Source organism: Mesorhizobium sp. L-2-11, from assembly GCF_016756595.1.
Taxonomy (GTDB): domain Bacteria; phylum Pseudomonadota; class Alphaproteobacteria; order Rhizobiales; family Rhizobiaceae; genus Mesorhizobium.
Genome location: NZ_AP023259.1, coordinates 173,015 through 230,685, shown reverse-complemented (window position 1 = coordinate 230,685; position 57,671 = coordinate 173,015). Strand labels below are relative to the sequence as shown.

Here is a 57,671-nt window from a genome sequence, read left to right as displayed (position 1 = left end):
CGAACGGATGCGCGCCGAGCAGATCATTATTCCCGGCATCAGCGTGGTCGAGCGCATGGCCGCCGCGGCGATGCACGCGGCCGATGCCGCTGTGGTAGCTGAGATCAATTCTCTTCTATCGGATGCGCAGCGTCTGCAGCTTGATGCACTTCTGTCGGATAAGATACATGTCCGCCAAAGCCGGCTGTCTTGGCTGCGTGAGCCGCCCTCCAGGGTCGGTGGGAGGCCGCTTCTCGAACTTCTCGACAAGCTCACCCTCGTCCGCACGATTGGCGGCGATGTTGTTGTTTCGCGTCCCGGCCTCGGGCCCCGCATGGCGCAGATGGCGAAGGAGGGCAGCCTCTATACGGCGCAGGCTTTTCAGCAGATGGGACCTGCCCGCCGGCACACCATCATGATGGCGACGCTGAGCGAACTCGGGATCGCGCTGACCGATGGCGCGCTTACCATGTTCCAGTCGCTCGTCGGCCGCGCGAACCTGCGTGCCCGAAAGCGGCTCGAGGAGACGATCGCCGCCTCCGCCGAACAGGGCCGAACACGGCTGACTCGCATCGCCGATGTGCTGGACGCTTTGGTGAGGACCGCGAGGAAAGACGGCGACATCAAAGCGGCCGTCACCGCGATCGCGGCGCTCGACGTCGTCGAAGCCGACGCCGCCATCATTCGGCGTACAATTCGTCCCGGAAGGCCGGACGTACTCGGCGAGCTTTCCCACGAGCACCGCGTGTTCAAGCAGATCGGCGCCCGACTCCTGGCGAGCTTCACGTTCGAGGGGCGTCGGGCGTCTCAGCCATTGCTTTCAGCGGCTACCGTTCTGCGCGACCTTGGCGGTGACTGGCGCAAGTCATTACCGGCGAGTCTGCCTCTCGGCCATATCGAAAGACGCTGGTATCGACACGTCTTCAAGGAGGGTTCGGTTGACCGGACCTACTACGAACTCGTCACTTTCTTCGCACTGTCCAACGCTCTCGCCAGCGGTGACGTGTGGGTGCCGACATCGCGAATCCATCGCTCGCTCGATACGCTCCTTACGCCGGCTTCGCCTGCAACGAACCTCCCCCCTTCGCGGCTGCCGACCGTTCCGGTGGTTGGTGCCGAGACCTACATAGAGGCTCGCGCGGCCGAACTCGATGCCGCCCTCCTTGCCACGGCGCGCGGGCTGTCGGGCAAGGATGTGGCCATGTTCACCGGCGGCAAGCTCCGTTTCCCGAAGGAGCAGAAGGACAACGAGGCCGAGGGCGCCGGCGCCGTTTCCGCCGCCATCTACCGGCTGATGCCGCGCGTGCGGATTACCGACATGCTCGATCAGGTCGACCGCTGGACAGGATTCACAAGTCAATTCGGTCACGTCTCGACCAGTCTGCCACCCGACAACATTCGCGCCTTCATGGCGACGCTCATCGCCGAGGCGACGAACCTTGGCTTGTCGCGCATGGCCGAGATAAGCGGAGCAGGCTCCCGTCGGGCGCTATTGCGGATGCAGACATGGCACATGCGTGAGGACACATTCCGGGCGGCACTCGCCGGCCTCACCGATGCGATCCACGCCGAGCCGCTGTCGGCCTGGTTCGGCGAAGGGTGGCGGGCATCGGCGGACGGGCAGGCCTTTTATCTCGGCGGCCCCGGCGAAGCTGGCGGCGCCGTCAACGCGCATTACGGCCGCGATCCGATCGTCAAAATCTACACCACGATCACCGACCGTTACGCGCCGCTCCACCAGAAGGTCATAGCTGGCACCGCCGGAGAAGCCATCCATTCATTGGACGGCATCCTCGGTCACGAGAGCAGCGTGAACGTCGCAGCACTTCATGTCGATGGTGGTGGCGCGTCGGACATCGTCTTCGCCGTCATGCACCTGCTCGGACTTTCCTTCGAACCCCGTATCCCGCGCCTGTCGGATCGCAAACTCTACGCGTTCGAGCCGAAAGCGCGGTACGGTCCACTGGCGCCGTTGTTCGGCCATCGCCTCGACGCCGGGTTGATCCGGACACACTGGGAGGATGTTCAAAGGATAATCCAGGCGCTCAGGAACCGGGTGGTGACACCGTCGCTCATCCTGAAGAAACTTAGCGCTTACCGGCAGCAAAACAGTCTGGCCGCCGCGTTGCGCGAAATCGGCCGCATCGAGCGCACGCTGTTCACCTTGCGCTGGTTCGAGGATCCCGAGCTCCGCCGGCTCGTCACCGCCGAACTCAACAAGGGCGAAGCGAAGAACTCGCTCTCCCGAGCAGTGGCTTTCCACCGCCTTGGGCGTTTCCGGGACCGTGGGCACGAAAACCAGGCCAGCCGCGCCGCCGCCCTCAACCTCGTCACCGCAGCCATCATCCTGTTCAACTGCCGCTATCTCGGTCGCGTCGTCGAATCGATGCGCCGGCGCGGAACGGCATTCGATGAGCGGATAATCCCGCAGCTCTCGCCGTTGGGCTGGGACCATATCAACATCACGGGCGATTACGTCTGGTCAGACCATCTCATGGTCGATGGCGAAGGGTTCCTGCCGCTTAGGATTGACGCCTCATGACGGCGCCGACATGCCTACCGTATATCTGTGTCCCAATAATGCACTGGGGCCAGTTTCTAGCAGTCTGGTGCATGCATTTTCCATCCGGAAACGGTACGAAGTACGCTGCGCTCGTCGAAAGAGCGAAGAAAGTCGGCGCAATACCTGCCTGACGGGGACAGGAAGCCTCTCATTCGATGTCGGAAGCGCGCTTCGTTCCATCGCGAAACTCATCTCGCACATGTGGGACGGGCCGCGCGCCTGCGAAAGTCTACATCCAGCAATCTAAACTGCCGCTCATCATGACGATGGTGCGCGACGGGCGCCTATGCAAAGGCGATGGCCTCCGTCGAGGAGATGACGCATTTCGCGTACCATCTTGCCGGGAAATGGACATCGCTGAACATGGATTGGTAAAGCTAAGGAGATCGATTGCCTCACGAATACACAGCACAGAACCACGATTGGAATTTGACCCTGCACGCAGCCGGCGAGCTGGTCAGGGCGGGTCTAGCTATGGACAAAAAGCCGCGGACCGGCAGCCTATCGATGGGCTTCTCCTTCTTTACCGGCGGCATGGTTCTGGCGTTCGCCGCTATCGAAAGTTTTTCTGCATCCGTTGCGTTCGCAATGCAGTCGGAAGAGCGTTTCGTGGGCTTCGAATTCCAGGCCTACCGGAGCAAAAGGGCGTTCTGGGACAAAATGGAAATGCTAATGTCTGCGGCCGGGATCGAGCTCGACAAGAGCCGGGGACTCTTTCGTGACATTGGGCAGATGCAGCAATGGCGCAATCTCGTGACCCACTCCTCTCCCTACGAGATAGGGCCCACGAAAATTGCCGATACGATCAAAGCTCCCGGCAAGCTGCATCGGAAAACCATGCATCGTGATTTCGCCAGAATGGCTGACCCGGAGAACGCCGCGAAATTCTACAACACCGCCGTTGCGTACATCGATCTACTGAAAGAGCGAACCGGCATTGAGCCTCATGCATCCGTCACCTACACAAGGGCCTCGAATAACGGCATAGGGGGTAAGGAGCTGCCTCGGCTAAACAACCACGACCTCTAGGTCGGTCCGGGCAATGTCCGCGTCAAGCTAGAAGCCGAACTAGCTTCGATGTCCGATAGGAGGCGCATTGCCGACCGTCAGCCACGGGGCCGGAAGCCGTCGATCCGCTTCTCAGCAAATATCCGAAAGCGGATGCTCGTTCGGGAAGCTATCGGTGCGAAGCCGCATCGGATAACGGAATTCAAGCCAATGAGCTAGGAGACACGGCATGGGTGGGATCAACATCTCACGAAACGAGCAGGATGCTACAGGGGTCCCAATGGCGTATGAAATCGTGCCCGCGACTGAAGCGACGATGGCTGAAGTCGAGGCGTGGCTCGACGCGGAGGAATCTATCTACAAGACTGCTATCGAGGCTTGGGAAGCCGGAGGATACGTCGGTGACGAGCCGCCCCGCGGCTTCCGCTGCAATTGGGACTCGGTCAAGCGGACCTGGAGCGAGGGCAACGCCCGTGTCGATATCCTCATGGTAGACGGTCACGCCGTCGGGTTCCTCGACGGTACGGACATCTTGGAGATCAGGCCCGACCTCCGGAGGGAAGGCTACGGGCGCCTCCTGGCGGACTTCATGGTCGACGTCGCCCACAACGAAGGGCGCTCGGTCCTCGAAATCGAGATCGCGCCATGGACCGCGGAGCCCTTCTGGAAGCGCATGGGTTTCACCGTCGTGCCCGACCGTCGAGGCAGTGGCGGCGGAATTTACGCCTACCGAATCCTCCACAAGGTCTACAGTCTTTCCGACGGCGAGCGGGTCTCCTTCTCCATCCAGTTCTATTCGGAGCACGAGCGGTACAGGGAAAATCCTAAGCCTTTCTCTCGGTTTTCAGGTATGGGCGAACGCCTGTCAGACGGGAGCGTCCAGCTGCCGGAGCGGGCATTCTGCTTCGAGCCTATCCACAGTCAGCACAGAGACTACTTCGTCAGCATCGAGCTAGGCGGCGAGACGATTCACTTCGACAAGGTCAAGTACGAGACGAGCAAGGCCAACGGTATCCGGCTAGATGCCGGCTATACGTACTTCATGGACCGCATCACACCGCTGTCCTCGCCCGATTAGGACTCGATATATCTGTGGAGGTAGCCAACGCTGCGCTCCGATGGCGTGCACCGCCCCATCGAAGACGAAGGCGACGCTGAAGCGCGGTACACGCAGGTGCGAAACAAGTGTTCCAGTTGGGCCGGAAGCCGACGAGCGGTGGAGCGTACCGGCCCAATAGTGCTCCGTGGCGCAAGTGCATCCGCTGCGGTACGAATTGCATTGTAGGCGGCCCGCCTGCAGTTTTGATTACCGGAAGCAATTCGGGCAGGAGATGAGCGTGACCATCGCGCAAGACATATTGGAAACCGCCAAGCGCACGCATCGCGTGGCGGTCGGGCCCTGGTCCGATCTCGCACTTCACACCATCGGCTGGCGCGCGTTTCAAGACCTTTGCTCGCAGTTATGTGAGGTCATACTCAAGCGACCAGTCGAGATTTTTCGCGAGGCGCAGGACGGCGGGCAGGATGCGGTGCTGCTGATACCGGGCAACGGGGCTGGCGCGGCACCGATCGGCACTGTCCAAGTGAAGCACAGTTCCGACGCGGCGAGGGCGCTGCGTCCGGGTGACATCGCCGCTGAGATCGAGAATGTGACGCGGTTGGTCGCCGAAGGCCAAGCCGACACCTACATCTTCATGACCAACATGAGTGTCGATGCGCCGGTTGCGCTCGAAATCCGTAAACGTCTTCGCGCCATTGGCGTGCGGAAGCCGCATATACTCGGCAGACAATACGTCATCCGCTCTATCCGCAGCAGCGCACGCTTACGCGCGATGGTTCCCCAGGTCTACGGTCTAGGCGACCTCACCGTGATCCTCGACGAGCGCATGACCCAGCAGAGCCGGGCGTTGCTCGAGCACTGGGTCCCGAAGCTCAAAAAATACGTGCCTACGCGCGCACATCGCGAAGCGGTGAAGGCGATCACCGAGCATGGCTTCGTGTTGCTGCTCGGCAATCCCTCGAGTGGCAAATCTGCGATTGGCGCGATCCTATCGACGATCGCGTCCGAGAACCCCGACAGCACGGTGCTCATATTGACCAGCCCTCGCGATTTCGAGCAGGGCTGGAACCCCAATGATCCCGGTCGTTTCTTCTGGATCGACGATGCTTTTGGTCCCAATGTCGTTCGCGAGGATTACGTCCAGGACTGGGCGTCGGCCTTCCCGAAACTGAGGGCTGCCGTCGCGCATGGCAACCGCTTCCTGCTAACCTCGCGCAAGCATATCTACGAAGCCGCGCGGCTTCGGCTCGGCCAGAGAAATCTTGCCGAGTTCACCAATGGCAGCGCCGTCGTCGACGTCGGCGCGCTCAGCATGGCCGAAAAGGCGCAAATTCTTTACAATCACATAAATTATGGCAGCCAAAGCCAGAGCTGGAAGTCGAGCGTCAAACCGCATCTGAGCGCGGTCGCCACGGTCGAGGCGTTCCTCCCCGGCATTGCAGAACGGCTGGGCGACCCTAATTTCACCAAAAGCCTGGCACCCCGCGAGGCATCGCTTGTACAGTTCATGAAAGAGCCGCGCGAGCATCTCGTTGATACCATCAACGCGCTGGACGAGACGCTGCGCGCCGCGCTGATGCTGGTCTACGTACACCGCGGCGCCTTCAACCTTGAGACCGCTGATGGGCCGGCGATCGAGGCAGTCGCCGAACTCACGGGGATCGGGCGATCGCGCATTCTGGACAGCTTCACCGAGCTCATGGGATCGTTCCTCAAAGCTTCGGGCACCGGTCAGGCGACAGTCTGGTCCTTTGCCCATCCAACCATCGCCGACGCGCTCACCGAAATCCTGCGAGAGAAGCCGCACATGATGGCGGCGTTGCTGCGTGGCGCTACTGTCGACACGATCCTGACCGGTTTTATGTCCGAAGGTGCCGGCGCGATCCAGGACGCGCTGTCTATTCCGACGAACCTCAATGAGACGCTGGTAGCGCGGCTCGCAGAAACGCCCGACGAGACGCACCTCAACTGGTCGTTGTTCTCATTTCTGAGCTGGCGCGCGAGCGACCGGGTAGTAGAGCGGATCGCTGAGCTCAAGCCTGACCTCTTCGAACGCAAAGCATGGGTGACAGATTACATCGTGGACAGTCCCAAGCTAACGGCGCACGCCCGTGTCCACCGCCTCGGCTTGCTCACGGACGATCTGCGCGAGAGCGATGCGGTAGCGCTCGAGGATGCCGCGCTCAACGAGCTAGACCTCTCCTTCCTAGATTCCGAGGAGATGCTAGCCCTAATCCCTCCCCAGCGGCTCGTACGCCTTGGGATGGGACTTCGGACCCGCAAACTGCCCGACATCGAGGAGCGCATCATAGAGATCGCTGACCGGGCCGACCTTGATGGTGATCCTGAAAGCCATTTCGAGAAGGTCATCGACGCGATTAACCGACTCGAGGACATGGAGATCGATTCCAATGGCAAGATGCTAATCGAAGACGCGCGGACTAAGATCAAAACGTCGGTGAAGAACCTCATCGAACGCAAGGAACAGCGTGATAATGAGAGCGAGGGCGACGAGTCCGACTGGAGCCATCTGGTGACGAATTCGGCGACCCCTAAGTCCGCGCCGGCGAAGATAAACGATCCGAGGGCGCGCTCGATTTCGAAGACGTCGACCAAACTTGATTCCAACGGTCTGCCCCCGCCTGCCTAGTGACAGCCTTGGCTGAACATAGCGGACGCAACGTCCGGCCAAACCCTAAACGACGGCACGCACGCCATACGCAGGACAAGCCACGTGGCGTAAATCACGACCGGGCTCCAGAAGTCGCCATCGCCCATTTTCCCATGTGCAAGCTCATTCCGTACCGAAGCGCCACCCCGGAAATTGAAGAGAAGATCGACCTCTTGAAGCATCGCAGCCGGGATCATTGTTAGCAGCGGTTCGCGGTGTTCCTCTAACAGACGGCTCAGCATTGCCTCTTCTTGAGTGCCGTCAGGGTTGATCCGATTTGTCTCGATGCCATTCAAGGCGAGCATATGCCTCAGCGAGTTCTCCAGTTGCGGGAGGATCAAGTGTGCCGCTTCCACGTCGTCGCCTGCGAGGAACCGGAACGCACCTTTGGCGAAGATCAGTTCGTGGTCGTGAGGCACGAATGCGCTCGCCTGCATGATCGGGATGAACATAGCGAGGGAGACGTAGTTCTCGTTCATGATCATGCGGCGGATGGTATTGATCTTCCCTGCGACAGCCATTTGCCGCCGAAAACGTTCCTGCTGATTCATGAGGAAGCGCACCTGATCTTCATCGGGCGGGCCGTTGAATTGTAAGCGCGTAGGCGTCCCCACGTAGCGTGCAGGCGGTTGATCGCTCATTTTCAGCATGAATCATGCGGAGAATCCTATGAGCGACAGTATGAGCCATCATCGAACATTCGAGATTTTGACGGCGGAGCCTGTGCCGTCCCGACGCAAGCCGCGCCATCGGTCGGACGAAGAGAAGGCACGGCTTGTCGCCGAAGCGTTCTCGCCAGGGGGCAATGTCTCGGCGGTTGCGCGTTCCGAGGGGCTGGACCCCTCGCAGCTCTATGCGTGGCGCCGCAAGGCGCTTTCGTCGGGCATGGTTGCGCCACTGACGGAGGGAGCGAGCAAGCCGGCGAAGTTCACGCGCTTTGAAGCGGTGGGCAGCGACACGGTGGAAATCGTCATTGGCGACGCAGTGGTGCGCGCCGGCGGCGATGTCGATCCCGATCGCCTGGCGAGGATCATCCGCGCGGTTCGTAAGGCATGATCGCTTCCGGTGTGGTGGTTTACGTGTCGTGCCAGCCGGTCGACTTCCGCAAGGGCGCGGCATCTTTGATGGCGCTGGTCAGGGATGGCGGCCTGGACCCATTCTCGGGGGCACTTCACGTATTCCGTTCGAAGCGTGCGGACCGGGTTCGCATCGTGTGGTGGGACGGCAGCGGGGTTTGTCTTTATTCGAAGACTCTGGAAGATCACAGCTTCTGCTGGCCGGGGATATCGGCCGCGCGCATGCGTCTCGACCACGCCCAGTTGATGGCGCTTCTGGCCGGACTGGACTGGAAAAAGATTCGTCCGGCCAGGGTCAGGCGGCCGTTATCGACGGGCTGAAACCGGCCTGCGGCAAGATGAATCATGCGGCTGGAACGGTTGGGAAAGCGGCTGTTTTTGTGCTCTGTTGCTTGCCATGGTTCTACCGGGTCTTGCCCTTCCCGACGACGTTGATGCGCTGAAGGCGATGATCCTTTCCATGGCTCGCGAGCAGGCTGCAAGCGAGGCCCGGATCGCAGTCGCCGACGCTCGGATCGCAGCATCTGAGGCGGAGGTCGCCCGGCTGAAAGCTGTCGAGAAAAGCGCCAGCGAGCGGATCGCCAATCTCACGTCAATCCTGAAAGTTTTACAGCGCACGCAACATGGCACGCGTTCCGAGCGGCTACGCCTGGCCATCGACGACGAGCAGGCCTCCTTTGCCTTCGAAGAGGTCGAGACCGGCCTTTCGGAAATCCGGAGCGAACTCGACCGCGCGGTCGGGAACAAGCCGAAGCGCGCCCCGCGTCCGCGCAAGGGCTTTGCTGCCCACCTCGAACGCATCGAGGAGGTCGTCGAGCCGGAAATCCCGGCCGACTGCGAGGGGCTTGAAAAGGTTCTGATCGGCGAGGATCGATCCGAGCGGCTGGACGTCGTGCCGCCGAAGTTCCAGGTCATCGTCACGCGCCGTCCCAAATACGCCTTCCGGGGCCGTGACGGCGTGGTCCAGGCTCTGGCGCCGGCGCACATCATCGAAAGCGGGCTGCCGACGGAGCGGCTGCTCGCCTATATCGCCGTCTCCAAATACGCCGACGGCCTCCCGCTTTATCGGCAGGAGGCGATCTATCTGCGCGACGGCGTCGAGATCAGCCGGTCGTTGATGGCGCAGTGGATGGGGCATCTGGGCTTCGAGCTGCAGATGCTTGCTGATTACATACTGGAGCGCATCAAGGAGGGCGAAAGGGTCTTCGCCGACGAGACGACCTTGCCCACCCTTGCCCCTGGTTCCGGGAAAACCACGAAAGCCTGGTTGTGGGCCTACGCACGGGATGACCGACCCTATGGCGGAACCAGTCCGCCAATGGTTGCCTATCGTTTTGAAGACAGCAGAGGTGCGGATTGCGTGGCGCGCCACCTCGCCGGATTCAGCGGTATCCTGCAAGTGGATGGCTACTCGGCCTATACCAACCTGGTCAAGGCACGGGCCAAAGCCGGCAGCAATGAAACAATCCGGCTCGCCGGGTGCTGGGCTCACCTGCGGCGCAAATTCTACGACCTGCACATCAGCGGGGTCTCGCAGGCCGCGACGGATTCGATCATCGCCATGACCGAATTGTGGAAGGTCGAGGACGAGGTCCGCGGCAAGGATGCCGGAAGCCGCGCCGCGCTACGTCAGGAAAAGTCCGTGGCCATTGTCGCGAGCCTCTTCGATCTATGGGAAGCGGAACTGGGCAAGGTCTCCGGAAAATCCAAGACCGCCGAGGCGATCCGCTACGCGCTCACCCGGCGGGAGGCGCTGGAACGCTTTCTGATGGACGGTCGCATCGAAATCGACTCCAATATCGTCGAGCGTGCAATCAGGCCCCAGACGATCACGCGAAAGAATAGTCTATTCGCCGGCAGCCACGGCGGTGGACGAACCTGGGCGACGGTAGCCACCTTGCTGCAAACCTGCAAAATGAACAGCGTCGATCCGCTCGACTGGCTCTCGCAGACCTTGACCCGCATCGCTCAAGGCTGGCCGGCATCCGAAATCGAAATGCTCATGCCTTGGAACTTTAGGCCTGACGTTATCGGCTGACCGCTTACGTTGAATTTGAGGCCGGGAGCTTTGAACCGAGTCCGGCCCTGATGGTCGCTCACCGTCATCGGCATTATAGCCGATATGCTACCATAGCCGTTTTCGAGAACCTGCTTTCGGAGCGCATCGGGATCAGGTGAACGCTCGCAGGTAAAGAGCGCCTTTATCACATCCGGGAACGGCTTGCCGCTAACAGCCGCTTCGACTGCTTCGACAAGTTCGGTGATATTGTCCTCGTGCGAGAAGCTGGACATCTCATCACGGATGTTAGGTTGAATGGCGTTGAGGCGATCCTGTAGCTCTCGTCGGCGCTGGACCGTGCCTGGGATCGGGCGCAATGCTTGAATCGCGCTGTCAAGGAAACTGACCTGCACCATGGCAGATTCGGGGCGTGCATCGGAGTTGCTGACAAACGTTTCAGCCGCTGCCATAAAGCAACGGTTCTCGTTGTCTGTATCTTTCGCCCGATGGTAGGCGCGCGCAGCTAGTTCCCATAGCTCGCGCTGACCGAAGTGATGGCCCGCAATTTCGTTTTGCATCGCCAGACGTTCAGCGGCGTCTGCAACAGCCTTCGGGTCCCAGATGCCATTGTCGAGATTGATGGGAGCGATGTGGACAAAACCCCACGCGTCATTCGAGTCTGCCGCTATCTGACACACTTCAGATATGACGTTTCGCAATTGATCGAATTCGGAACGGCCCCAACCCAGCCGGCGTGCTACGATCGTTGCGCGTCTCAGAAGCTCGCATCCCGTCACGCAAGCCGCACTCTTTTCGAATGCGAACTTGGCTTCACCGCGAATGACGATCGCCACACAATCGACGTAGGCGCTAACGGCGCGCATTCCAGCCTCGGCGTTCCTAGGCACGCGCAACCGGCAAACGTCGCTCACGCGTGCTCGCAGAGCCGGACAAGGGATGTCAGGCGAGAACGCTGCCAGCACTTCTATCTGTTCTGAGAGGAGGTCTCCGGGGATGAGTGTTCGCCGACCGTCGAACATTGCCATTGGCTGGAATGGCTCGACACGGCTTTCTGGCACGAAGTGATAGGATGCGATGCCGGAAAGAACCTGCAAGGCGTCTGCGGCGGGGTCGCCCGCCTCACGTGCTGCTGTTGCTGCCTCTGCCAACCGAGTGTGCGTCCCCTGAATATCGACCTCATTGGGATCGCCGATCGCAGTCGTCACCGACTCCAGTCGGAAAATCTTGATAGGGACGACAAATGTTACGCCGGGAGCAGGGTTGCCGTCGGCAGCCTCTTGTTCTTCGGGTTGGATCGGTTGGTCGGTCGACATGGGTGCCTTTCGGCCAAGTATGGCCTGTCCAGTCCTCTGAGGTGGGCTGAGGGAACACGCCACAGCTACTCCCTCGCCAGACTATCCCTGAGCGCCTCTAGTCGACGGCGCTGTTCATCGTCGGAGAGTCGTAGCCGCTCGGGGGCTCGATCGGCTCTGGCTTCTGGGCAATTATTGGCGGCGTGGGTCGATCTGATCGACGTGCCTCACTTGGCCATCGCAGGTCCCTACGTTTCCGTTGTCTATTGGACATGCCATCGATCCAATTATTCGCAGCGTGATAAGCGCTGAGAGAGTGGGGTTCGAACCACATAGTTAGCGCATATCGTTGCCTTCTAGTGCGTTGATCGCCAGTGCTGCCTTACAAGGTATCCGATGTCCGTTCCTGTGAACGGGTTACGGATGCCGGCAATGTCTGCTTACGGGAAGTGGCAAAGCTGGCCTCAACGGCCGACATTGGGCGCGTTGCCGTTCGGCTGCTACTCGACGAGAGGGCCGATTCCGGACTTGCAGCTTTTGGGCCTTCGCATACGGGATTGCTGCCCCTCTTTTTAAGCTTCAGGCATGACTACTAGGGCACCCTATTTTGCCGGCGGCTCACCGATGAGACGCGGAGTATGACGCCTAGCGCGACGGGGGCTTTATCATATCGGTCGCGCCGAAATTAGTTCAGGTTGTCTTCCCAGAACTCCAGGTCGTCCGTGTCCATCGTGTTGCCGGAGCTCTCGCGCTCCTTTACAAAGTCTGCCGCCTCCTCGCTTTCGAGGAATTCGTCGAGCGCCCTAACGGCCGCCTGCACCTTTTTCAGCTTCTTGCCTCGCCATAAATACGCATGCGGCGGATCGGGGTCCATGATGTTGTATTGGATCGCCATTTCGGCATTCCATTTCTGGTCGCTATCGTACCAGACAATGGGGACGGCCTTCCCATAGAGGTCCATGATGAGATTGCGGTAAAAGTAAATGCTGACTCGTGGTCGAAGGTCGACGATCGTTTTCAGGATTTCCTTGAACCGGGCCTCGGCATCGACGCTGGTTTTCTTGGACATGATGGCCTTGACTGCAACAGGGTCCTTCGCGGCCTTGAGCTCTTCGATGGTTTCGCTCGCCTCGTCATACACATCTTGGAGGCCTGCCAGCTCCTGTTTCAGCTCCGCAAGCTCGTCTTGTAGGGCCTTATGCTCGGAGGCGGACACGTTGGTTGCGGGAGCTAGGTTCTTCAATAATTTCTTCAGGTCGACCTTCCACGCCGCCCGCTTCTTGTCCCAGTCATGCTCAGTCCGCGGTTCAAGTGCGGTTCCAGTCCCCTGAATCATTTGGCGTAGATCGACGAGCTTTGCATCGTTGTCGATGCTCCACCCCTGCTTCAGCCCTAGCGTACCAGAGACAGCGCTGAACTTGATCGGCGGCACTACGATGGGGAGCGCTTTCAACGATTTCGCCCAGGTGGCGCCAAGTTCCATCAGGCAGAACCAACTCTCCATGTAACAGGGTGTCATCATTAGGATGACGAGCTTCGGGCTCTGTATCTGCTTCTTCATGTAAACGTTGAAGTCATCTCCAAATGGGATGTTTTGGCCGTCGACGCTGGAGCAGAAGATCGATTTGGCGGGCACGCCGATAGCCTCTTTCAGGAAGGCAACGAACTTATTGGCAAGCGCAGCGTCGGCCACTGCGTGGCTGATGAAGATGTCGGTCATTGGGGCGCCCGATAGCGGTCGGCAAGTTATCTGCGCCGGGCTCCCAAATGCAAGTGCCGCCAGCGTTCCGCTGCCCCCTTGTCAGAGCGTTTCAGTTTTCGAGGTTGGGTGCGACGCGATTGGCATCCGCCCATTCGGCGAGTGCATTGCTCAGGAAGAGACGCGCATACTCGCGTTCTTCATCTTTTCCGGTGACGCGCGAGAAAGCGAGCGAGATTCCGTCGTTCCGGACGTGGCGGTCCACAGTGAACGGATGGGGCTGGAGCCGATCCCGCGCCCATTCCTTCATGTCTTCGATATGGGTGTCAGCAAAGAAAAAGCAGGCGGCCGACATAGCCCATCTCAGCTTTTCCATCCGCCTCCCGGCTTCGCCGATGTACCTGACCGCCTTGGCGGCCTCCTTGCGCTGCAACAAGCCAATAGTCGCCTCCATGGCCTTTTCTTCGTCGTCGCAGCCGTCGAAGGAAAGAAGCCACTGTTCGTAGCGCCTGGCTTCGGTCAGGAACTTGCAGCTTGCGCCAACCAGCGTGTCACCGCGCATGCTTCCGAAGTAGCTGTTCCGCGCGAGCTTCTTCGGGAGCCGGGGATCGAACTCGGCAGCCTCGTTGTCGACCATTTCCGTCAGGACGTATTCGCCGCCGGCCTTGCGGACCTGCCGCAGGGCTCTGTGGATCGTCGGCGCGTCCTTCCGGAAGTCATGGAAGATGCCTTCGATCTCGGTTGCGATCGGCTTCAGGGCTTCTAGCTCCCGCAGCATGCTGGGAACGTGCGTCAGCCGCGCCATCAGGAAGTCTTCCTGATGCCTCCGCTCGTCGTCCTGCTTCTTTTTTGAGAACGCGGCATGCTTGACCTCCGCTGAGGCGCAGTCGTGGCCGATCACCGCGATGCACTGGCGGTTGAAGATAAAGACGAAGGAGCCTTCGAGAAATTTCTCCCGCCGCTGGCACATCGGACAGGGAATGTAGTCGCCCTCGGGTCGTTTCTTTCGATCCACAGCGAACGTGTGGATGATTTCGAACGGCTCATTCTTGTTCACGCGACCCCAGTAGAGTCCGGGGAAAGTTTCAGGCTGATAGGACTGCTTGACGTGTTCTATGAACTGGTCCCGCAGATGATAAGGAGCCTCGCGGTAGGTTGCGTGGCCAGTGTATTCCTCAGGAAACGTGTACTCTATTACATTGCGAGCGGATGCTTCCATGGTGGGGTTCTCGTCCCTGTTGTTGCCATCGTCTCCTCCCTGGCAGGTTGCGACTCATGCGAGTCTTGCCGTGAATATAGAAGATTCGCGGTTGTAAACGGAGTCCGAAAACACGTCTTCTGTCAGTAGACGGTGGAACTTGGGGATTAATGGCAATGGATGGGAAGCCGCCGTCAATCATCGTAGATTGGGAACAAACACGTCCTTGATTTGAAAAAGGCAGCTGGCCTGTCTACCGATTCATCACCCTCCACCCCTCGCCTGTCGTTCCAACGCCGCGCCGAGGTCCCGGCCTGGGACATAAAGCTCTGTCCTGGTGTGAACCTCGAACGACCCGTCGCGAGCATAGAGCTGCTTGGTCGCATATTGAGCAATGCTCGTATTCAGTGCGGCGACCTGGTCGCGGCGATGATCGCTGGGGGGGCTGTTTGACGAAAAGCCCGACCAAAGCGAGCTCGGACGAGATCGTGAACATAACGATCGTATTTTGGAGGCCGAACCCCGGCGGGTAAGGTCTCGGCTTTCCGTCAACCCAATCTAGGATTACCGGATCGTCGGATGTCGCATAGGTGCAGCCAGGCGCGGCCGAGACGAAGGACCAGCTCCTGCGAGCCAGTTGCTCAACAGCCGTCGGGACCGCTTCGAGCTCCAATCCAATCAGGTAAGTCTGATCGATCGCAACCTTATGTTCGCCTCGATCGATGAAGTCCTTCATATCCTCGTAGTTGATGTCATCGCGGATTGGGGCGCCATTCGCTCGCGCCTGCTTCACCGAATCGTCGAAGCGATCCTTATCCTGCAGCATCATTTTCATAATGCCGTTGACGACTTTCAGATGAAAATCCTCGGTCATTGACCTGAAACGTGGATTACGCACGGCCACGTTCCCCATCAGAAGCATAATAGAAGAAAAATGCGCCTCCGATGGGAAGCTGCTCGCCTCTATCACCTCGGCGAGATGCGCTGAGATTTCACCCTCGATCTCGGCCATCCCGTCCTCGACGTGGTTAGGGTCATAGCCCTCGACATCGATCCGGAAGAAGTGGCGCCTGCCGACGTTCCGGACCAGGGTCTCGAACGATTTTCTCGTCGACTGATCGTAGCAGAAGACCTTGGCTTTCCGCTTGTCACAGCCGACGCTGAAATTCCGCAGATAGAACTGAGGGATGAAGTGGTGGTTTGCCTTCTCTGCCATTATTGCCCGCAATGCTTGCAGACCCGTGGAGGCCTGCTCCAGGGATCTGGCGACCCGGAACGCTCAAAACAGTCCGCGTTTGCCCGCGTTGCCGTGCTCGCCTGCGAACACATGCTCAAGCACCCCGTCCGGAAGTGGGAACGGCGGATCCTGGTTTTCGATGATTATGAACTGCGCCTCGTCGCAGCGTTCTATCAGATAGTTGTAGAAGTGCACGTTTAGACCTGCCGCGGCTACGGTAGCTTCGTCAGCGCTGAGTTCCTTGTGCTTTGACTTCAGCGGGTCGCGGTAGCTGAGAAGCGGGCTGTCGAGGACGACAATACCCGGATGCGGCAACTCGCGTTTCCGGCAGACATCCATGACCCCAATCTTGAACGCTGCGTTGAGCAGCGCCCTTACACCCTTGCCGTTGGCGTTACGCTGCTTTCCATTTAGGAGGATATCATGCGTCTGCTCGTGGAAAGTGATACGCGGATCCCCCGGATACTTCCACTTCCTGAAGATGTCCTCCACCGCAGCTGCGAGTTCATCTCCAACGACCGTCCCGACACCGACCGCGACGCTTCCCTTGGCGACCCCTTTCGTCTTGAACTTCAACAGCTCGGCCTGGCGGACCCGAAGTCCGCTGATGCGCCTCTCAACGGACGTTGCGTCATGGAGCTTCTTTCGGGCCACATCGATCGCCTCGTACTGGTCGCGTGTCTTGACGGCGGCTTCCCGTGCGGTCTCGATCTGCTCATCTTTCACTTCGATGTCGCCGGAAAGGGAGGCGATCCGCCTCCGCATTCCGATCGCTTCGGCCTGAAGTGAAGTGATCGCCTTCGTCAGCCCGGCGCTTTCGGCTCGGACTTTGCGCAATTCTGCCGAAACGGCCTTCTGGGAAGTTTCGACAGCCTCGAAGCCGTGTTCGACATGCTGATGCTCGGGATCAGCACCACACAGGACGCAAGGACGCTTCGCTCCGGCCATAAGGGCCGCGGCCCCCTCCTCCAGCATCATAAGCCTGCGGATATCGCTGGCAAAGCTTGTTGCGAGCAGTTCGAACCGTTCAATGGTCAGGACCGCCTCGTCCGCCCTCTCCGTCAGTTCATCGCGCTCGGACACCAGTCGTCGACGTTCCATGGAGAGCGCGTCGAGAGCGGAATGTCCTGCAGCCAGGTTCGATCTGAAGGTTTTCAACGTCGCATCTAGCCGCTCGGCCTGTTCGTCGAGTTTCAAGATCGTCAAGTCTTCGACGTCGGGATACATGGCGGCGAGTTCTGCGACCGCCGTGTTCAGCATCTCCTCAACGATTTCAATACGACCAGCGTTCGTCTGTCTCTGCTGCTTGGTATCCGGCACTTTCACCATCGACTTGTCGTCGACGCCTGTGAGGATGAACTTCAGGACGTTCTTGTTGAAGGTGTCGCTACTCTGGCGGTCGACGACGATTGGGCTTTCCTCCGCGATCATCGGGGTCTCTTCCGTGAACAGGTAGCTGGCGAAATGCCGGATCGTGAACGTCGCCTTGTCGCCGGTCTGAGTCCTGGCAATTTCCGTGTCGCCGACGCCGAGTTCTCCAAGCAGGAAAGTCGAGAGGCTCTCCTTATTGGTCGTGTGGTTTTCGGCCAGCGTGCGGTCACTTTTCCGGCCGAGCGCCTGCTCGAACTCACCCTCGAAAAGGTCGTACCCGCCTTTCGACAGCGAACGGGCGAGAGTGATCCGCCCGCTTTTTGGCACATCAATTTCTAACCAGCATCTGTCGTATCCGACGGCCTCGGTCAGGCCCGGCAGGGCGGACCCTCCTCCGAACATGTAGTCGAGCGCCTTGACGGCGAAGGATTTGCCAGCCTGCGAGCCGCCCCAGACCACCGTTAGTCCCGGCGCGAAGTCGAGGTAGACGGCCAGTCTATCCGGCCCGGTGAAGGCGAGGCGCCGCAAGATGAACCGGGGCGGTGACATGTCAGACGCCAGCCTGGGAGGTGCCATGCCCGAAACTATCGGTCCATTCCCCGATGTTACCGACGACCATGGACCTGAATCCGGCCTTTGACAGTTCGCGCACCTGTCCGGCCACCCAGCTGGCGCAGATCTTCAGGTCTTCAGAGTAGGGGGATTCCAGCAACTCGACATACGAAGCGGCTTCCTCGGAGGCTCGCCACGCGAATCCCTCATCGTCGGCGACCTTCTCCAAGAGATGGCATTTGCGCATAAGGTCGAGCCCTGCCTCCACAATGCCGCGCCGGACGAGCAGCTCGCCCTTCCGGCTGCTGACCGCGGCGTGAAGCGACATCGGTCCGCCGACGTCGGAGGCGTGGACGACGACGTGATCGTAAAGGACGACCTCGCTGAGGTCGGCGGTCATCGGCCGCAGATGCTCGAGCACGACCACGGCACGAATCCCCGCCTCGAGCGGCGTATGATACAGGTCTGAAATGCTCGCGCTCATGGGTTCCACCTGATCCTTCCGTCCGAAACGAGGTGATGGCACGTACCCTGCTTCACGGGAGGCCGGGCCAAGGTACCCAGAATTCCTGCAGGCGCCGCCCCCGTGTGTTTCATCACCGCGTCGATCCTCGCCAAAGGCGATGGGTGCGCCTCGTTATAGACGTCGATCAGTAAATGGTAGATGTCGTTCTTGAATACGTCGACCGATCTGGCCGCCGTATTGTCGCGGTGGAAGTCGCGGAACGCGCACGCCTGATAGTAGCGCTGTCTCTGGATCCTAAGGTGCTCCCCGAATTTAGGGTCCGTAAAGACGTCCTCCAGCGTCGCGAAGTCCGATCCGGCCGATCCCGCATAGACTTCCTGAAGCTGCGTCAGATACGTCAGCTCTGTGTCGCTGACTTCATCGGGCGTTTCGCCTTCGGGCGCTTCGCCAGGCGGCAGGCCCAGCACCTGGACAAGAGCCGGAAGCGCGGCGGGATCCTTGACCAGTTTCGGCGCCGTCAGGCACTCGACCGCCGTGAAGTCGTAGCCCTCGATCGAGGCCCGGATTTCGGACGTGAGTTCGACGGGATTTCTGGCGGTTATCCTCGTCCGGCAATGCTTGTCCCAAGCCTCCAGCAGCGCCTTCCCTATTCGGGACGGGTTCTGCAGCAGCGTAGTCAACGAGCCGTCGATGCCTCGCGGCGAAACGAAGATGTACCGTCGCGGCAGCGTCGCATAGGCGCCGGCCGCATGATGGTGGAAGACCTTGCCCAGCTCCGTCATAGCCTCGCCGATCCGAAGCTTCGAGCCGCGTGTCTTCCGCTTGCACTGGTAAAGGTCCCACTCGCCCTCATGGCGGGCGCGCGAGAGAAATCCTATCACGTCCCGGCCCTTGTCATTGGCCGCACCAACGCGCTCGACTTCGACGTAGTCTTTCGATTTCCGTTCGGCGTATATCTCGACGAACTCTTCGAGTTCGTTGTCCTCGAGTTCGACGATGCGCGTTGCTGGCTTCGTCACGTCCGCCCCTGAATCGATCCCTTTGCCTGAGTATCGCATCGGCGCGCCGCGTCGACAACGCTCAAACCGGCATCGATCTGAAGACATTTTTGGATGGTTTCGCCGACGACGTCATTCGCCCGACGTCAAATTTCCGTGCTCTTTCCGGATAGTGGGATAGCCGCTTCCTACCCTGTCATGGACAGTTCATCGACCTGAACGGACCGGCAGCTTTGAAAAGATTGCCAAGACTGCCTGAACGACTGAAATGGGGCGCATTGCTGCCGCCAGCCGGCAACCGCTGCGAGGATGAGGAAGGACAAACAGGTCGCTGGAAGGCGCCAGGCCACTGTTCACTTGCTATGCGTTGGAATGTGCATATATTGTGCATATGTGAGGTCGGAGATTTGTCATGACGCACGCACAGCTCGCACATTCCACCGCGGTCTCAGGCTTTGTCGATAGCCTTCAGGAGCCGCGCACGCCTTATATCTCGCCGAAACGCCTGTCGCAGGCGCTTGGCGTGAAGGTGGCCAATCTGGCGCAATTGACCGGCGTCCATCGCAACACGCTGCGCAATCCCTCATCTGAGCGCCTGCAGGGCCGGATGCGCGAGATGGTGAAGGTGATCTCGGCCGCGACGGAGCTCACCGGCGACGTCGACAAGGCAATCTACTGGTATCGCAATGAGCCGATCGCCGACTATGGCCATCGCACGGCGGCCGAACTCGTCGCGGACGGCCAGGTCGAAGCAGTCCTGGCCTTCATCCGGGATCTCGAGAACGGGGCGCGCGGGTGAAGGTCACCCGCGTCGGGCCGGACGAGATCTTCCATCGCTATCTGACACCCAAATGGGCCTTCCTGCCCACCAGCGGTGCAGGCGCGGCGATCGACGGCGGTCGTTTCAACCGGCCAGGCGTCGAAGCACTCTATCTGTCCCGTTCGACCCAGACGGCTCTTGACGAATATAAGCAGGGCGCCAGCATCGTCCCGCCGGCAACGCTTGCCGCCTACAAGATCACGCTCGCTGAGGTGGCCGACCTTTCGCAGGGATTCGACCCGGAGATCTGGGACAGCGCTTGGCAGGAATGGGATTGTGCCTGGCGCCAGATCGCTCGCATCGACAAAAAAATCCCGCCATCGTGGAAGCTCGCGGACCCGATCATCACGGCCGGGCTTCGCGGCATCCTGTTCCCGTCGCTGCGTCACGCCGGCGGCACCAATCTGGTGATCTTTCCGGCCAATCTTGTCGACGGCGACCATGTCGCGGTTCACGATCCCGATGACCGGCTGCCGCACGACCAGTCATCTTCCCTGAGTTGCTAGCTGTCGTAAGCAACCTGTTTTTCGATCAGTTCAGAGCGCCTCATCCTCAACGACGCCTGTCGTTGGCTCGCCCTCTTCGCCGTCGCCCTCCCCCCGGCCAAGACCGATCGGTATATCCCCGGCCAGCAGCTTCTCCTTCGACAGCAGCCCTGCGTCCTCGAGCGCCTCGAAATCCGGCAGCTGGCGCAACGTGTCGAGCCCGAACTGCGACAGAAAATTTTTGGTCGTCACATAGGTGTAGGGCGCCCCGGGCTGCGGGCTGCGCGGCCCCGAGGCGATGAGCTCCTGCGCGCGCAGCACCCCGATCAGATCCCGCGACACCTCCTTGCCGAAGAAGCTGGAGAGCTCGCCACGGGTGATCGGCTGGAAGTAGGCAATGCACATCAAAACCAGCGCTTCGGATTGTGACAATTCTTTCGACCCCTGCCCCGCGGGCGTGCCGAATGCGGAACGGATGACGTCGGCAAAGGCTTTTTTGGTCCTGTGTTGCCAGCCGCCGGCGACCGCGACCAGCTCATAGGGGCGGCCGGCAAGCTCGGCGCGGATGTCGTCGATGATCAGCTCGAGATTGCAGTTTCTTCCCACCACCCGCGCGAGGACACTACGTGTCACCGGTTCGCTGGCGGCAAAGATCACCGCTTCGACGCGGACCATCCATTCGCGCCAGCGCAGCTCCGGCGGCAGGTGGTCCAGTTCTGTGTCGAGCAGCACAGGCTGTTCGTTCGGCTTGCGGCGGGCAGACGCTTCGCTCATCGCTAGAGTCCGAACAGCCGAAAAGTAGTGCGGCCGGAAAGCTCGCGCACGGCATCGAGTTGTTGCAGCCGCTCGAACAGGCGCCGCGCCGCAAAGCGCGACAGATTTTTCGTCGTCAGCGAGCCCGAAACGGCGTCTTCGTTGAGCAGCGAAAAGATCACGTCGCCGGCCCCCTTGGCGCGCAATTGTGGTGCGATAGCGATGAGCCTTTCGGCACAACGTGACAAATCGGCGGCCAGCCGGCAGGCCTCCGCCGCCGCTTGGACCAGCGCGACGCAGACCGCGCGCTCAAAAATTTTTTCGCCGGGTCGAATGCGCTTGCCGCCGGCCTCGCGGCGAAAAGCCGGACCAAAGGCCTGGGCGATCAGCAGCGGTAGCGGCCGCGGCCAGCGCAGGCTTTGCGCCAGCACCACGTCGGCCAGCCACCAGGCAAAGAGCTCGGCATCCGGCCTCATAGCGACGACATGAGCGGCGATCGCCGCGGCGGCGAATGGCGCCAGCCGCTGCGACTCCGCTAGGGTATTGACCTCCACGCAAAGCGCTGCGAGCGCGGCACCGTCCCAACGGAGTCCGAGCAGCTCGACGATCTTGGCCAAACGATCGGCGGTGGCGACAGGCGGCTGCAGCGCCAGCTGCCGCCAGGCGCCAAAAATAGCGCCGGCTGGACCGGGGTCGGTGCCGGGCGGGCGCAAGTGCCAGGCATCGCGCAGGGCGGCCGCGTCCTCGGAGCGGCCGACGAGCCGCATGCTGGCGGCGGCACAGCGAAGCGCCAGCCGCTGGCGCCAGGCGCCGGCCCAGCTGGCTTGCGCGCGGGCAAGCGTGTCGAGCGACGCCAAGGCGGCGCCGGCCCGGAAAGCCGCGTCGGCGTCGCAAGCGTTACGGCCGGGCGCGAGCGCCCAAGCCGGCACGGTCGGCGGCGCGGCGGGGCTGGCGGACGCGGGATCGAGGCGAATCATGGTTTTGGAGGGTAAAGCGCCCGTGCGCTTTCCGCCATGATTTTCGCGCCAAAACGCACAGCCTGTCGGAGCAGGACAACGAACGATAAGGTTGCATTATCGTTCGTTTTAAAAAAGCCTATTGCAGCACCTGCAAACCGTGCTTTTCGACCACCGACAGAAGCTTCAGCGCCAGCCCGCTCGGCCGCTTGGCACCCGTCTCCCACTTCTGCACCGTCGATTCCGACGTGTTGAGATAGCGCGCGAACACCGGCTGGCTGACGTGATTGCGCTCGCGCAGCGCCTTGATCTTCTTTGCGTCGAATATCGTCGGCCGGGACAGGCAGGCTTCGTCGAAGGAGCGCAGGGTCTGCTTGTCGACCGTGCCGGCGCGCACCATGCCTTCCACCGCGCTGTGGATCGCCTCGAAGGCGTCGCTCTTAAATTTTCGTCTAATCGCCATCGCCAATCTCCATCAAAGCTCCAGCATTCAATTCCGCGGCCAGATCCGCGGTGGATTTGCGCCGGTAGAGCGCCGCAAGCTCGCGAAACGCACGCAATTCGTCATCATCGATGTTCGCCCTGTCCTGTTTGGCGAACAGATAGACGTAAACCCAAAACTCGCCGCTCCTGGCAAGCAGGATCGATCGAAAGCGATTGTCACCGAGCCGTTTCTTGAAAACGCCTCCGCCGAGATCGTCCGCCTTGCCCTGCGCGGCCTCCCTGGCTGCCCGCGTAAGCGCTGCATCCGAAAGCCGTGCCTTGCGCGCCGCCTTGGCGAACCATGCTGTCTTGAATATGCGATCGGGCATGACGAAAGATAGCACTTGGTGCTATGGGCTTCAATGGTGTCGCAACCGTGCTGAGTTCGTGACAAGAGCCAACCAAGCCGAATGCTCTTGCGAATCGTGAATCAGCGAGCGGAATCATTTATGGGCGGACGAAGCCGACGATGAATTGCCCGTCATCGTTGAGATCTTCTCGCGATGGCAGGAAAGGCCCTGATCCGGCGCCGACCAATAACGTGACTGGCCCTCCCTGCCCAGGAACAGGACGGAATCTGGTCGCCGCTCCAGCCCGCGATACGCCGCTGTGGTTTTAGGCAACGCAGTGCGGTCATGAGATCAAATGCCAAGATCGATGTCCGCGGGGACGCTGCCCTTGCGGCTCACGAGCCGGGCGCCAAAATCGTCCTTGAGGGCCAGCCGCGACGAGGCGAGCTCAAGCAGTTCGGTGTCGGAAGTCACATGGGCGCCCTTCTTTGCCGCCTCGATCAATTCCACCGGCACCCTACCGGAAAGGCGTGTGGTCTTGGCCGCGCCAAGAAGGCCGTCCGCCCTCGCCTGCTCAAGCACCAGTCGGTTGCGGGTGTGGGCGATCCGCTTGTCGTTTTCGGCTGCCGTCGCGCCACGATTGCTCATCCCAGAATCTCCGCTGTTGAACGAAAAGAGGGCCCTGAGAGTGTCATCTCTGGGATCGGACATGGCACGTCGCCCAGTGATGCGATAGCCGGACCCAGCCGGTCGTCCTACGCGAGCGGATGCAAATCTCGGGGCTATTCCCCAAGCGTCTCGCGGTGGACAATTCGGCGCTTTGGTCGCACGTTGTGCTATCAGAATCGCACCACTGCGATAGTCCAATGAACGAGACCCCCCGATGGGCAGTGCCCGTAATTTCATGACGCCGCTCGACGCGATCGACGCCGACGACCTGCCTGACATTTGTCGACGTCGTCATGGAAATGGGGCGCCAGGATGAGGCCCCCTCCCCTCCCCCGCAGGTCCTGGGGTCGCGACAAGCCTCACTGCCTGCGCATCTTGAAAAGCTTGCTGACCGGGCGCGTGATTATGTCGAGGCGGCAAGTTCGGCAAACACCCGTCGCGCCTATGCCGCCGACTGGAAGCATTTTTGCGCCTGGTGCCGGCGCCAGTCGTTTGATCCGCTGCCGCCAGACCCACAAATCGTCGGCCTCTACATCACCGCCCAGGCCTCTGGATCGGCACGGGACAAAAAGTCGGTGTCGACCATCGAGCGCCGCCTGTCGTCGCTGACCTGGAGCTATGCGCAACGCGGTCAACCGCTCGACCGGAAGGACCGGCATATCGCCACCGTGCTCGCCGGCATCCGCAACAAACACGCTTCCCCTCCCCGTCAAAAGGAAGCCATCCTGCGCGACGATCTTGTCGCCATGCTGGAAACGCTCGACCGTGGCACGCTGCGCGGTCTGCGCGACCGTGCCATGCTGCTTTTGGGCTTCGCCGGCGGCTTGCGCCGCTCCGAAATCGTCGGCCTCGATGTTGCGCGCGATCAAACCGAGGACGGTCGCGGCTGGATTGAATTTTTCCCGGACAAGGGCGTGCTGGTTACGTTGCGGGGCAAGACCGGCTGGCGCGAGGTCGAAGTTGGTCGCGGCTCGTCCGACGCCACGTGCCCGGTCGTCGCCCTGCAGACCTGGCTGAAGCTGGCCCGCATTGCGCACGGCCCCCTTTTTCGCCGCGTCACCGGTCAGGGCAAAGCGGTGGGAGCCGAGCGGCTGAACGATCAGGAGGTTGCGCGGCTGGTCAAACGGGCAGCCTTGGCCGCCGGCGTGCGCGGGGATCTTTCCGAGGGCGAACGCGGCCAAAAGTTTTCTGGCCATTCGTTGCGCGCTGGCCTCGCGTCCTCAGCCGAGGTCGACGAGCGCTATGTGCAGAAGCAGCTTGGCCACGCCAGCGCTGAGATGACCCGCAAGTACCAGCGGCGTCGCGACCGTTTCCGGGTCAACCTCACCAAGGCGTCCGGGCTCTGAAAAACCGCCCTCCCTCGATTGATCGCTACGGTGAGGCGGTCAGGTTCTTTGAGGTGATGACAACACCTCGTCGAGTACGGCGATCGCTGCGATCAGACTATCGGCGGCCGACGCCTCGTAGTCAGGCATGATCATCAGTTGCGCAATAGCGCGGCTGACGAATTCTGGGTTGAGCTTCTCCAACCGGGTTCTGGTGCGAGCGACATGTTCAGGGAGCGCGCGTAGGGCGTTGACGACCTCGCCCAATTGCGACCGGGCCGCAGCGGCGATGTCGAAGATGTCGCGCGGGTTGGCTTCCGATCCGCGGTAATAGACCTTCTTGGCGATAATTTCCGGAATGGCTTCAAGACGCACCGTCCTGCCTTCCACCACACGGGTCTCGAACGGCGTCGTCGTCAGCGCTCCGGCAACGATGAAGTCGATTTCTCCTATGCCTTCGAAAGCGAACTTCTGAAACCGAAGCCCGTCCCCCAGATAATCAGATGGCATCGTTTCAAAGTGCAGGTGGCTTCTGGAGGGGTCGATGAAACCAAGCAATTGAGGGTCATCGAAGAAAATATCAATTGTCATGGCTTTCGCGATGGCCGATCTGGATCATCATCGCCGTTCCGCCGCCAAACGACCATTCGAAGTCGCAGCCCTCGGCATTCTGGCGAAGCTGGTCGATTAGGTCGGTAGCAATGCGAAAAAGCCGCCGCCATTCGGAGGCGCGCCGATTATCAGGTCCACCCATTACGTGGCGAGCGGATAGCTCTCGCCGGACCAGGCAGAGAATTGGGTGGCAAAAGCCTTCAGGTCGTGGACGGCTATGTGGTGCGCGATTGCGAACTCGACTTGCTGAGCCAATGGGACCTCGCCGAAAAAGGCGCTGATATGACCTGCTTGGCCAGGTCGCTATCAGAAAGGCAATGCGCAAGCGCCGCGTCGTCCAGTTGATCACTGTGCGGCGCGTTCACCGTCGTCAGGACTGAACCTAGGTGCTTGCTCATAATGGCCGGAAGGTAATCGTTTTGGGTAGAGCCACAAGTTTACCTCCATCGCCGTAGAGTGATCGATAGCCTCACTATCGATAAGTCCCTCCCTTCGCGCGAGCAAGGCGCCTGGCATGAGCGAAGAAAACCTGTCCGCCTGCCCAACGCCATAACCGTCGAGGCCGTGCTCGCCGCCCTTATTCCCGTATCGGCCGACGCCGAACTCGTCCCTGACCGCCAACGCCTTTCCAGGCTTAGGATTGACGACTGCGGCGGTTGACGATTTTTACTGGCGCGGCGACGAGCGCACGGCCGACGGCACGCGCATCGGCACGATCTTTTGGACCCGTCTTGGGTGAAACGCGAGTCCGATGTTGGCGCACTGACACTCGCCGGCCCGCTCTATCGACTAGGCGGCCGCGCCACCGGCGGTATCGTTCACATGCGGAGTTTCATGGCGCGCAGAGCGCGCATCGACAAGGGCACATCGCCGAGGCAAACCGCAGGGCTCGAAACCGCCTCATCCGTGAGGTCGACCCTCACGGCACTCGCGGCACCGCGTTTTAAGACGCCAATCCGGACTGGCTCGATTTCATGCCGCGCGAGAGCCATTCTTTTGCCGACTGGGAGCGGTCGAGCGCTTGCGCCCACCGCATTTTTGACCGTTGGGTCTTCGACGTCCACGATCTTGAGCATGGTGGCTGGCGAGATGGGTTTATCCCGCGGCCGCTCAAAATGCCTGCCAGTGTCGGAAGAAGCTCGGCCTGATCGAGCGGACCGAGGCGATCGGGTTAAGGCCTGCGCCAAGGACGGGTGCGTTTACCCGATCCCTTTGCCCGATCGAGAGGCCGCAGTGCTGCTCGCCTGGCCGACCGGCGCTATGTGTTCTCAGCGCCGACGGATGCACATCTGCCAACTGCCGTAATAGACCAAGAGTTGCCCCTTTCGTAGGCGCGCTCGATTCAGCGCTGCCGTTCGACCGTCGCGATTTTCTGGCCGAAATTCTCTCCGACGTCGATATCGCGATTCTCTTCCCTCCATCCGCGGCTCGGGGGCAACTGTATCCGCAAGGCCAGACGTAGTCTTGAGGGGCGACGTCCGGGCTTCTTCCTTAACGGCAGGGTGGTTAGTTTCACGTGAGTCGAATCAGGCTGCCAAAGTTGACTGCAGTCAACTGCGGACGGGCGACATCTCTGTTAACCTCTCGTTAATATTAAATTTGTTGCCGGAACGAAAGAATCAGAGCTACATGCGGTTGGTGGGCCGTATCGGCTTTCAAAACGCATGTGCGGAAGATTTCGATGAATGTGATAATCCGAGAAGAGATTGCAGAGGTCGATCTGCTAATCACCCAACAGGCCAATGACCTCTCTGCAATGCTTCACGAACATCGGCTCGAAATGTTCCCGCCGAATGCACAAAAGACGTTGCGGCCGTTCCAGTTGTCGGAGGCTGCGCAGTATCTCAATGTAACGAGCGGTTATCTCAAGAATTTGTCTCTCGAAGGCAAGGGGCCGCAGCCGATGGTAACGCCGTCCGGCCGCCGTTCCTACACGGCCCTGCAGCTACTGGAGATGCGCCAGTATTTGGATCGAAACAGTCGGGCGGCAGCGAAGTATGTTCCGCACCGTCGAAGCACGGAACACCTGCAGATAATTGCGGTCGTCAATTTTAAGGGCGGCTCCGCAAAAACGACGACGGCAGCCCACCTGGCGCAGCATTTGGCACTGACCGGGCACCGAGTTCTAGCCATCGACCTTGATCCGCAGGCCTCGCTTTCCGCCCTGCACGGCTTCCAGCCGGAGATCGACCACAACGAATCCCTCTACGAAGCTCTGCGCTATGACGACGAGAAGAAGCCGCTGTCGGCGCTCGTGCAGAAGACCAATTTCCCGAATCTCGATATCGTGCCCGCGAATCTCGAGCTGCAGGAATTCGAATACGATACTCCCCTGGCTCTCGCTCAAAAGGACGGCTCCATGGGCCGCATCTTTTTTGGACGTCTCGACGAGGCGTTGGGGGATGTTGCAGACCACTACGATGTAGTCGTTATCGATTGCCCACCTCAGCTCGGTTATTTGACGCTGACGGCGCTCTCTTCATCTACCGGCATCCTGATCACCGTGCATCCACAGATGCTCGATGTGATGTCGATGTGCCAGTTCTTGCTGATGATGGGCGAGGTCATGGGCACCCTGAAGAGGGCGGGAGCGAACATGCGGCTCGACTGGCTTCGTTACCTTGTTACCCGCTACGAGCCAACTGACGGCCCCCAGAGCCAGATGGTCGCCTTCATGCGATCGCTGTTCAAGCAGCATGTGCTCGTCAACGAGATGCTGAAAAGTACCGCGATCTCGGATGCAGGGATAACCAAGCAGACGCTCTACGAGGTTGAACGCTCCCAGTTTACCCGATCAACGTATGACCGCGCGATAGAATCGGTGCATCGCGTCAACTCCGAGATAACGGAGTTGATTCACAAGGCATGGGGGCGCTGATGTCCAGGAAGAACCTGCTGACCTCATTCACGGATCGGAAGTTGACCGCAGTCAACTCAGATCCGGCGAGTGATCTCTCGCCAGCAATGGAGCGAAACCGCAGCCGCGGTGCTTTCGGAGCCATTACGAGGTCTATCGACGAGCTAGCCGAGAAGGCGCAGGCGGCAAAAGACATTGAATCTCGACTCCTTGAAGGCGCTACGGTCATTGAACTGGATCCCGACACGATCGACATCTCGTTCGTCTCAGATCGCATAGGTGATGATAAGGAGGCCTTTGACGATCTGGTGGAAGCCATCCGGCAGAGGGGGCAGGATAGTCCAATCCTAGTGCGTCCACATCCCGGCTTAGTCGGCCGTTACATGACTGTATTTGGCCACCGGCGGGCACGGGCTGCTAAGGCGCTCGGGAGACCGGTGAAGGCGGTCGTGAAGGAACTGGACGATAAGGACCATGTCATCGCCCAAGGGCAGGAAAACAGCGCCCGGGCCGATCTCTCGTTCATTGAGAAGGCCGTCTTTGCTGGCAACCTGGAACGCAACGGTTACGACCGCGAAGTCATTATGGCAGCGTTGTCAGTCGACAAGACCGTCGTCTCGAAGATGATTTCTATCACCAAGGACATCCCGGCGGAAATCATCAACGTTATCGGCGCCGCGAAAAATAGCGGCCGAGACCGTTGGTACGATCTTGCCAAGAAAGTCAGGGAGGGGGGGGATACCGTCAAGGAATTGATGGCGTCCCCCAATTTCAAAGCAGCTCCAAGCGATGACCGATTGGAAATGCTGGCCCGACATCTGGCGGGAAAACCCTCGGGCAAGCTTCCGGCAACCGATCGGAGAGGGCCGATCAAATCCTGGGCGCCTACGGATAGATCAGTTAGCGTTACACTAAAGAAGTCCGCGAAAAAGGCCATCGTCACCCTTGAGGCTCCGGATGGGCTGCGTTTCGCTGAGTTCATCACCGGACAACTGGACGACCTGTTTGAGGCGTTTCGGAAGTCCACCAAGGAAGCAACGGGAGACTGAAACCGCAAAAGAAAAAGGCCCCCGAACGTCACCGTCGCGGAAGCCCTTCTCATCCTTTAGCAAGCTGAGAATCACATTTTCGCGAATCACTGTCAAGCGTTTTAAGCGTCGGTTCGGCGGACAGATTTCTTTTGCCTAATTGAAGGTGAAGGAAGAAATGGAGACGGGTATTGCAACGACGCCCTTTGGGCGGCGGCCGATGTCGCTTGCCATGCTGGCAGCGCAAAACGATTCACGTGAAATACCCAAGGGCAGGGTGGTCGACAAATGGCAGATCTACCGCAATCTCTGCGAAGGCAAGAGCATCGTCGGCATTGGCGATCGTGCGCTGGCCGTCCTGAATGCGTTGCTATCATTCTATCCTGACAGCGAATTGAGTGAGGAAAACGACCTCATCGTCTTTCCCTCGAACGCACAGCTGTCGCTTAGGGCGCACGGAATGCCAGAGCCCACAGTCAGACGACACCTGGCGGCTCTTGTTGACTGCGGGGTGATCATCCGTCGCGATAGCCCGAACGGCAAGCGTTACGCCCGCAAGGGCCGGGGAGGGGAGATCGAGGAAGCATTTGGCTTCTCCCTGGCTCCGCTCTTGGCCCGTGCTTACGAGTTCGAGGCGGCGGCCGAATGTGTTCGTGCCGGCAACCGGGCTCTCAGGCTTATGCGCGAGCGGATCACCTTGCACCGCCGTGACATCCACAAGCTGATCGAAGCGGCCGTTGACGAAGATGTCCCGGGCGACTGGGGAGGCCTGTGGAAGCGTTTCCGCGGCGTTGTAGAGGCAATTCCGCGCCGAGCTTGCATTGCCGAGCTCGAACCGATCGTAGCTGAGCTTGCCGCATTGCATGACGAAGTGGATAAGCTGCTGGAAATTCATATGAAATCCACGAATCCGAGCGGCAATGACTCTCAAAACGAGCGGCAGCAATCTGAGTCAAATACCGACTCTATTTTTGAATTTGAACCTGCTTTAGAGAAAAGCGGGGCGACGGCCGAGCCCAGGACGAGGACCGCGGAGGCGCCGAAAACATACCCGCTTGGGATGGTGCTGAAGGCCTGCCCCGAAATTGCGGATTATGCCGTCGACGGGATCGGCAATTGGCGCGATCTCATGATAACGGCCGCCCAGGTGCGGGGATATCTGGGCGTTTCGCCGTCAGCGTATGAGGAGGCTTGCCATGTGATGGGCCAGGAGATCGCGGCGATCGTGATTGCCTGCATCCTGCAAAGGGCGCAGCACATCAACTCGGCCGGCGGCTATTTGCGGGTACTGACCGACAAGGCGACGGCGGGGCAGTTCTCTGTCGGGCCGATGCTGATGGCGGCGCTCAAGGCGAACGGCGCGACGGCGAGGATGACGGGATGACGATCGACAAACCCGCAGCTTGTGGCTATCTGCGCAGACTGCCCGACAAGGTAAAGGGCGGGGCAATGTTCCGTGAGTCCTATTCCCAATCATACGACGACGACCTTTGCCTTCTTGGTGTTGGTTGCCCGGTCACTGCCTGGTCCACTCTGGTTAACCGCCGATACCTGTGGAAAACCCGGAAAGCCCTTATATGGCCGGCCGCGCACCGTGCTGCTGGCTTACGAGGATTTCGTCCGGCTGTCGAAGCGCGACCGGCGGGTCGAGCTCACGACAGAGCTCAGCGCGGACGAAATCGCGGCGGTCGAAGCCGCCGAAATGGAGCCGGGGCTTGCACCCTCAGCGACGAGCTCCCTCCGGCAAAAGGTTTGACAGCAAAGACGGCAAAAAATGCTGCCGACTGAAATTATGGTCGGCCACGTCTACCGTTACTCCTATCTCTCGCACTGGCAACACCGCGAGGGGCGCGAGGAAGCCGAAAAGGATCGCCCCCGGCTTGGGGCTGGCGCTGGTTACCATGCAGGAAGACGGCTCGCCGGTTGTCCGGGTTCTTCCGATCACGCACACACCATCTTCCGGACCCCCTGATGCCATAGAAATCCCGGCTGCGGTCAAGTTGCGCTTGCGGCTCGACGGCGAGCGGTCGTGGATCATTTTGACGGAAAGCAACCGGTTCGCCTGGCCGGGCCCCGACATCCGGCCTCGGGAGACAGAGAGCGGCTATTACGGGCCGCTGCCGCCGGCGCTGTTTCCCACGGTCAAGCGCGGTTTGTCGCCATCGCGAGAAGCCAGGCGCACAGGAGCACGCCACGCTCGGCGTAACGGCCTGGTCGCGCACCAACATGATTAAGCCCGTGGTCTGGTAACCTGTTTGGAAGGGCATTGGGAACCTCTTCGGGCAAAACTGGTGGGATATGAAGCGCTTAGCAGTCCGGACAACGATAGACACATCGAGCCGACGGGGGCCGAACTGGAATTTGACGCGTAACGCGGCGTTTTAAGTCTCGCCGGAAAAAGATCTGTGACGAAACGTGGCCCCAGCCGAGGTTCAGTATCACCCTGAGTCCATTCGAGCCGTTTAACAGTCATCGTTGCAAAAAAGGAAGGTCGCAGGATTCCTGCCTAGCACGTTCGCCACAGCAGCTATTGTATCGACGCTGACGTTACCTGTTCCGCGCTGCAGCTTTGTGAACGTGGCTTCCGACACGCCAAGGAGTTTTGCCATCTGATAGCAGAAAAGATCACGTTGCGTCCGTTGGGTGTTGATGATCTGGGCCAATCGGGCGCGGATGGAGTTCGCATCAAGACGACGCGCCCAAGTTTCAATGTCCGCCTGCCCGGCAAGAAAATCGGCTATCGATAGGCCGAAAGCCTGCGCCATGTGTTCAAGAGTAGTAAGGGTGATGTTGTTTCTGCCTTTGACGGTCCGAATATAAGTGCGATAAGCCAGCCCTTCGCCGGGCGCTGCATGCAACAGCTTGGCCATATCTTGATGGCGGATTCCTCGACTGCGGCGCTCCGCACGAAGAAGACGCGCGATGTTGGTGCGAAGAGGATTGTCGGTCCTCCCCTCCTTGTCTCGCTTCAGGAACCTGTGCGCTCGCAAGAGATCGTGTGTCCAGTCCGTTTCCGATCAAATGGAACGATAAGGACGCGTCCTGTCAACATCTCTTGACCGAGTTTTGACCTCAGATCGCCCCTCCATGTGTTTGCTGACGCGGCCGAACCCGACGACGGGTGGTGACCCTCAAAGGGAATTCCACAGTCTGTTTTCCAATCATTCGCGCGCCGGAATGCGGCGGTTCCCTGTTCTAAGAGTCTGAGGCGGTGGTATATCTCATATCGTTGAAGCGTCAGCTTCACTGACCTATCTCGTCTTTCCTTATTCGTATCTCTTGTATGGCATCACCGCGAGGGTCGCGTGGAAGCCGAAGGACCGGTCCTGCCTGGTGCTCGCCCTGGTCGCCATTCCCGCCGGTGCCATCGAGGTACCAGCTGCGGTCAGGTTGCATTTGCGGCTCGGCGGCGAGCGGTGGTGGATCGTTTTGACGGAGCCAACCCGTGCGCCTGGCCTGGGCCCGACATCCGGCCGCTGGAGACGGAGAGCGGCTACTACGTGCCGCTGCCGCCGGCGCTATTTGCCGCGGTCAAGCCCCGGTTTGTCGCCATCGCGGCAAGCAGTCGCACACGACCACGCCGCGCTCGGTGTAGCGGCCTGATCGGCACCGATCATCGTCACCGCAACTTCTCGAGCGATATGACGGCAAGATCGATTTTCGCAACGAGGTCCCTCAATGGCGCACAATCCGGATAGTGTTGCATCAATATGGACTGTGCGAGGCGGAGGTCCTCGATGTGTTGGTCGCCAGCTTTTGACGTTCCGCCGGCGGAATTCTCTCCGTAGTAGAGGTCGAAAAACACCGCATCGAGCATAGCCGCCCGATCGTGTTCGCATTGAACCCAGTCATCAAGCTCGCTTCGGACTGCATCGACGCGCTTGTACACGCCCGCGCGCGCCCGCATGTCGGTCAGCACACCCTTCAGCAGGGTGCCTATCCTGGCATGTGCGTCCACGGGCATCGCCGCCTTCGGGCGCCGGCGCCGCATGCCGCTGAGCGGCAGCCGGTACTCGGCAGTGGTATTGGGACCGCGTGGCGCGGTAGCCTTTCGTTGAACATTTCTCGCGAGCGTCGCCTCGGCTTTAGCCTTCTCTCCCGGAGTCACAAAAGGAGCGCGACCGTCGATGGCGACCCGGTCACAATTCGCGGGCACGATCGGTGAAGGGCCTTTGGAAAGCGCCTTGAGAAGCCCATCAAGCGAATATCCCTTCGACGCATCGGCATACAGGTAAAGTACACAGCTTCCCGGATAGTACATCCCCGCCCATTCCGGCCTTGCGAGCGACCAGTTGTGTCGCCGCGCCCAGGCGTCACGCTCTTTCGACGCAGCACTCCCCGCGTAAGGTTCGTCGGCCCCAACGTGATGTTTTGCGACGGGATCGTACCATGCACTTCCATGATCACGTCCAGGCAGGCGGGCCGAATATTCCGCTCCGGGTTCGACGTCTGCCTTGGATGGCTGCAGGCCCGTGATGTCCATGAACTGCAGTACCCTCGCAGCTCCGCAAGCGATGTCCAGAGCTGCGCGCGCCGAGTCTGATCGATACCTATCGACCACATGGTCCGAGGCACGACGCCGGAGACGACCGAGCTTATGAGCATAGCGATACTGAGACGGCTTGATCAGTTCATCAAGCGGCTTTGAAATGAACACACGGATCGTCTCACGGCCGGAGGTTCGTGTTTGGCCATCTTCCCAGAAGGTGGAGATATAGACCACATTCGGCGCCGGGCTGGCTTGCGCTGAACGATCGCCCAACGACCGGTGTGCATGCTGGAAATTTCCAAAGCCCGATACTTGAGATGCCGTGTCGAGGGCTTTGCTGTGCGGGATTGAATCTCGCTTTGAAATCGCCTTGGCAAGGCGCTTTATGCCCTCAATCGAGGACGGCTGAACATCAGTCTTGGACATGCCAGTTCTCCTGGCTCGTTGGGAAGTGTCGCCCGTCAACCACCTCGCGAGCCCGAACATGACATGAACGGGAGCGTCAGCATCGGCAGTGCTGTCAACAGCTTCGCAACGACGGGCGGCGCGCTCCTGCCAGGAGCACCGAATCGTAGGATACAATTGTTTCCTTTTCGTGAGAAGGGTTGACCACTGCCCTGAGCGCCGGCGGCGTTCTTGTTGGCGGCCAACTAATGGGGTAGGACAAGCATCAGGCTCCCAATAGACGAGGTGCTGACCTTCGGTCTTGGTTGCCTCAAGCAATCAGGCGGCCTTGCGTAGCCTCAAAACCGTCTCGAAGGCATCCTTGATTGGCTTGGACACGTCCTCGGTTGCTTTCAACATCAATTCCTGGAGGGCCTTGGCCTGATCGGCGGACTTTTCGATCTGTTTGTGTAAGAACGCGGTCTGCAGTTCGAAGAACTCGGACGGCGACTTCACAGCAATCAGTGCTTCTAGGTGCGTGAAGCCGGCTTCGGCATTGGCTTGCCGAGCGGCAATCGTCCTCAGGAGTATCTCGTTGCCGGTGGTCTTGGCCGTCTCAACGGTTGACTCGAAAGCCTTTTGAGTCGTTTCGGCGTCCGAGCTCAATTTGGAAAAGACTTCCTTTGACTGCTCAACGCTCTGATCCCCAGCGGAAGGACGGAACCGAGCGGCGAGCTTCCGCTAACGCCCATATTTCTCCGCTATTCCGGCGATGCATTCCTCGATACGCTCCAGGCGGAACTTCGCAATACGAAGTTCATTCCCGGCGTCGAAACGTCGATGGCGTCGCTGAGGTGTGGTCGCAATGAGGTCGCGCTCCAGTTCGGCAATGCGCGCACGCACCTCCCGGGCATCGTCCTGACGCAACCCCTTGATCCATTCCCGCCCGCGCATCACTCTTTCCTGCCAGCACCCTGAAAGTCATGCCGAGTTATGCCACCGAGACCCTAATTTGCGGCAAGCTGGAACACTCGAAATTTAACTTCCGCTAATGCGAGGAAGACGAAACAGCCCGGCAAGATAGTCAAGGAAGCGGACACCATCCTGGGAGGCGGCTGTCGTCCCGCCAAATAAGGACGAGCCCGAACCGGAAGCCAACCGGATACATGTGCCAGGAGCGCGTCATGACGCGAAAACACCGACCGGGAGATGCGGGCGAGAGTTTCGTGCCGGTCGAATCCCTCAAGATTGAAGGCCTGCTGCGAAAGCAGCTCAGCCGGTCGCCTTTTGCGGCCGGCTGAACGTATTTTCCGGGCGCGGCAGACCGAAATGGTCCCGCAGCGTCGCCCCGTCATAGTCGTGCCGGAAAAGTCCACGCCGGCGCAAGATCGGCACCACCTCCTCAGCGAACACGTCGAACCCGCCCTGCAGATAAGGCGGCATGACGTTGAAGCCGTCCGCGGCACCGTTGTCGAACCATTCCTGGATATTATCGGCAATCTGTTCGGGCGTCCCGGCCTGGACCCAATGCCCGCGTGCCCCGGCGAGGCGGTGCAGCAGCTGGCGGATGGTAGGATTCTCGCGCTCGATGATGTCGAGTACGACGTGGAAACGGCTGCTCGCGCCGCGCTCGCCCTCGACGTTGATGAGCTCGCGCGGAAATGGCCCGTCCAGATTGTAGCCGGAAAGGTCCGCGTCGACGATGCGCCGTAGCTGGTCAAGAGAATATTCCGGCTGCGTCAGCTCGTTGAACTCGTCATGCAGCGCGCGGGCCTCCGCCTCGGTTGAACCGATGAATGGGCTGATGCCGGGCAAGACCTTGACGTGGTCGGGGTGGCGGCCAACCGACTTCACGCGCGCCTTGATGTCAGCATAAAATTCCTGCGCATTGCCGAGTGTCTGATGGGCTGTGAAGATCGCCTCGGCATAGCGGCTTGCGAACGACCGTCCGTCTTCCGAAGAACCCGCCTGGACGTAGACCGGACGCCCTTGCGGCGAGCGCGGAAGCGTGAGCGGGCCCTTCACCCGATGATATTTGCCGATGTGGTTGATTGGGTGGATCTTGTCGGTGTCGGCGAAGATTCCGGACTCCCGGTCCGAGACGAGCGCGTCGTCCTCCCAGCTGTCCCAGAGCTTCGTCACCACATCGACGAATTCGCCGGCGCGCTCATAACGGTCGGCGTGGGTTGGATGGCGGTCAAAGCCGAAGTTCAACGCTGCCGACGCATCGCCCGTGGTGACAATATTCCAACCGGCGCGCCCGCCGCTCAGATGATCGACGGAAGCAAACAGCCGGGCCAGGTTGTAGGGTTCATTGTAAGTGGTTGAGGCGGTCGCGATAAAGCCGATGCCTTTCGTCACGGCAGCGAGCGCCGAAATCCACGTTAGCGGCTCCAGCCTGAGGCGGCTTGCGTAGCGGATGTTGTCGACGAGCGCGGGACCATCGGCAAAGAACAGCGCGTCGAACTTGCTCGCCTCGGCCTTTTTTGCCAGTTCCTGATAGTAGGCGATGTCCAGCACTCTCTCAGGGGCGGACTCCTTGTAGCGCCAGCCGGCTTCATGATGGCCGCCAGGATAGATGAAAAGGTTGAGGTTCAACTGTCGTGGTTGGACGGGCATGAGTTGGTCCTCCTAGGGTGGTCGCGCTGGGCGCGAAGTCTTGGGGCGCTCAGACTGGCAGCACGGGCCTTGTCTCGACGCCGAGATGCCGCAGAAGTTCGGAGCGGATCTCGCCGAAGCGGCGATGGCCATGATTGCGTGGCCTGGGGATATCGATTGCGATGTCGGCGGTGATCGCGCCATTGTCGAGCACCAAAACCCGGTCCGCCAGCGTCACGGCCTCGTCCACATCATGGGTGACCAGCAGGACGGCCGGCCGGTGACGGGCGCAGAGCTGGCGCAGCAGATCGTGCATGCGCAGGCGGGTCAGCGCGTCGAGCGCGCCGAATGGTTCGTCCGCCAACAGCAGGTCAGGATCACGGACCAGCGAACGCGCCAATGCCACCCGTTGCTGCTCGCCGCCAGAGAGCTCGACCGGCCATGCGGTCTCGCGGCCCCGCAAGCCAACTTCTTCGAGAGCCGCCCGTCCGCGTTCAGCGGCGTCGGGCAGGTCGAGGCCAAGAACAACGTTCTCGAGTACGCGTTTCCATGGCAACAACCGGGCGTCCTGGAACACCACCGATTTCTTGTCGGGCGTTTCGAGTCGTCCGGATCCGGAGACTTTGTCATCGAGATCGGCGAGCGCGCGCAACAAAGTACTCTTGCCCGAGCCGCTACGGCCGAGAAGGGCCACGAACTCGCCCTTGTCGATGTCGAGACTGAGGCCGTCGAGGATGGTTCGCGGCCCGAAACTCCTCACAAGGCGTTCGACCCGCACCACGGGCGCGCCGCTCAATCCGCCAAGGTGCGACGCCATGACAGCGACCTTTCCTGGAAGAACCGAACGATGCCGTCGCAGCCGAGACCGAGCAAGGCGTAGACGACGAGGCCGACGATGATGATGTCGGTCTGGCCGTAGTTGCGCGCGAGATCGATCATGTAGCCGATGCCGCTGGTGGCATTGACCTGCTCGACCACCACCAGAGACAGCCAGGCGTAGGTCACCGCCAAACGCAGGCCGAGGAAGAAGCCGGGAAGGGCGCCCGGCAGGATGACCTCGCGGATGAATTCGCCGTAGCCCATTCGCAAGGTCTGGGCCAGTTCGACATATCGGCTGTCGATGCTGCGCAAGCTGCTGTGGGTCTGGATATAGATCGGGATGAGTACAGCCAGCGCGATGGCCGTCACCTTCATGCCTTCGCCGATGCCGAACCACAGCATCAGCAGCGGGATCAGGGCGAGCGTCGGTATCGCCCGCTTGATCTGAACCGGGCCGTCGATGATCGCCTCGCCAAGCCGCGACAACCCTGAAATGAGGGCAAGCACGGTCCCGATCAGGACGCCGAACGCCAGCCCCTGTGCCGCCCGCCAGGCAGACGTCATCAGATGATCCTGAAGCTTGCCTTCGGCGATGAGATCGATAGCCGTGCCGACGACCGACCAGGGCGCCGGCAGCGTCCTTGGGTCGATCAGGCCGGTGACATTGCCGAGGGACCAGATCACGAGAAGCAGTGCGGGCCCAATCAGCGCGCCAAACGGGATGGCTCGCCCAAGCGCCAGGCGACGTCTCGTCCCGATCCTGCGGGGTTTTACGGCGGGCGGGATCAACGCCCTCTCATCAGATGCATAGCCAATGTTGGCGGCAACCGCGGCCGTGGTTGAGAAAGCGTTCATCTGCGTCGTCTCCAGTTTGGGGATGCAGGCGTCAGGACGCGTTCAGCGCACTAGCGGCGATCGTCTCGAAGCGCCTGTCGAAAAGGTCCTCGGCCTTGATCGTGGGCCTGTTCAGTTCCTTGGCCAGGAGGTCGATCGTCGCCTGCTGACGCGTGATCACGTCGTTCCAGTCGGACGGGATGTCGAACTGTCCGTCGGCGTCGACGAGATACTGGCCATCTTCTGCGTTGAGGCCCTGGGTGGCGACGTAGTAGCCCTCGACCCACTCTTTGGGATGTTCCTGCACCCATCGGGTCGCAAGTGCCCAGTAGCGCACATATTCGCCGAGAGCGGCAGCCTTGGCCGGATCGTCCAGCACCGCCTGTGGCGCATAGAGATGCTCTGGATCGTCGCGCAAGCCATGCGGGATGGTGGTCGCGCCGTCTGCACCATACTGGTGCAGATAGTGCTTGATGAGGACGCCCCAGATCGGCGCGACATCAACCTGCTTGCCGGCGAGCGCCACCGGATAGGCATCGCCTTTGCTCGGCAGTTCAATGAGATTGACGTCCTCCTTTTTGAGCCCGGCGGCCTGAAGGACCCTCAGCACCAGCGCGCCTTGCGCCTGGCCGGGGCTGAACGCAATCCGCTTGCCGCGCAAGTCCGCGAGCGTCTTGACCTCGACACCGGGTGCAATCCCGAGTTGATAAATCGGGTGCGCTACCGGATCCTTGCGGAACTTCGCGGCAATGATCTTGACCTTGAGCCCTGTCCACGTCGCGTGGATGGGCGGAATGTCGGCGACCGATCCGACGTCCAGCGCATCGGCGCGAAAAGCTTCAATTGTCTGGGGACCGCCGCTGATATTGGCCCACTCCACCTTGAACGGCAGTTTGTCGATCAGGCCCGAGAGTTCCAATGCCCTTTGCGTTTCGGGATCGCCGATGCGAAGCACCGTGCCCTCCGGGATTTTGGTCGGCAGCTTACCCGCGTCCGGACTGCCCGCTAGGGCCCCCAAAGGGGCGAAAGAAGCGATTATCGCAAAAGCGGCTACGAAGGCGCCAAACCTCCTTCTCGAAAATCTCTCCACAGCTAACATCATCGCCTCGCTCCAATCTTGGTAATGGCTCCCACTTTCGCTGTTCAGTATGTCTATCAATTATATAGACGATAAAGTATCGGATGCTGTTCTTTGCCACCCGAGGGAAACTCTGTTCGTCTCCAATGCGCATTTGGGGCACGTGTCCCTCAAATGAGGCGGGTTGGGTCGCCGCTGCGCCGGCGGGCGTTTCCGGCCGGTGCCAACAATCGCGTTCGAAGTCGGCTCGGGCTGGCACGCCGCACGGCGGCAGAAGCGATTGAGCCGTCCGTTTGCAGTACAGGAGTTGGCGGCCGACGTGAGGCGCTTCTGTTAACGGATGTGTTGTCGCCCGTGAAAAGGGCCAGCGGTGGCTGGTGTGTGGATAATCAGCGCTGGCGTCTTGCCGATTGCGCCAGCCGGCGCGCACTCTCGCCGCCATGGTGGCGGAGCATGTTGAATTGGCCTTGTTTGAGCAGTCACTCGCCAATATCGAGGGCCTCAATCGACCGTTCGGCGATCGTGTGGCTGACGCCGCGGAGAAAACCGCAGGGTCGGTTCTGTTCGATGTTCGCGTCGACGGCGACGCCTGCGTTCAGCGGATGGCTGCGATTGGATATGACGCGACCGGCACGGCAATAATTGTGATGGAGAAGAACGGACAACTTAGATGCGCGTCGATAAACGAAGACACCGCTCATTTGGTGGCGGAATTGGAGACGGTGATGGCGGCGCAAGGCCGCGACGTGAAGCTCGATCCGGCGCGCATCGCCGGTTATCGCAATTTCGGCACCAAGCTGTGGAACGCGACGCGTTTCGCCGAGATGAACGAAGTCGCGCGCAACGTCGATTTCTGGCTGAACGATGCCAAGCTGGCGGTCAACCGCTGGATCCTCACCGAACTGACGCGTGCCGCGCGGGAGATAACGGACGGCATCACCTCATACCGCTTCAACGAGGCGGCAGCAGCTGCCTATCCGCTCGGTGCGCTCGGAGATGAACGTGCCCCCCGCGGCGATCGCGCCGCTCGTCGTGGTCGGTGCCAACGACGTGACGCGCGAACGGCTCGGTCGCGAAGACTCGGCGATCAAGCGGCTGGCGCGGGTCGGCGACATCACGCTCGCCGATGTCGCGCCAAAGGGTTCGGCGCAGATCGTGCTCAACGAGGCGACGATCTGCTTGCCGCTAGTCGCGTGCTGTTGCAGCAATATGGTCCCGCCGCAAACGCGCGCCCGACTCCACTGACCGGAAGCGGTCCATGCGGCGAGTGTGATCGATGCGGACGGAGAGTGTGTCCTCTGCAGTCGTGCTTCAATGACGGGGAAGGTGAAGGATTGACTGATAGGGTTTGCGGGCCGAGCTTGTCGGCCGCTCAATCGAAAGCGTCATTTGAGGCGCTTCCTCTCCCCCATGCAACTGGAAGATACGCTCGTCCAGTTCCTTGTCTACTTCCGTGAGACGATGGTTTAAGCGAAGATAGTCCGTCCAGGTCGGCGTACGGAACGTTTCTGTCCATTGGATGGGCTTCTGCAGGTTGCGCTGAAGGGTCCAGTTCCGAGCACCGACGCGGCTGTGGACATGACGCCGCTGCCGCATGAGGTCGAGGAAGGCCTCGAGATTTTTCTCGGCTATCAGATATTCGACCTTGACCACGATCGGGCCGCTTCTCGGCTTCAGATTGAGGGCGACAGCCGGGGCGTCGAATGCCTCCAAAGGATCGGGCTCAGACTCGTGGCGCTCACGAAGTGGGAACAGGACCCCAGCTGCAGCAACCAGCAGCAGGGCTCCGGCGGAGCCCTCCAAAGCCCAAGCCACGGAATAGGTCTGGGACACCGTGCCCCACACCCAACTGCCGGCCGCGATGCCGCCGTCGATCAAGGCATAGTAGATCGAGATTGTGCGTCCTACGACCCAGCGCGGGCTCGCCAACTGCACACTCACGCCAACGCCGGACCAGGCGGTGACCCAGCCCGCGCCGCCCAAGGCGAGCGCAATTGCCGCCACTACGATGGAAGACGTCAGCGCCAAGGAGAGTGAGCATGCCGCACAGGCGACGCAAGCGAGAGTCATAAGCCGTTCTTGCGACAAGCTCCGTCTGAATGTGCTGTTGGAGAGGCCTGCGAAGACGGCACCGGTCCCGAAGCCGGCCATGAGCGTGCCATAGGCCAGCGGTCCTCCACCTAACTGATCGCGGACAACCAGCGGCAACAGCGCGAGAATGGCGATGCTCGCCAGGCCAAAGAGGGTTCCGCGCGCGATCGCAGCCTTGATTTCCGACGACATCGCCGTGAAGCGCAGCCCATCATAGATCGCCGTCCTCATCGACTCACGCGGCAGAGGCGAGGAGCGCACCTTCCACTTGCAGCGCCATATGGTCGCCAATGGGACCAGATAGGTGAGGGTGGTCACGGTAAAAGCGGTCAGAAGCCCGAATGAGGCAACCACGATACCGCCGAGTGCCGGCCCCACGGTCCGCACAGTGTTGAAGCCGACGGAAAGCAAAGTGACGGCGGCGGGAACATCGCGCCGCTCCACCATATCCCCAACCGAAGCCTGCCAGGCGGGGTCGTTGAGAGCACCGCCAGATGCGATCAAGAAGCTGAAGCCGAGGATCATCCACGGACTGACAAAGCCCAGCGCAACAGACGCGGTCAGCATTGCAGAGGCGATCACCATAAGACAGCGGCCGGCGAACATGACCCTGCGACGGCTGAAATTGTCGGCGAGCACCCCAGCGAAGACAGATAAGATGAATGCGGGCAGGTTCGATGAAGCCTGCACCAGCGCCACCATCAGATCGGACGTTGAGATCGTCGCCATCAGCCAGCTGACGGCAACAGTCTGCATCAGCCAGCCGAGACTGGAAACCTGCGTGGCGAGCCAGATCGAACGAAAGGTTGGCTGCATGAGCGGCGCAAAGGTCGTTGGTGCAGCCAAATCTTCAACTGATCCAGCCACTCTACTCATTTTTTGCGAGCCTTTGCTTTCCGTTATCGGCCGTCTCGCATGTAATCTCGACTGAACCGTGGCGGCTGGCAGAATTGAGAGAAACTCTTTTGCCTCCGACGAACGCGGTCACAGTTCCTTCTGACCAGTAATTTGCGGCCGAGACGCCGTAACGAGACCCGAGCCGGCGCACCTCGCCTTCGAAAGCATCATCTGGAGGGAGCCCGGATTCCTGCTTGTCGTTTGACCTATCATGCCTCATCACAGGCACTTTTCTGGGTGAGACCTTTTCGCGAGACGCGACCATGTCCTTCGGTGAAAACGCACTCACCAGCGGCGTTCAATGCGTTGAGTGTGGCTTGGGAAGTGAGAGCGCTTGCAGATCTTCGACAGGGTTGACGCACTGATAGACGCAGACGATTGCCGAGCCGCGATCGAAGAGGCGCGCGCCTTGCTGCTTCAATTCGAACAAAGGTCCGATGCGCTCACACACGCGATCGACGACCTTCTGCTCGATCTGATGACGCTGTCTTTCATTGTTGAGAGTTACGGACGCGGCTTTGAACCTCTGGCGCGAACGCTTGCCCGTAGAAGGCTGGCAAAGGTAAGACTATTGTAAGCGGTCAGCCGATAACGTCAGGCCTAAAGTTCCAAGGCATGAGCATTTCGATTTCGGATGCCGGCCAGCCTTGAGCGATGCGGGTCAAGGTCTGCGAGAGCCAGTCGAGCGGATCGACGCTGTTCATTTTGCAGGTTTGCAGCAAGGTGGCTACCGTCGCCCAGGTTCGTCCACCGCCGTGGCTGCCGGCGAATAGACTATTCTTTCGCGTGATCGTCTGGGGCCTGATTGCACGCTCGACGATATTGGAGTCGATTTCGATGCGACCGTCCATCAGAAAGCGTTCCAGCGCCTCCCGCCGGGTGAGCGCGTAGCGGATCGCCTCGGCGGTCTTGGATTTTCCGGAGACCTTGCCCAGTTCCGCTTCCCATAGATCGAAGAGGCTCGCGACAATGGCCACGGACTTTTCCTGACGTAGCGCGGCGCGGCTTCCGGCATCCTTGCCGCGGACCTCGTCCTCGACCTTCCACAATTCGGTCATGGCGATGATCGAATCCGTCGCGGCCTGCGAGACCCCGCTGATGTGCAGGTCGTAGAATTTGCGCCGCAGGTGAGCCCAGCACCCGGCGAGCCGGATTGTTTCATTGCTGCCGGCTTTGGCCCGTGCCTTGACCAGGTTGGTATAGGCCGAGTAGCCATCCACTTGCAGGATACCGCTGAATCCGGCGAGGTGGCGCGCCACGCAATCCGCACCTCTGCTGTCTTCAAAACGATAGGCAACCATTGGCGGACTGGTTCCGCCATAGGGTCGGTCATCCCGTGCGTAGGCCCACAACCAGGCTTTCGTGGTTTTCCCGGAACCAGGGGCAAGGGTGGGCAAGGTCGTCTCGTCGGCGAAGACCCTTTCGCCCTCCTTGATGCGCTCCAGTATGTAATCAGCAAGCATCTGCAGCTCGAAGCCCAGATGCCCCATCCACTGCGCCATCAACGACCGGCTGATCTCGACGCCGTCGCGCAGATAGATCGCCTCCTGCCGATAAAGCGGGAGGCCGTCGGCGTATTTGGAGACGGCGATATAGGCGAGCAGCCGCTCCGTCGGCAGCCCGCTTTCGATGATGTGCGCCGGCGCCAGAGCCTGGACCACGCCGTCACGGCCCCGGAAGGCGTATTTGGGACGGCGCGTGACGATGACCTGGAACTTCGGCGGCACGACGTCCAGCCGCTCGGATCGATCCTCGCCGATCAGAACCTTTTCAAGCCCCTCGCAGTCGGCCGGGATTTCCGGCTCGACGACCTCCTCGATGCGTTCGAGGTGGGCAGCAAAGCCCTTGCGCGGACGCGGGGCGCGCTTCGGCTTGTTCCCGACCGCGCGGTCGAGTTCGCTCCGGATTTCCGAAAGGCCGGTCTCGACCTCTTCGAAGGCAAAGGAGGCCTGCTCGTCGTCGATGGCCAGGCGTAGCCGCTCGGAACGCGTGCCATGTTGCGTGCGCTGTAAAACTTTCAGGATTGACGTGAGATTGGCGATCCGCTCGCTGGCGCTTTTCTCGACAGCTTTCAGCCGGGCGACCTCCGCCTCAGATGCTGCGATCCGAGCGTCGGCGACTGCGATCCGGGCCTCGCTTGCAGCCTGCTCGCGAGCCATGGAAAGGATCATCGCCTTCAGCGCATCAACGTCGTCGGGAAGGGCAAGACCCGGTAGAACCATGGCAAGCAACAGAGCACAAAAACAGCCGCTTTCCCAACCGTTCCAGCCGCATGATTCATCTTGCCGCAGGCCGGTTTCAGCCCGTCGATAACGGCCGCCTGACCCTGGCCGGACGAATCTTTTTCCAGTCCAGTCCGGCCAGAAGCGCCATCAACTGGGCGTGGTCGAGACGCATGCGCGCGGCCGATATCCCCGGCCAGCAGAAGCTGTGATCTTCCAGAGTCTTCGAATAAAGACAAACCCCGCTGCCGTCCCACCACACGATGCGAACCCGGTCCGCACGCTTCGAACGGAATACGTGAAGTGCCCCCGAGAATGGGTCCAGGCCGCCATCCCTGACCAGCGCCATCAAAGATGCCGCGCCCTTGCGGAAGTCGACCGGCTGGCACGACACGTAAACCACCACACCGGAAGCGATCATGCCTTACGAACCGCGCGGATGATCCTCGCCAGGCGATCGGGATCGACATCGCCGCCGGCGCGCACCACTGCGTCGCCAATGACGATTTCCACCGTGTCGCTGCCCACCGCTTCAAAGCGCGTGAACTTCGCCGGCTTGCTCGCTCCCTCCGTCAGTGGCGCAACCATGCCCGACGAAAGCGCCTTGCGGCGCCACGCATAGAGCTGCGAGGGGTCCAGCCCCTCGGAACGCGCAACCGCCGAGCGCGGCTTGCGTCGGGACGGCACAGGCTCCGCCGTCAAAATCTCGAATGTTCGATGATGGCTCATACTGTCGCTCATAGGATTCTCCGCATGATTCATGCTGAAAATGAGCGATCAACCGCCTGCACGCTACGTGGGGACGCCTACGCGCTTACAGACTATTGTCGGGAGGGGTGGATTGAGCCCGGCAGAAATGACCCCAAGGCCTAATGGCTGAAGCGGCGGTCGCGCCGCCTTCCACACAGTGACGAAGACAATCAACGACGTTTCGACCGCCAAAAAAATAGGGCCATCGGAAAACCGAGGCCCTTTAGGTGTGAAGGTCAAAACCTTCAGAGGGGAACAGCTGATACGATGGAATGGGAGGAGACCATCGCGTGCATCAGCTGTAGGCTTAATGGCTAAAAGTTGTGCGATGCGCAAACACATTTTGTGCAGTGCAGCTATGCAAGAACGGTGAGGGTCCCTCTTCACCCCAAATTTGCGAGTGGAATGTTCGTGCGTCGCACTGTGCTGACGCGCTCACGGTCAAGCCGGCCAACTTGCACCATTACCGGCCGGGCGAACCTGCTCGACAAAGAATTGCACTCTCAATTCCGACCTCGATACAGTCTTCGCGTATCATGACGTACGGTCAATTTATACATGTGTCGCTAGGGCCAGAAACAACATCGTGTCCAGAGTCACGACCACGACGTGCAGGATCTGCAGGCCAACAGGTTGCACACGGAAAAGCTTGTGCGATGACGGGGAGATGCAGGGCTGGCCGTCGGTGCATCGTTGCCGGGCGCTGGTGAGGCGGCCCGCAGAGGTAAAGGGGGGAGGGGAGGTTTTCTGACGGGCTTTGGAGGTGCGGGGAGTGGCCCCGGGCCGCCCGTCATGGAGAACCTGACCATGGCAAGGACCATTCAGAAGATCGCAATGAACGCCGCGGAAAACATTCCCTACGACAAACTGGTGCTGTCGCAGAAGAATGTCCGGCGGGTGAAGGACGGCGTGTCCATCGAGCAGCTTGCCGAGGATATTGGGCGGCGCAGGCTCCTGCAAAGCCTGAATGTCCGTGCCGTGCTCGACGAAAACGGTGAAGAGACCGGCGACTTCGAGGTGCCGGCCGGTGGCCGGCGCTATCTGGCTCTCGGCATCCTCATCAAGCAGAAGCGGCTGGCGAAGAACGAGCCAATCCCGTGCATCGTCAATCGCGTGCAGGAGACCTCGGCCGAAGAGGACTCGCTTGCCGAAAACTTGCGGAGAGCCGACCTCCATCCGCTTGATCAGTTCCGAGCATTCAAAACGCTTAGCGACCAAGGCCTCGACGTCGAGGAAATCGCCGCCCGCTTCTTCGTATCAGCGGCGATGGTGAAGCAGCGCCTGCGGCTCGCATCGCTGTCGCCAAAACTGCTCGATCTCTATGAAAAAGATGAGATCCGGCTGGACCAAATCATGGCGTTCTCGATCTCAGACGATCATGCGCGCCAGGAACAGGTGTGGGAGCGTGTCTCCACCTCGCATATGCAGGAGCCCTATTACATAAGGCGACTGCTGACGGAGACCACCGTGAGGGCCGACGATCGCCGGGCCGTTTATGTCGGGGCGGAGGCCTACGAGGCAGCTGGCGGCATCATCCTGCGCGATTTGTTCGAGCAGGATTCCGGTGGCTGGTTCCAGGATGCGGCACTTCTCGAACAACTGGTCTTCGAAAAGCTGAAGGTCGACGCGGAGGCGATCAGGACCGAAGGCTGGAAGTGGGTGGAGACGGCGATCAGCTTTCCATACGGCCATACGTCCGGCATGCGACGAGTCTATGCCGAAGCCGAGGAGCTGAGCGCAGAGGAGATCCAACGCTACGATGCGTTGAAAGCCGAATATAAAAAACTCGATGCGGATTATGCCGAGGCCGATGAAGCCGATGAGCAGGTTGAAAGCAAACTCGACCAGCTCGGAGCCGAACTGGATGCATTCGACGATCGTCCACACAGCTACGATCCCGAGCAAAAGGCCATCGCTGGCGTGTTCGTCACGCTTGGCGCGGACGGCCAGCTTCAGGTCGAAGCGGGCTTTGTGCGCCCCGAGGACGAGCCTCGAGCGGAAGATGACGGCAGCGCTGAAACGGACACCGGTGATGCCACATCCGGTGTCGGTGACGTCGACAAGGTCGCTGTCGACGTCAGACCGGGAGAGGGTGATGCCGGCGTGGAGGCTGAGGATGACGGCGTCAAGCCGCTGCCGGACCGGATTGTCCTCGACCTGACCGCCCAACGGACGTTGGCGATGCGCAATGCGCTGGCCGGTGATGCCGATATAGCCTTCGTCGCCGCCCTCCATGCCCTCGTGCTGCAGGTGTTCTATCGCTTCGCTGCCGCCTCGTGTCTGGAGATCAGCCTGAAGAGCGGCAGCTTCAGCCAGGTCGACGGACTGGCCGAAACGTCGTGGGCGAAGGAGATCACTGAGCGCCACGAAGGTTTTGACCGTGATCTTCCTGAGGATGAAGCGGAACTTTGGACCTTCCTTCTGGATCTCGATGAAGCAAGCCGCAAGGCGCTGTTCGCGCATTGCGTCTCACTGTCCCTGAACGCCGTGGTCGAGCCCTGGAACAGGCGGCCACGGGCGCTCGCGCATGCCGACCTGCTTGCCGGCGCGCTCGGCTTCGACATGGTCGTTGCCGGCTGGACGCCGACGGTCGAGTTCCTCGGACATCTGACCAAGGCGCGGATCCTGCAGGCCGTTCGTGAAGCCCGTGGCGCGCAACCCGCGCAACTGATCGACCACATGAAGAAGGACGGCATGGCCCGCGAGGCCGCTCGCCTCCTCGAGGGGTCGAACTGGCTGCCCGAGCCATTGCGTCGTTCCGATGACGGCCTGTCGCAGAGCGTCGAGCCACTGACCGACGGTAATGCACTGGCAGGATCCGACCCGGAGACTGCGAACATTCTCCCGGCATTTCCCGACAGTGGCGCGCAGTCCTCTTCCGATGAGCCCTCTGCCGAAAACGGCGGCGAGGGCGATCATCTCCAGGCCGCCGAGTAGTCGGCACGGCCATTCCGCACAGGGGCCCGGCGGTCATGCCGGGCCCTTTCGTTTCTGCGCATCGCTATTGCGCGCTGCCTGACGGTCGTTCGCCCATCCCGGGGCGGCGCCATCTCGCCAATCCCTTCAATTCGCCGATTGCCGAGCTGCCGCGCCATGTCGCGCATGTGGCCGGTTCGGCTCATCGGGAAACAAGCCATGTCCGATCATCCGCCTTTCCGCAAAGTCTTCGAGGGTGTCGCCACCCAAGAACAGATGTTTCAACTGTTTGACAGGCATCGCGATACCCCAGGGAACGATCCTCTGTCGGGCGCGCCCTATGACGGCGAGTGGTTCGAACTACAGGGTTCGACCTATCATTTCATGCTTGACCTGTTGCCGCCGCTGTTCATGCGCACCGGCATGTTCGGCCTGTCCGAATACAAGGCCGGGTATGTCACCAGCGTCTTCTTCGCGATCAGGATCCGGGGCCGCGAACGCTGGTTTCACGGCTTCTGCAACCTCGCAAACAGGCGCAGCCCGGATGCAATGCGGGCGGCCATCATCGCCTATGAGACGGGTGCCAGCGACAGCATGACGCGTGCGGAGAAGCTCGAGGCGATCTGGAACACCATGCCTGCCGAATTCAAGGAGATCGGGGGCGATAGAAATCCCGACGCCTTTGCGGCCGATCAGCACGGCAGACGCACTGTTTTAATCGACACCGGCGGGCCGAGACCCATCCCCAAGCCTCTTGAAGATCTGTCCGACGCGGAGATCGAAGAACTTCTGGCAGTTTCGCAGATGCGTCGAAAGTCGCGTTCCTGACCACAGAACAAAGCCCGACTCCCAAGGAGAGATACCGAGATGTCGCGTCTTAACGATCCGGAAAATTTCCGCGGCCGCGTCGCTTATGCGGCCAAGGTCATCGCGTATGGGCGCAGACCAACCCGCGCGTTTGACAACTGCTTCGAGAATTATGATGGAGACGAGGTCGCCACCGCGATATTGCGCCGATCGCGGACGAACACGCGTCTTGCCGCGAACCTGCACCGCTATCTCAATCTCGCATCGACCGAAGCGGCGGCGGAGCGGCTCGTCGATATTCCCACCCGAAACCTTCCCGAAGCCGCTCGACAGTCACGCGCGCGGGGCAAGGCTGAATTCGATGCCTTGTTCGACGAGCGCCATCGCACGGACACAGTCGCAGGATCCGACACCGCTGGCGTAAAAACACGGAGCATGTCGTGACGAAGCCGTTCATCACGGCTTACCTCAGCCTGTCTCCGATCGGGTCAGGTGATGCCGTGAACTATCGCCGGTTGCTAGCCGGCAACAGCATCGATAAAGCTCCGCCCCTTAAACACGACGCCGGGCGACACACGCGCCCGCCGGCGATACAGCGACTTGTCATGCAAGTCGTTCCTCATCAAGGAAGGAATATTATGAAGCGGCAGGCGCGACCGTTCACTATTGAGATCAAGCAAAAGCGGGGTAGATCCAGGCAGAACCGTTCGATCTGGGGCGATCTTGATCTGGGCTCTATTGCCGCCGACATGACGAAAGAAGTCGGCGCTGTGGAACTGCCGAAGCTTCGGCGTATTGACTCCGATGTGACGGCCATTGATGCTGAAGATCGAAAAATGAAGCGAGCGGAGCATACTATGGCCGATCTAAAGGACGTTGAATCAATGCAGCTTCCCGCCGATGCTGCTGACACGGGGGACACGGCTCAAGTGACGAAGAAATCTTCGAGGCCCAGGAAGCCGAAAGCGCAAGCAAAGCAAATCGCGCGAAAGGCCACGTCCGAGGCTGCAGTCCCCAGTGCCAATGTTCCCGCAATGCGGTCGCCGCGCAAGGTTCATTCCACAACGGAACGAGCGCAAAAACTTGGCCTTATCGAGAAGTCGATCAAAGCTGGGGAAAGCATCAAGAGCGCCACGCGGAAGGCCGGCATTTCCGAGCAGACTTTTTATCAATGGAAGAGGGCCGTCAGGCCAGCAGAGGAGGGCAACGACCTGAAGGATTTGCTTGCGCTTGAGGAAGAAAACGAGCGGCTGAAGAGATTGCTGGCCGAGCGTCTGCGCAAGGAGAATGCCGAACTCAAGCGAAAGCTGGGGCTCGAATAGGCCGTCCTGAAATCCATCGTTGATACTGCGCCGACGTTCAAGCAAGAAGTGCGATATCGGCATCTCCTTCGTTCGCCGTAACACCATCTATCGAGACAGTCTGAAGGGCGAAGGCTTCCGGCATTCGGTGCTTGACTGAGCGTCGCGCATTCCTCGCAAGCAACCGGCTCCCGGCAAGCGAGCTGAACCGCGCCGGGTTGATCGGAGGCTCCAACTCCTGAGAAGGTGGAGCCATGACAAGCAAGACGACCAACAAGTTCTCTCCCGAGGTCCGAGCCCGTGCGGTGCGGCTGGTTCTGGATCACGAAGGCGAGCATGCCTCGCGGTGGGCGGCGGTGTCGTCGATCGCCGCCAAGATCGGCTGCACGGCGCAGACGCTGCATGAGTGGGTGAAGAAGGCCGAGCGCGACAGTGGCGTGCGAGCCGGTGTGCCTACGGATGTGGCGACGAAACTCAAGGCTTTGGAACGCGAGAACCGCGAGCTTCGCCAGGCCAACGAGATCCTTCGCAAGGCTTCCGCGTATTTTGCCCAGGCGGAGCTCGACCGCCGGTTCAAGCCATGATCGCATTCATTGACGATCACCGCGAGGCGCATGGGGTCGAGCCGATCTGCAAGGTGCTGCCGATCGCCCCGTCGACCTACCACGACCATGTCGCCAAGCGCATCGATCCCTCCCGGCTGTCGGCTCGGGCGAAGCGGGATGAGGCTTTGAAGGATGAGGTCCGACGCGTGTTCGAGGCGAACTTCCGCGTCTACGGCGTTCGCAAGGTCTGGCGGCAGTTGCAGCGCGAGGGCTTCGATGTCGCCCGCTGCACGGTTGCCCGCCTGATGAAGGCCATGGGCCTCGAAGGCATCATCCGCGGCAAGCCGATCCGCACCACGGTGAGCGACAAGGCGGCACCATGCCCTCTCGATCACGTCAATCGCCAGTTCCATGCCCCGGCGCCGAACATGCTGTGGGTCTCCGACTTCACCTACGTCGCGACCTGGACGGGCTTCGTCTATGTCGCCTTTGTCATCGACACCTATGCTCGCCGGATCGTCGGCTGGCGGGTGAGCCGGACGGCGCATGCCAGCTTCGTTCTGGACGCTCTGGAACAGGCTCTCCATGATCGGCGGCCCGTGCAGGGAGGCGGGCTCATCCATCACAGCGATAGAGGCAGCCAGGGCGGATTCAAGCGGTCGTCGCAACACCGATTGTGTTCACTCGCGACAGCAACTCGTCAAGCGCTTCTGCGGGTGTTTTCCATCCCAGAGTTTTTCTCGGTCGGGCATTGAGGGCCACGGCCACGGCGGCGATCTCGTCGGCGCTGTGGACGCTCAGGTCGGTGCCTTTCGGGAAGTACTGACGCAGCAGTCCATTGGTGTTCTCGTTGGTGCCACGCTGCCATGGGCTTTGCGGATCGCAGAAGTAGACTTGGACACCCGCGTCGATCTTGAGACGATCATGCTGAGCCATTTCGGCTCCCTGATCCCAGGTCAGCGAACGCCGCAACTCTTCGGGCAAGGTGATGATGGTGCGCGTAATCGCGTCACGCACGGCTTCAGCTCCGTGTCCCGCGAGAGCAGGGCCATTCTTCATGCGCGGAGCTTCGCCATGCCCCGCAAGTCGGGGAAGATGCAGCAACATCGTGAAGCGCGTCGTACGCTCAACCAGCGTGCCGATCGCCGAGCTGCCAAGACCAAGGATGAGGTCTCCCTCCCAGTGACCCGGCACCGCGCGATCGACCGCTTCGGCGGGGCGTTGACTGATCATGATCTCCGGCGAGACAAAGCTCTTGCCTCGCCCGCGTACGCGCGCCCTGGGGACCCGCAACACGCGCCCCGTTCTCAAGCAGGCCGACAGTTCGCGGCGTAGCGCTCCCCGGCCCTGAACAAAAAGGGCCTGATAGATGGCTTCGTGGCTGATGCGCATCGTCTCGTCGTCCGGGAAGTCGATCGGCAAGCGTCGGGCAATCTGTTCCGGGCTCCAGGCCGTGGCCCACCGCCGATTCTTTCGCGGGCCATGCCGGCGGCCCTTCCACGAAACGGCGGGACCCGGAACGGGAGCGCCGCTCGGAGTCATGACGACGCCGGCCAGTCTCTGCTCAACATAAGTGCGCAAGGTCGTGTTGAGCGCAAGCTTGGTCGGTTTGGGTCGACGGGCCGATCGCTCGGCATGCCATTGGGCTGTCGATGCACGATACTCCAGGCCACCGCTGCGCGTCGCGGCATTGCGTCGTAGCTCGCGGGAGATGGTTGAGGCGGATCGGCCAAGTTGGCGACCGATCTCGCGTCTCGAAAGGCCTTGAACGCGAAGTAGTGCGATCTCCTCACGTTCCACAAACGAGAGGTACCGCCCGGACGGCGGCTTGCTCGAAGATCTGAACATCGCTGGTGCCATGCCACCCGCCTGTCGGAACAATCTGGTTCCAACAGGCTGCGACATACCAGCAGCCAGCGCAGCATCTTCGCTTGTCATTCCTTGCGCGATCCCCAACCAGAATCGCTGGAGTTCAGATCTCTCCGCCACTGGCGGACGTCCCGGTGACGGCAACGGCGCTCGTCCAGAACGGTGTGATCGTCGCTTTTGGATGCCCATCGCAACCTCCTTCGTTTAGGTGTTGCGACGACCGCTTGAATCCGCCCAGTACGTCAGCATTCGATACACTGAGCGCTTGGCGGAGGCCGGCGTCGAGCCTTCGGTGGGCAGTGTCGGCGATAGCTACGACAATGCTCTCGCCGAAACGATCAACGGCCTCTACAAGGCCGAGGTGATCCATCGACGCGGACCATGGCGCTCGTTCGAGGCCGTCGAGTTCGCGACGTTGGAATGGGTCGACTGGTTCAACAATCGCCGGCTGCTGGAGCCCATCGGCAACATCCCGCCGGCCGAAGCCGAGGAACGCTACTATGCCATGCTGGAAGAACCAGCCATGGCCGCGTGACTCAAACGAAACGGCCTCCGGAAAACCCGGGGCGGTTCAAGCCGTCGAAATCAGCAGTCCACAGCAGGCCCGGCGATCAAGCCGGGCCTTTTCTATTTCCGCTAGCCTGGACCTGCCATGCCTCTTGCCGTTCCGGCGTTGATGGCCGTGCTTTGGCTGGCGGGTGTGCCTGCAGAGGAAAGAGGAGGGCCGGGCTGTGGTGGGCGGGCGAAGGTCCGGGAGAGAGGCTCCCGGCGTCCGCCGCGGAGAAACCCCATGACACAGATGGAAATCCAATCTCCCTCGCAGGGCACGCGGGCAGGCTACAAGGTGGACGTCAGCCGCGGGCAGCGCATCGGCCGCGTCTCGTCCGAGTGGTTCAACCGTTCAGCGGATGAGCGGTTCCTGTCGCTCGACGATCTGCGCGGTTCGCTTGCTGCCCGGTCGTCGCGCAGTCGCACGCGTATCGTCGAGAGCAAGGCTGTCCGCGTCGAGGCCGCTCGTGACGATCCTGAACGTCTCACCCTGATACTGCCAGACGCGGATGCACCTGTCGCGCCCACGCATTGGAGTTTCGGCCAGCTTGCCAGCCTGATCGGTGCGCCGGCCGCTTATCTGCGTCAGCTTCCGGCGCCGCTCGCCGGCATCAATCTGCAGTATGGCCTGACCTCGAGCAGGGCAGAACAGGTCAAAACGCTCGAAATCGAAAATGGCCGCCTTGAACTCAGGGCCGTGACGGGGCCAGATTACGGTCGAATATTCGACGCCGACTTGATCGAGGCTGTGCAGAAGATTGCTGGTAACGGCACTGGTGACACACGCTGGAAAGTGCCAGGAAGCCTTCAGTGGGATACTGGCATCTATAACCCCCATGTCGATGTTTCGAAAGATACCACGACATTGTACGCCTCCGACCGCGATGTCTTCGTCTTTCTTGTCGATGATCTCAATCCGATTGAGGCGGGCAAACTTCCCGACGGGTCTCCGGATGTATTTTTCAGGGGGTTTTACTGCTGGAACTCGGAAGTCGGCGCCAGGACGCTTGGCATAGCCAGCTTTTACCTCCGCGCCGTGTGCCAAAATCGTTGCTTGTGGGGTGTTGAAGATTTCCAGGAAATCACCATCCGGCATTCCAAATATGCTCCTTCCCGCTTCGCGCTCGAAGCGGAACCGGCGCTGATCCAGTTTGCCGAATCCTCCCCCATGCCTTTCGTCAATGGCATCAAGGCGGCGCGGGAACGCATTGTTGCCCGCGATGACGACGACCGCCAGGCCTTCCTGCGCAAGCGTGGCTTCTCCAAGACCGACACCACGAAGATCATCGACACGGTTCTGAACGAGGAAGGTCATCCGCCGGCCTCAATCTTCGATTTCGTGCAGGGCATCACCCGGGTGGCCCGCGACAAACCCCACCAGGATGTACGGCTCGATATGGAAGGCCGGGCAAAACAGATCCTCGATCTCGCGGTCTGATCCTCATCGCGGTGCGCGCGCATCCGTGCGCCGTTCCTTCCGTTCTTCCGTAACAGAGAGACGCCGTCCTCCAGGGCAGGGGGGCGGCATTTTTGCTTCGCAGGAAGGCCGGCCAACACGTCCCGCAGCCGAAACGGGGCCGGGCGAGGCGAAATCACCATGCACAGGAGGAAACCTTTATGACAAACCTGCGGATCTCATCCAACCATGAGTGCCCCGCTATTTTCTCACCGCGGCGCTGCAGCGATGAGCTGCCGCAACAGGGGAATCTTCGGCCGTGACCTGGCGGGGTTCGGCCTCCGATCTGACACGTCGCCTTGCCCGCAATGCCGAGGCGGTCTGTCGCCATTACCTGTCCAACGGGCGACGCCAGGGTCGCTATTGGATGGTCGGCGATGTCCATAACACGCCTGGCCGGTCAATGTTCGTCCGGCTCAGCGGGCCGGAATCCGGTCCCGGTGCGGCCGGACATTGGACCGATGCCGCCACCGCCGAATTCGGCGATCTGCTCGATGTCATCCGAGAAAGCTGCGGCCTGACCGAGTTCCGCGATGTCGCGGATGAAGCACGTCGCTTCCTCGCCCTGCCGCTGCCGCCGCCCCAGCCCCTGGCCCAGCCCCTTGGCACGCAGCGTCAGCCTGCCGCGGCACGCGGCTCTCCCCATGCCGCGCGTCGCCTGTTCGCCATGTCGCAACCGATCGCCGGTACGCTGGCGGAAGATATCTTGCCGGCCGCGGCATTCTGCTCTCCGCGCATGAGCGTGTCCTGCGCTTCCATCCCGGCTGCTACTACCGGGATCTCGTGACCGGCGAGACGCAGACCCTGCCTGCGCTGATCGCCGCTGTCACCAACCTCAACGGGGAGATCACCGGCCTGCAGCGCACCAGGCTTGATCCTTCGGGTCAGGGCAAGGCGCAACTCGCTGATCCACGCCGCTCGCTGGGCGACCTGCTTGGCAACGGCATCTGGCTCGGCCTCGATCCCGGCGCCCCGGTCCCGGTCATGGCCGCCGGCGAGGGGTTCGAGACGATGGCCTCGCTGCGCATGGTGATGCCGCCACTGCCTGTGGCCGCCGCGACCTCGGCCAATCACCTCGCCGGCCTGATCTTGCCGCCCGGCTGCCGTCGCCTCTATATCGCAGCCGATGCCGATGCCGCCGGCCGGCACGGTATCGAGCGTCTCAGCCAACGCGCAGGCGAGGCCGGGATTCTCGCCCTGGTGTTGCGGCCGCAGCTCGGCGACTTTAACGACGATCTGCGCCATCTCGGCCCCGCCTATCTCGCGGCATGGCTCAGCGATCAGCTCGTCCCGGAGGATGCCCGTCTGTTCCTGCCGCCCTGATGACCGGCCGGAGCGGCAGGCGGGCGAGGGCGTCACCGGAAGACTTGCAGGCATGGCGACGGTCCGCCGGAGAGGCCGCGCCCGCGGCCTGCCCGAGAGGCGACCCCTGCCACCCACCGGTCACGGCCGCAACGGCTGCGCCGTCCTCCGCTTTGCTACGGCCTTCGGTGCAGCCGCGCCCGGCGCGCGGCCGGGTTTCGCTGTCAGGCCGCGATGGGCGCGGCAACAACCGACGGAGACACGCCATGACCTACGAACTTCCTTTCGACGACGCCCACGAGCCCTACCACGCCTCCTCGCCGACCGACCGCGTCATCCTCGAGCTGCAGATGTACGGCCATCGTCCGCATCAGGACGAACCTGATGCTCGGCCACTTCCCGACGACGAGGTGATCCGGGCCGGGCTTGCCGGGATCGTCGAGACCTTCGCCGGCATGCTTGGCGATACCAGGCTCGAACCCGATCTCGACGACCTGCTCTGGTCCTTCGCAAACGTCTTTCACCGTGCCGCCGAGCGCGTCGCCCGCAGCCTCGACCGCAACGAGGAGGCGCAGCGTTCGAGCCAGCAGGAGCAGGACGGTTCCGAGGTGAAGTCGGTCGAGCTGGAACGGCTCACTGCCGAGGGCATCACCTACATCGAGCGCCGCAACGTGCTCGAAATCATGCGCGATGAGGCCGCCGACCTCTACGAGGCACAAACCGGATCGGCATGGCGCCCGCGCACCGGCTCCAAGGTTTCCCACCAGGCGATGACCGCGGCGGTGATCGACTCCAGAGACTTCCTTGCCGCCCGCCGCCACGCCGAAACCGAGGTGCTGGTCCCGGCCGGCACCAAGATCGCCTTCGCCGGCGGCCTCGACTGCAACGATCACGACCGGATCTGGGACGCGCTCGACAAGGCCCGCGAGAAGCATCCCGACATGGTCCTGCTCCACGGCGGCAGCCCGCGCGGCGCCGAGCGCATCGCCGCCTGCTGGGCCGAGAACCGCAAGATCACCCAGATCGCGTTCAAGCCGGACTGGAACCGCCACGCCAAGGCCGCACCCTTCCGCCGCAACGACCAGCTTGGGGTCGGTTCCGGCTGAGTGCGAAATGACACCCTAAGCGGCAAGGACGAGCTTGCCATAATAGGGTCCATTCTGGAGGAGGCAGACCTACGTTCTCATCAACACTGTGGCAATGTTCTTGTCATGAAGACGGCGACGATTCGAGATTGCCGTGTCTTCATTCGACAAGCGTGCTTTTCTCCGTGGATTCTGCAAAAGTACAATTCTT

46 protein-coding genes, 9 pseudogenes and 1 other annotated feature (2 of these 56 running past the window's edge) are annotated in these 57,671 nt (G+C 60.9%); of the genes and pseudogenes, 26 read left to right on the top strand and 29 right to left on the bottom strand.

Features of this window, described 5'->3' with window-relative positions:
* The 4 genes from JG739_RS33865 to JG739_RS33850 all read left to right on the top strand — a co-directional run.
* Positions 1-2,521, top strand: the 3' portion of a protein-coding gene (locus tag JG739_RS33865) for a Tn3 family transposase (RefSeq protein ID WP_199202992.1). Its footprint begins 419 nt before the window's first position; 2,521 of the gene's 2,940 nt are visible here — the last part of the coding sequence; its start codon lies off the left edge, out of view; it ends in the stop codon at positions 2,519-2,521.
* Positions 2,522-2,932: 411 nt separating this feature from the next.
* Positions 2,933-3,571 (top strand): hypothetical protein, encoded by a 639-nt coding sequence (locus JG739_RS33860; protein WP_199202894.1) that lies wholly within the window; start codon positions 2,933-2,935, stop codon positions 3,569-3,571.
* 208 nt (positions 3,572-3,779) lie between these two features.
* Positions 3,780-4,628, top strand: a complete 849-nt coding sequence (locus tag JG739_RS33855; RefSeq protein ID WP_199202893.1) for a GNAT family N-acetyltransferase — start codon at positions 3,780-3,782, stop codon at positions 4,626-4,628.
* A gap of 259 nt (positions 4,629-4,887) precedes the next feature.
* The gene (locus JG739_RS33850) at positions 4,888-7,260 is read left to right on the top strand and encodes an nSTAND3 domain-containing NTPase (protein ID WP_202367923.1); all 2,373 of its coding nucleotides are present in this window, start codon (positions 4,888-4,890) and stop codon (positions 7,258-7,260) included.
* Here the strand turns inward: JG739_RS33850 and JG739_RS33845 are convergent.
* Positions 7,257-7,931 carry a DUF4209 domain-containing protein gene (locus JG739_RS33845; RefSeq protein WP_202367922.1) on the bottom strand — a complete coding sequence of 225 codons (675 nt, stop codon included), beginning with the start codon at positions 7,929-7,931 and terminating at the stop codon, positions 7,257-7,259. The genes JG739_RS33850 and JG739_RS33845 overlap by 4 nt on opposite strands.
* A 19-nt stretch (positions 7,932-7,950) precedes the next feature.
* On the opposite strand from JG739_RS33845, the gene JG739_RS33840 reads away from it, so the two are divergent.
* From JG739_RS33840 to tnpC (JG739_RS33830), 3 genes are all read left to right on the top strand, one after another.
* Positions 7,951-8,337 (top strand): transposase, encoded by a 387-nt coding sequence (locus JG739_RS33840; protein ID WP_183445375.1) that lies wholly within the window; start codon positions 7,951-7,953, stop codon positions 8,335-8,337.
* Positions 8,334-8,678, top strand: a complete 345-nt coding sequence (tnpB, locus tag JG739_RS33835) for an IS66 family insertion sequence element accessory protein TnpB (protein WP_183445374.1) — start codon at positions 8,334-8,336, stop codon at positions 8,676-8,678. Before JG739_RS33840 ends, tnpB (JG739_RS33835) begins: the two co-directional genes overlap by 4 nt.
* 76 nt (positions 8,679-8,754) lie before the next feature.
* Positions 8,755-10,395: an IS66 family transposase gene (gene tnpC / locus JG739_RS33830; protein WP_183445373.1), complete on the top strand. Its 1,641-nt coding sequence runs from the start codon at positions 8,755-8,757 to the stop codon at positions 10,393-10,395.
* On the opposite strand, the gene JG739_RS33825 is transcribed toward tnpC (JG739_RS33830), so the two are convergent.
* The 7 genes from JG739_RS33825 to JG739_RS33795 all read right to left on the bottom strand — a co-directional run bounded on the left by JG739_RS33825 (position 10,326) and on the right by JG739_RS33795 (position 19,211).
* Positions 10,326-11,690 (bottom strand): DUF7380 domain-containing protein, encoded by a 1,365-nt coding sequence (locus tag JG739_RS33825; protein ID WP_199202890.1) that lies wholly within the window; start codon positions 11,688-11,690, stop codon positions 10,326-10,328. The two genes, tnpC (JG739_RS33830) and JG739_RS33825, sit on opposite strands and share 70 nt — an antisense overlap.
* 664 nt (positions 11,691-12,354) lie before the next feature.
* Entirely contained in the window at positions 12,355-13,389 is a 1,035-nt protein-coding gene (locus JG739_RS33820) for a toll/interleukin-1 receptor domain-containing protein (RefSeq protein WP_199202889.1), read from the bottom strand.
* A 91-nt stretch (positions 13,390-13,480) separates the two neighbouring features.
* Positions 13,481-14,587 (bottom strand): hypothetical protein, encoded by a 1,107-nt coding sequence (locus tag JG739_RS33815; protein WP_199202888.1) that lies wholly within the window; start codon positions 14,585-14,587, stop codon positions 13,481-13,483.
* A 232-nt stretch (positions 14,588-14,819) separates the two neighbouring features.
* Positions 14,820-15,782: a DUF4238 domain-containing protein gene (locus JG739_RS33810; protein ID WP_199202887.1), complete on the bottom strand. Its 963-nt coding sequence runs from the start codon at positions 15,780-15,782 to the stop codon at positions 14,820-14,822.
* A gap of 63 nt (positions 15,783-15,845) precedes the next feature.
* Positions 15,846-17,723, bottom strand: coding sequence for a hypothetical protein (locus JG739_RS33805; RefSeq protein ID WP_199202886.1), 1,878 nt, complete (start codon positions 17,721-17,723; stop codon positions 15,846-15,848).
* A 1-nt stretch (position 17,724) separates the two neighbouring features.
* Entirely contained in the window at positions 17,725-18,210 is a 486-nt protein-coding gene (locus JG739_RS33800) for an ABC-three component system middle component 2 (RefSeq protein ID WP_199202885.1), read from the bottom strand.
* Positions 18,207-19,211 carry an ABC-three component system protein gene (locus tag JG739_RS33795; protein ID WP_202367921.1) on the bottom strand — a complete coding sequence of 335 codons (1,005 nt, stop codon included), beginning with the start codon at positions 19,209-19,211 and terminating at the stop codon, positions 18,207-18,209. Before JG739_RS33795 ends, JG739_RS33800 begins: the two co-directional genes overlap by 4 nt.
* Before the next feature lie 391 nt (positions 19,212-19,602).
* On the opposite strand from JG739_RS33795, the gene JG739_RS33790 reads away from it, so the two are divergent.
* The gene (locus tag JG739_RS33790; RefSeq protein WP_199202883.1) at positions 19,603-19,989 is read left to right on the top strand and encodes a hypothetical protein; all 387 of its coding nucleotides are present in this window, start codon (positions 19,603-19,605) and stop codon (positions 19,987-19,989) included.
* A complete protein-coding gene (locus tag JG739_RS33785; protein ID WP_199202882.1) occupies positions 19,986-20,516 on the top strand; it encodes an RES family NAD+ phosphorylase in 531 nt (176 codons plus the stop codon). The genes JG739_RS33790 and JG739_RS33785 overlap by 4 nt, the downstream gene beginning before the upstream one ends.
* 30 nt (positions 20,517-20,546) lie before the next feature.
* Here the strand turns inward: JG739_RS33785 and scpB are convergent, their stop codons facing one another.
* The 5 genes from scpB to JG739_RS33760 form a co-directional block, all read right to left on the bottom strand.
* Positions 20,547-21,269: an SMC-Scp complex subunit ScpB gene (gene scpB, locus JG739_RS33780; protein WP_199202881.1), complete on the bottom strand. Its 723-nt coding sequence runs from the start codon at positions 21,267-21,269 to the stop codon at positions 20,547-20,549.
* A 2-nt stretch (positions 21,270-21,271) separates the two neighbouring features.
* Positions 21,272-22,225, bottom strand: a complete 954-nt coding sequence (locus tag JG739_RS33775) for a DUF1403 family protein (protein WP_199202880.1) — start codon at positions 22,223-22,225, stop codon at positions 21,272-21,274.
* Between the two features lie 118 nt (positions 22,226-22,343).
* Complete coding sequence (locus JG739_RS33770; RefSeq protein ID WP_038654663.1) at positions 22,344-22,667, bottom strand: helix-turn-helix domain-containing protein; 324 nt, start codon at positions 22,665-22,667, stop codon at positions 22,344-22,346.
* A complete protein-coding gene (locus JG739_RS33765; RefSeq protein ID WP_038654666.1) occupies positions 22,657-23,016 on the bottom strand; it encodes a type II toxin-antitoxin system RelE/ParE family toxin in 360 nt (119 codons plus the stop codon). Before JG739_RS33765 ends, JG739_RS33770 begins: the two co-directional genes overlap by 11 nt.
* A gap of 312 nt (positions 23,017-23,328) precedes the next feature.
* Positions 23,329-23,625 (bottom strand): hypothetical protein, encoded by a 297-nt coding sequence (locus JG739_RS33760; protein WP_199202879.1) that lies wholly within the window; start codon positions 23,623-23,625, stop codon positions 23,329-23,331.
* A 235-nt stretch (positions 23,626-23,860) separates the two neighbouring features.
* Between JG739_RS33760 and JG739_RS33755 the strand changes: the two are divergent.
* Positions 23,861-24,992 (top strand): annotated as a pseudogene (locus JG739_RS33755) (site-specific integrase).
* Positions 24,993-25,031: 39 nt separating this feature from the next.
* On the opposite strand, the gene JG739_RS33750 reads toward JG739_RS33755, so the two are convergent.
* Complete coding sequence (locus tag JG739_RS33750) at positions 25,032-25,562, bottom strand: nucleotidyl transferase AbiEii/AbiGii toxin family protein (protein ID WP_199202878.1); 531 nt, start codon at positions 25,560-25,562, stop codon at positions 25,032-25,034.
* Complete coding sequence (locus JG739_RS33745) at positions 25,552-25,725, bottom strand: hypothetical protein (protein WP_199202877.1); 174 nt, start codon at positions 25,723-25,725, stop codon at positions 25,552-25,554. Before JG739_RS33745 ends, JG739_RS33750 begins: the two co-directional genes overlap by 11 nt.
* Positions 25,726-27,264: 1,539 nt before the next feature.
* On the opposite strand from JG739_RS33745, the gene repA reads away from it, so the two are divergent.
* The 5 genes and pseudogenes from repA to JG739_RS33720 all read left to right on the top strand — a co-directional run bounded on the left by repA (position 27,265) and on the right by JG739_RS33720 (position 31,674).
* Positions 27,265-28,461: a plasmid partitioning protein RepA gene (repA, locus tag JG739_RS33735; RefSeq protein ID WP_199202876.1), complete on the top strand. Its 1,197-nt coding sequence runs from the start codon at positions 27,265-27,267 to the stop codon at positions 28,459-28,461.
* Entirely contained in the window at positions 28,461-29,489 is a 1,029-nt protein-coding gene (gene repB / locus JG739_RS33730; RefSeq protein WP_199202991.1) for a plasmid partitioning protein RepB, read from the top strand. Before repA ends, repB begins: the two co-directional genes overlap by 1 nt.
* Before the next feature lie 157 nt (positions 29,490-29,646).
* Positions 29,647-30,852 (top strand): plasmid replication protein RepC, encoded by a 1,206-nt coding sequence (gene repC, locus JG739_RS33725; RefSeq protein WP_199202990.1) that lies wholly within the window; start codon positions 29,647-29,649, stop codon positions 30,850-30,852.
* 195 nt (positions 30,853-31,047) lie between these two features.
* Positions 31,048-31,224 (top strand): annotated as a pseudogene (locus JG739_RS35885) (type II toxin-antitoxin system Phd/YefM family antitoxin); the annotation flags it as partial.
* An 18-nt stretch (positions 31,225-31,242) separates the two neighbouring features.
* Positions 31,243-31,674: pseudogene (locus tag JG739_RS33720) on the top strand (plasmid maintenance toxin (PemK-like)).
* Between the two features lie 256 nt (positions 31,675-31,930).
* On the opposite strand, the gene JG739_RS33715 reads toward JG739_RS33720, so the two are convergent.
* From JG739_RS33715 to JG739_RS33680, 8 genes and pseudogenes are all read right to left on the bottom strand, one after another.
* Positions 31,931-32,338, bottom strand: a complete 408-nt coding sequence (locus JG739_RS33715; protein ID WP_244750034.1) for a helix-turn-helix domain-containing protein — start codon at positions 32,336-32,338, stop codon at positions 31,931-31,933.
* Positions 32,339-33,087: 749 nt separating this feature from the next.
* A complete protein-coding gene (locus JG739_RS33710) occupies positions 33,088-34,383 on the bottom strand; it encodes a DUF5623 domain-containing protein (protein ID WP_244750033.1) in 1,296 nt (431 codons plus the stop codon).
* A gap of 297 nt (positions 34,384-34,680) precedes the next feature.
* Positions 34,681-35,058, bottom strand: a pseudogene (locus JG739_RS33705) (phasin); the annotation flags it as partial.
* A 24-nt stretch (positions 35,059-35,082) separates the two neighbouring features.
* Positions 35,083-35,295 (bottom strand): hypothetical protein, encoded by a 213-nt coding sequence (locus JG739_RS33700; RefSeq protein WP_199202875.1) that lies wholly within the window; start codon positions 35,293-35,295, stop codon positions 35,083-35,085.
* 318 nt (positions 35,296-35,613) lie between these two features.
* Complete coding sequence (locus tag JG739_RS33695; protein ID WP_199202874.1) at positions 35,614-36,960, bottom strand: LLM class flavin-dependent oxidoreductase; 1,347 nt, start codon at positions 36,958-36,960, stop codon at positions 35,614-35,616.
* A 49-nt stretch (positions 36,961-37,009) separates the two neighbouring features.
* Complete coding sequence (locus JG739_RS33690) at positions 37,010-37,756, bottom strand: ABC transporter ATP-binding protein (protein WP_199202873.1); 747 nt, start codon at positions 37,754-37,756, stop codon at positions 37,010-37,012.
* Entirely contained in the window at positions 37,732-38,613 is an 882-nt protein-coding gene (locus tag JG739_RS33685) for an ABC transporter permease (protein WP_199202872.1), read from the bottom strand. The genes JG739_RS33690 and JG739_RS33685 overlap by 25 nt, the downstream gene beginning before the upstream one ends.
* 31 nt (positions 38,614-38,644) lie before the next feature.
* Positions 38,645-39,691 (bottom strand): ABC transporter substrate-binding protein, encoded by a 1,047-nt coding sequence (locus JG739_RS33680; RefSeq protein ID WP_199202871.1) that lies wholly within the window; start codon positions 39,689-39,691, stop codon positions 38,645-38,647.
* Positions 39,692-40,311: 620 nt separating this feature from the next.
* Here JG739_RS33680 and JG739_RS33675 point away from each other — a divergent pair.
* A pseudogene (locus JG739_RS33675) lies at positions 40,312-40,858 on the top strand (hypothetical protein); the annotation flags it as partial.
* A 123-nt stretch (positions 40,859-40,981) separates the two neighbouring features.
* On the opposite strand, the gene JG739_RS33670 reads toward JG739_RS33675, so the two are convergent.
* Positions 40,982-42,637: an MFS transporter gene (locus JG739_RS33670; protein ID WP_199202870.1), complete on the bottom strand. Its 1,656-nt coding sequence runs from the start codon at positions 42,635-42,637 to the stop codon at positions 40,982-40,984.
* A gap of 355 nt (positions 42,638-42,992) precedes the next feature.
* Between JG739_RS33670 and JG739_RS33665 the strand changes: the two genes are divergently transcribed.
* On the top strand, positions 42,993-43,235 hold the full coding sequence (locus tag JG739_RS33665; protein ID WP_199202869.1) for a hypothetical protein: 243 nt from the start codon (positions 42,993-42,995) through the stop codon (positions 43,233-43,235).
* 4 nt (positions 43,236-43,239) lie between these two features.
* Here JG739_RS33665 and tnpC (JG739_RS33660) read toward each other — a convergent pair whose 3' ends face one another.
* The 3 genes from tnpC (JG739_RS33660) to JG739_RS33650 all read right to left on the bottom strand — a co-directional run bounded on the left by tnpC (JG739_RS33660) (position 43,240) and on the right by JG739_RS33650 (position 45,621).
* Positions 43,240-44,880, bottom strand: a complete 1,641-nt coding sequence (gene tnpC / locus JG739_RS33660; protein ID WP_183445373.1) for an IS66 family transposase — start codon at positions 44,878-44,880, stop codon at positions 43,240-43,242.
* A gap of 76 nt (positions 44,881-44,956) precedes the next feature.
* On the bottom strand, positions 44,957-45,301 hold the full coding sequence (gene tnpB / locus JG739_RS33655) for an IS66 family insertion sequence element accessory protein TnpB (RefSeq protein ID WP_183445374.1): 345 nt from the start codon (positions 45,299-45,301) through the stop codon (positions 44,957-44,959).
* Complete coding sequence (locus JG739_RS33650; RefSeq protein ID WP_199202988.1) at positions 45,298-45,621, bottom strand: transposase; 324 nt, start codon at positions 45,619-45,621, stop codon at positions 45,298-45,300. The genes tnpB (JG739_RS33655) and JG739_RS33650 overlap by 4 nt, the downstream gene beginning before the upstream one ends.
* Before the next feature lie 816 nt (positions 45,622-46,437).
* Between JG739_RS33650 and JG739_RS33645 the strand changes: the two genes are divergently transcribed.
* The 5 genes and pseudogenes from JG739_RS33645 to JG739_RS33625 all read left to right on the top strand — a co-directional run.
* Positions 46,438-48,567, top strand: a complete 2,130-nt coding sequence (locus JG739_RS33645) for a ParB/RepB/Spo0J family partition protein (protein WP_199202868.1) — start codon at positions 46,438-46,440, stop codon at positions 48,565-48,567.
* Between the two features lie 198 nt (positions 48,568-48,765).
* Positions 48,766-49,374 (top strand): DUF1419 domain-containing protein, encoded by a 609-nt coding sequence (locus JG739_RS33640; RefSeq protein WP_199202987.1) that lies wholly within the window; start codon positions 48,766-48,768, stop codon positions 49,372-49,374.
* A gap of 39 nt (positions 49,375-49,413) precedes the next feature.
* On the top strand, positions 49,414-49,797 hold the full coding sequence (locus JG739_RS33635; RefSeq protein WP_199202867.1) for a hypothetical protein: 384 nt from the start codon (positions 49,414-49,416) through the stop codon (positions 49,795-49,797).
* Positions 49,794-50,675 carry a transposase gene (locus tag JG739_RS36305; protein ID WP_342216479.1) on the top strand — a complete coding sequence of 294 codons (882 nt, stop codon included), beginning with the start codon at positions 49,794-49,796 and terminating at the stop codon, positions 50,673-50,675. The genes JG739_RS33635 and JG739_RS36305 overlap by 4 nt, the downstream gene beginning before the upstream one ends.
* 233 nt (positions 50,676-50,908) lie before the next feature.
* Positions 50,909-51,843, top strand: a pseudogene (locus tag JG739_RS33625) (IS3 family transposase); the annotation flags it as partial.
* Positions 51,193-51,309 (top strand) — a sequence feature (AL1L pseudoknot). Its footprint overlaps the pseudogene before it by 117 nt.
* A gap of 7 nt (positions 51,844-51,850) precedes the next feature.
* Here the strand turns inward: JG739_RS33625 and JG739_RS33620 are convergent.
* A complete protein-coding gene (locus tag JG739_RS33620; RefSeq protein ID WP_202363131.1) occupies positions 51,851-53,257 on the bottom strand; it encodes an IS30 family transposase in 1,407 nt (468 codons plus the stop codon).
* 43 nt (positions 53,258-53,300) lie between these two features.
* Here JG739_RS33620 and JG739_RS33615 point away from each other — a divergent pair.
* The 4 genes and pseudogenes from JG739_RS33615 to JG739_RS33600 all read left to right on the top strand — a co-directional run.
* Positions 53,301-53,603, top strand: a pseudogene (locus tag JG739_RS33615) (integrase core domain-containing protein); the annotation flags it as partial.
* Positions 53,604-53,858: 255 nt separating this feature from the next.
* Positions 53,859-55,055 (top strand): DUF932 domain-containing protein, encoded by a 1,197-nt coding sequence (locus JG739_RS33610; RefSeq protein ID WP_199202866.1) that lies wholly within the window; start codon positions 53,859-53,861, stop codon positions 55,053-55,055.
* 277 nt (positions 55,056-55,332) lie between these two features.
* A pseudogene (locus JG739_RS33605) lies at positions 55,333-56,396 on the top strand (DUF7146 domain-containing protein).
* Between the two features lie 245 nt (positions 56,397-56,641).
* A pseudogene (locus tag JG739_RS33600) lies at positions 56,642-57,463 on the top strand (DUF2493 domain-containing protein); the annotation flags it as partial.
* A gap of 157 nt (positions 57,464-57,620) precedes the next feature.
* Here JG739_RS33600 and JG739_RS33595 read toward each other — a convergent pair.
* Positions 57,621-57,671, bottom strand: the end of a protein-coding gene (locus JG739_RS33595) for a hypothetical protein (protein WP_202362814.1). The gene runs 297 nt beyond the window's last position; 51 of the gene's 348 nt are visible here — the last part of the coding sequence; its start codon lies off the right edge, out of view; its stop codon occupies positions 57,621-57,623.

Coding starts and splice junctions, on each gene's coding strand:
- JG739_RS33855 (WP_199202893.1), top strand. CDS start 3,780: ATGGGTGGGATCAACATCTCACGAAACGAGCAGGATGCTACAGGGGTC.
- JG739_RS33845 (WP_202367922.1), bottom strand. CDS start 7,931: ATGCTGAAAATGAGCGATCAACCGCCTGCACGCTACGTGGGGACGCCT.
- JG739_RS33840 (WP_183445375.1), top strand. CDS start 7,951: ATGAGCGACAGTATGAGCCATCATCGAACATTCGAGATTTTGACGGCG.
- tnpB (WP_183445374.1), top strand. CDS start 8,334: ATGATCGCTTCCGGTGTGGTGGTTTACGTGTCGTGCCAGCCGGTCGAC.
- tnpC (WP_183445373.1), top strand. CDS start 8,755: ATGGTTCTACCGGGTCTTGCCCTTCCCGACGACGTTGATGCGCTGAAG.
- JG739_RS33825 (WP_199202890.1), bottom strand. CDS start 11,690: ATGTCGACCGACCAACCGATCCAACCCGAAGAACAAGAGGCTGCCGAC.
- JG739_RS33820 (WP_199202889.1), bottom strand. CDS start 13,389: ATGACCGACATCTTCATCAGCCACGCAGTGGCCGACGCTGCGCTTGCC.
- JG739_RS33815 (WP_199202888.1), bottom strand. CDS start 14,587: ATGGAAGCATCCGCTCGCAATGTAATAGAGTACACGTTTCCTGAGGAA.
- JG739_RS33810 (WP_199202887.1), bottom strand. CDS start 15,782: ATGGCAGAGAAGGCAAACCACCACTTCATCCCTCAGTTCTATCTGCGG.
- JG739_RS33805 (WP_199202886.1), bottom strand. CDS start 17,723: ATGTCACCGCCCCGGTTCATCTTGCGGCGCCTCGCCTTCACCGGGCCG.
- JG739_RS33800 (WP_199202885.1), bottom strand. CDS start 18,210: ATGAGCGCGAGCATTTCAGACCTGTATCATACGCCGCTCGAGGCGGGG.
- JG739_RS33790 (WP_199202883.1), top strand. CDS start 19,603: ATGACGCACGCACAGCTCGCACATTCCACCGCGGTCTCAGGCTTTGTC.
- scpB (WP_199202881.1), bottom strand. CDS start 21,269: ATGAGCGAAGCGTCTGCCCGCCGCAAGCCGAACGAACAGCCTGTGCTG.
- JG739_RS33775 (WP_199202880.1), bottom strand. CDS start 22,225: ATGATTCGCCTCGATCCCGCGTCCGCCAGCCCCGCCGCGCCGCCGACC.
- JG739_RS33770 (WP_038654663.1), bottom strand. CDS start 22,667: ATGGCGATTAGACGAAAATTTAAGAGCGACGCCTTCGAGGCGATCCAC.
- JG739_RS33765 (WP_038654666.1), bottom strand. CDS start 23,016: ATGCCCGATCGCATATTCAAGACAGCATGGTTCGCCAAGGCGGCGCGC.
- JG739_RS33760 (WP_199202879.1), bottom strand. CDS start 23,625: ATGAGCAATCGTGGCGCGACGGCAGCCGAAAACGACAAGCGGATCGCC.
- JG739_RS33750 (WP_199202878.1), bottom strand. CDS start 25,562: ATGACAATTGATATTTTCTTCGATGACCCTCAATTGCTTGGTTTCATC.
- JG739_RS33745 (WP_199202877.1), bottom strand. CDS start 25,725: ATGGGTGGACCTGATAATCGGCGCGCCTCCGAATGGCGGCGGCTTTTT.
- repA (WP_199202876.1), top strand. CDS start 27,265: ATGAATGTGATAATCCGAGAAGAGATTGCAGAGGTCGATCTGCTAATC.
- repB (WP_199202991.1), top strand. CDS start 28,461: ATGTCCAGGAAGAACCTGCTGACCTCATTCACGGATCGGAAGTTGACC.
- repC (WP_199202990.1), top strand. CDS start 29,647: ATGGAGACGGGTATTGCAACGACGCCCTTTGGGCGGCGGCCGATGTCG.
- JG739_RS33715 (WP_244750034.1), bottom strand. CDS start 32,338: ATGGCCAAGCTGTTGCATGCAGCGCCCGGCGAAGGGCTGGCTTATCGC.
- JG739_RS33710 (WP_244750033.1), bottom strand. CDS start 34,383: ATGTCCAAGACTGATGTTCAGCCGTCCTCGATTGAGGGCATAAAGCGC.
- JG739_RS33700 (WP_199202875.1), bottom strand. CDS start 35,295: ATGCGCGGGCGGGAATGGATCAAGGGGTTGCGTCAGGACGATGCCCGG.
- JG739_RS33695 (WP_199202874.1), bottom strand. CDS start 36,960: ATGCCCGTCCAACCACGACAGTTGAACCTCAACCTTTTCATCTATCCT.
- JG739_RS33690 (WP_199202873.1), bottom strand. CDS start 37,756: ATGGCGTCGCACCTTGGCGGATTGAGCGGCGCGCCCGTGGTGCGGGTC.
- JG739_RS33685 (WP_199202872.1), bottom strand. CDS start 38,613: ATGAACGCTTTCTCAACCACGGCCGCGGTTGCCGCCAACATTGGCTAT.
- JG739_RS33680 (WP_199202871.1), bottom strand. CDS start 39,691: ATGTTAGCTGTGGAGAGATTTTCGAGAAGGAGGTTTGGCGCCTTCGTA.
- JG739_RS33670 (WP_199202870.1), bottom strand. CDS start 42,637: ATGAGTAGAGTGGCTGGATCAGTTGAAGATTTGGCTGCACCAACGACC.
- tnpC (WP_183445373.1), bottom strand. CDS start 44,880: ATGGTTCTACCGGGTCTTGCCCTTCCCGACGACGTTGATGCGCTGAAG.
- tnpB (WP_183445374.1), bottom strand. CDS start 45,301: ATGATCGCTTCCGGTGTGGTGGTTTACGTGTCGTGCCAGCCGGTCGAC.
- JG739_RS33650 (WP_199202988.1), bottom strand. CDS start 45,621: ATGAGCGACAGTATGAGCCATCATCGAACATTCGAGATTTTGACGGCG.
- JG739_RS33645 (WP_199202868.1), top strand. CDS start 46,438: ATGGCAAGGACCATTCAGAAGATCGCAATGAACGCCGCGGAAAACATT.
- JG739_RS33640 (WP_199202987.1), top strand. CDS start 48,766: ATGTCCGATCATCCGCCTTTCCGCAAAGTCTTCGAGGGTGTCGCCACC.
- JG739_RS33635 (WP_199202867.1), top strand. CDS start 49,414: ATGTCGCGTCTTAACGATCCGGAAAATTTCCGCGGCCGCGTCGCTTAT.
- JG739_RS33620 (WP_202363131.1), bottom strand. CDS start 53,257: ATGGGCATCCAAAAGCGACGATCACACCGTTCTGGACGAGCGCCGTTG.
- JG739_RS33610 (WP_199202866.1), top strand. CDS start 53,859: ATGACACAGATGGAAATCCAATCTCCCTCGCAGGGCACGCGGGCAGGC.